The organism is Myroides marinus, assembly GCF_900109075.1.
GTDB classification, from domain to species: Bacteria; Bacteroidota; Bacteroidia; order Flavobacteriales; family Flavobacteriaceae; genus Flavobacterium; species Flavobacterium marinum_A.
The window spans coordinates 1-57,671 of sequence record NZ_FNYS01000022.1 but is presented as its reverse complement, the minus strand read 5'-3'; the positions used below and the strand labels follow the sequence as shown (position 1 = coordinate 57,671).

The 57,671-nt window shown below is 30.2% G+C and carries 55 protein-coding genes and 1 pseudogene (1 of these 56 running past the window's edge); 16 read left to right on the top strand and 40 right to left on the bottom strand.

Features of this window, described 5'->3' with window-relative positions; all coding sequences use genetic code 11:
• Both BMX53_RS16105 and galE read right to left on the bottom strand, forming a co-directional pair.
• On the bottom strand, positions 1-1,454 hold the 5' portion of the coding sequence (locus BMX53_RS16105; RefSeq protein WP_074747629.1) for a DUF5018 domain-containing protein. The gene continues 448 nt to the left of window position 1, outside the view; 1,454 of the gene's 1,902 nt are visible here — the first part of the coding sequence; the start codon lies at positions 1,452-1,454; the stop codon falls past the left edge of the window.
• 409 nt (positions 1,455-1,863) lie between these two features.
• Positions 1,864-2,880, bottom strand: coding sequence for a UDP-glucose 4-epimerase GalE (galE, locus tag BMX53_RS16100; protein WP_074747626.1), 1,017 nt, complete (start codon positions 2,878-2,880; stop codon positions 1,864-1,866).
• 447 nt (positions 2,881-3,327) lie between these two features.
• Between galE and BMX53_RS16095 the strand changes: the two genes are divergently transcribed.
• From BMX53_RS16095 to BMX53_RS16085, 3 genes are read left to right on the top strand one after another with little or no spacing between them, the layout of a single operon-like run.
• Positions 3,328-3,915 carry a hypothetical protein gene (locus tag BMX53_RS16095; RefSeq protein ID WP_244154528.1) on the top strand — a complete coding sequence of 196 codons (588 nt, stop codon included), beginning with the start codon at positions 3,328-3,330 and terminating at the stop codon, positions 3,913-3,915.
• 54 nt (positions 3,916-3,969) lie between these two features.
• Positions 3,970-4,203, top strand: a complete 234-nt coding sequence (locus tag BMX53_RS16090; protein WP_074747620.1) for a hypothetical protein — start codon at positions 3,970-3,972, stop codon at positions 4,201-4,203.
• Between the two features lies 1 nt (position 4,204).
• Complete coding sequence (locus tag BMX53_RS16085; protein WP_074747635.1) at positions 4,205-4,633, top strand: hypothetical protein; 429 nt, start codon at positions 4,205-4,207, stop codon at positions 4,631-4,633.
• A 94-nt stretch (positions 4,634-4,727) separates the two neighbouring features.
• Here BMX53_RS16085 and BMX53_RS16080 read toward each other — a convergent pair whose 3' ends face one another.
• The 4 genes from BMX53_RS16080 to BMX53_RS16065 all read right to left on the bottom strand — a co-directional run bounded on the left by BMX53_RS16080 (position 4,728) and on the right by BMX53_RS16065 (position 6,695).
• On the bottom strand, positions 4,728-4,991 hold the full coding sequence (locus BMX53_RS16080; RefSeq protein ID WP_074747617.1) for a hypothetical protein: 264 nt from the start codon (positions 4,989-4,991) through the stop codon (positions 4,728-4,730).
• Positions 4,992-5,327: 336 nt separating this feature from the next.
• Entirely contained in the window at positions 5,328-5,591 is a 264-nt protein-coding gene (locus tag BMX53_RS16075) for a hypothetical protein (RefSeq protein WP_074747615.1), read from the bottom strand.
• Between the two features lie 31 nt (positions 5,592-5,622).
• Positions 5,623-5,916 carry a hypothetical protein gene (locus BMX53_RS16070; protein WP_074747612.1) on the bottom strand — a complete coding sequence of 98 codons (294 nt, stop codon included), beginning with the start codon at positions 5,914-5,916 and terminating at the stop codon, positions 5,623-5,625.
• 491 nt (positions 5,917-6,407) lie between these two features.
• Positions 6,408-6,695 carry a hypothetical protein gene (locus BMX53_RS16065; protein WP_083394431.1) on the bottom strand — a complete coding sequence of 96 codons (288 nt, stop codon included), beginning with the start codon at positions 6,693-6,695 and terminating at the stop codon, positions 6,408-6,410.
• 140 nt (positions 6,696-6,835) lie between these two features.
• On the opposite strand from BMX53_RS16065, the pseudogene BMX53_RS19455 reads away from it, so the two are divergent.
• The 3 genes and pseudogenes from BMX53_RS19455 to BMX53_RS16055 all read left to right on the top strand — a co-directional run.
• A pseudogene (locus BMX53_RS19455) lies at positions 6,836-7,262 on the top strand (nucleoid-associated protein); the annotation flags it as partial.
• A gap of 290 nt (positions 7,263-7,552) precedes the next feature.
• A complete protein-coding gene (locus BMX53_RS16060; protein WP_074747609.1) occupies positions 7,553-8,893 on the top strand; it encodes a hypothetical protein in 1,341 nt (446 codons plus the stop codon).
• A complete protein-coding gene (locus tag BMX53_RS16055; protein ID WP_074747606.1) occupies positions 8,884-9,372 on the top strand; it encodes a hypothetical protein in 489 nt (162 codons plus the stop codon). The genes BMX53_RS16060 and BMX53_RS16055 overlap by 10 nt, the downstream gene beginning before the upstream one ends.
• A 167-nt stretch (positions 9,373-9,539) precedes the next feature.
• Here the strand turns inward: BMX53_RS16055 and BMX53_RS16050 are convergent, their stop codons facing one another.
• From BMX53_RS16050 to BMX53_RS16005, 10 genes are all read right to left on the bottom strand, one after another.
• On the bottom strand, positions 9,540-9,959 hold the full coding sequence (locus BMX53_RS16050; RefSeq protein WP_074747604.1) for a hypothetical protein: 420 nt from the start codon (positions 9,957-9,959) through the stop codon (positions 9,540-9,542).
• A 412-nt stretch (positions 9,960-10,371) separates the two neighbouring features.
• The gene (locus BMX53_RS16045; protein ID WP_074747601.1) at positions 10,372-10,842 is read right to left on the bottom strand and encodes a hypothetical protein; all 471 of its coding nucleotides are present in this window, start codon (positions 10,840-10,842) and stop codon (positions 10,372-10,374) included.
• Between the two features lie 427 nt (positions 10,843-11,269).
• Complete coding sequence (locus BMX53_RS16040) at positions 11,270-11,773, bottom strand: RHS repeat-associated core domain-containing protein (protein ID WP_074747599.1); 504 nt, start codon at positions 11,771-11,773, stop codon at positions 11,270-11,272.
• A complete protein-coding gene (locus BMX53_RS19325; protein WP_074747596.1) occupies positions 11,770-11,964 on the bottom strand; it encodes a hypothetical protein in 195 nt (64 codons plus the stop codon). Before BMX53_RS19325 ends, BMX53_RS16040 begins: the two co-directional genes overlap by 4 nt.
• 55 nt (positions 11,965-12,019) lie before the next feature.
• The gene (locus BMX53_RS16030; protein ID WP_074747594.1) at positions 12,020-12,769 is read right to left on the bottom strand and encodes a hypothetical protein; all 750 of its coding nucleotides are present in this window, start codon (positions 12,767-12,769) and stop codon (positions 12,020-12,022) included.
• Positions 12,770-13,053: 284 nt separating this feature from the next.
• Positions 13,054-13,464, bottom strand: a complete 411-nt coding sequence (locus BMX53_RS16025) for a hypothetical protein (protein WP_167357252.1) — start codon at positions 13,462-13,464, stop codon at positions 13,054-13,056.
• 45 nt (positions 13,465-13,509) lie between these two features.
• Positions 13,510-13,926, bottom strand: a complete 417-nt coding sequence (locus BMX53_RS16020; RefSeq protein WP_143061440.1) for a hypothetical protein — start codon at positions 13,924-13,926, stop codon at positions 13,510-13,512.
• 8 nt (positions 13,927-13,934) lie between these two features.
• A complete protein-coding gene (locus BMX53_RS19320) occupies positions 13,935-18,386 on the bottom strand; it encodes a DUF6443 domain-containing protein (protein WP_074747585.1) in 4,452 nt (1,483 codons plus the stop codon).
• 12 nt (positions 18,387-18,398) lie between these two features.
• Positions 18,399-21,734, bottom strand: a complete 3,336-nt coding sequence (locus BMX53_RS16010) for a hypothetical protein (RefSeq protein WP_074747582.1) — start codon at positions 21,732-21,734, stop codon at positions 18,399-18,401.
• A gap of 3 nt (positions 21,735-21,737) precedes the next feature.
• Complete coding sequence (locus BMX53_RS16005; protein ID WP_074747579.1) at positions 21,738-23,327, bottom strand: T9SS type A sorting domain-containing protein; 1,590 nt, start codon at positions 23,325-23,327, stop codon at positions 21,738-21,740.
• 768 nt (positions 23,328-24,095) lie between these two features.
• Here BMX53_RS16005 and BMX53_RS16000 point away from each other — a divergent pair.
• Both BMX53_RS16000 and chrA read left to right on the top strand, forming a co-directional pair.
• Positions 24,096-24,893: a helix-turn-helix domain-containing protein gene (locus BMX53_RS16000; RefSeq protein WP_038988164.1), complete on the top strand. Its 798-nt coding sequence runs from the start codon at positions 24,096-24,098 to the stop codon at positions 24,891-24,893.
• An 87-nt stretch (positions 24,894-24,980) separates the two neighbouring features.
• The gene (gene chrA, locus BMX53_RS15995) at positions 24,981-26,108 is read left to right on the top strand and encodes a chromate efflux transporter (protein WP_074747577.1); all 1,128 of its coding nucleotides are present in this window, start codon (positions 24,981-24,983) and stop codon (positions 26,106-26,108) included.
• A 307-nt stretch (positions 26,109-26,415) separates the two neighbouring features.
• Here the strand turns inward: chrA and BMX53_RS15990 are convergent, their stop codons facing one another.
• Complete coding sequence (locus BMX53_RS15990) at positions 26,416-26,838, bottom strand: hypothetical protein (protein WP_074747574.1); 423 nt, start codon at positions 26,836-26,838, stop codon at positions 26,416-26,418.
• A 405-nt stretch (positions 26,839-27,243) separates the two neighbouring features.
• On the opposite strand from BMX53_RS15990, the gene BMX53_RS15985 reads away from it, so the two are divergent.
• The 6 genes from BMX53_RS15985 (at position 27,244) to BMX53_RS15960 (ending at position 33,605) form a co-directional block, all read left to right on the top strand.
• Positions 27,244-27,702: a hypothetical protein gene (locus BMX53_RS15985; protein WP_074747571.1), complete on the top strand. Its 459-nt coding sequence runs from the start codon at positions 27,244-27,246 to the stop codon at positions 27,700-27,702.
• Between the two features lie 463 nt (positions 27,703-28,165).
• The gene (locus BMX53_RS15980) at positions 28,166-28,414 is read left to right on the top strand and encodes a hypothetical protein (RefSeq protein ID WP_074747569.1); all 249 of its coding nucleotides are present in this window, start codon (positions 28,166-28,168) and stop codon (positions 28,412-28,414) included.
• A gap of 169 nt (positions 28,415-28,583) precedes the next feature.
• Positions 28,584-30,590: a tetratricopeptide repeat-containing sensor histidine kinase gene (locus BMX53_RS15975; RefSeq protein ID WP_083394430.1), complete on the top strand. Its 2,007-nt coding sequence runs from the start codon at positions 28,584-28,586 to the stop codon at positions 30,588-30,590.
• A gap of 50 nt (positions 30,591-30,640) precedes the next feature.
• Positions 30,641-31,267: a response regulator gene (locus BMX53_RS15970; protein ID WP_074747563.1), complete on the top strand. Its 627-nt coding sequence runs from the start codon at positions 30,641-30,643 to the stop codon at positions 31,265-31,267.
• A 536-nt stretch (positions 31,268-31,803) separates the two neighbouring features.
• Entirely contained in the window at positions 31,804-32,619 is an 816-nt protein-coding gene (locus BMX53_RS15965; protein ID WP_038987571.1) for a M12 family metallopeptidase, read from the top strand.
• Between the two features lie 80 nt (positions 32,620-32,699).
• On the top strand, positions 32,700-33,605 hold the full coding sequence (locus BMX53_RS15960; protein WP_083394429.1) for an omptin family outer membrane protease: 906 nt from the start codon (positions 32,700-32,702) through the stop codon (positions 33,603-33,605).
• 415 nt (positions 33,606-34,020) lie between these two features.
• Here BMX53_RS15960 and BMX53_RS15955 read toward each other — a convergent pair whose 3' ends face one another.
• The gene (locus tag BMX53_RS15955; protein ID WP_074747558.1) at positions 34,021-34,893 is read right to left on the bottom strand and encodes a helix-turn-helix domain-containing protein; all 873 of its coding nucleotides are present in this window, start codon (positions 34,891-34,893) and stop codon (positions 34,021-34,023) included.
• A 240-nt stretch (positions 34,894-35,133) separates the two neighbouring features.
• Between BMX53_RS15955 and BMX53_RS15950 the strand changes: the two genes are divergently transcribed.
• Together BMX53_RS15950 and BMX53_RS15945 are read left to right on the top strand one after the other, a co-directional pair.
• Positions 35,134-35,589 carry an META domain-containing protein gene (locus BMX53_RS15950; RefSeq protein ID WP_143061439.1) on the top strand — a complete coding sequence of 152 codons (456 nt, stop codon included), beginning with the start codon at positions 35,134-35,136 and terminating at the stop codon, positions 35,587-35,589.
• Between the two features lie 235 nt (positions 35,590-35,824).
• A complete protein-coding gene (locus BMX53_RS15945; protein ID WP_074747553.1) occupies positions 35,825-36,184 on the top strand; it encodes an adenylyltransferase/cytidyltransferase family protein in 360 nt (119 codons plus the stop codon).
• A 326-nt stretch (positions 36,185-36,510) separates the two neighbouring features.
• On the opposite strand, the gene BMX53_RS15940 is transcribed toward BMX53_RS15945, so the two are convergent.
• The 22 genes from BMX53_RS15940 to BMX53_RS15835 form a co-directional block, all read right to left on the bottom strand.
• Positions 36,511-36,990 carry a PglD-related sugar-binding protein gene (locus BMX53_RS15940; RefSeq protein WP_074747550.1) on the bottom strand — a complete coding sequence of 160 codons (480 nt, stop codon included), beginning with the start codon at positions 36,988-36,990 and terminating at the stop codon, positions 36,511-36,513.
• A gap of 301 nt (positions 36,991-37,291) precedes the next feature.
• Positions 37,292-38,248, bottom strand: coding sequence for an MraY family glycosyltransferase (locus tag BMX53_RS15935; RefSeq protein ID WP_074747548.1), 957 nt, complete (start codon positions 38,246-38,248; stop codon positions 37,292-37,294).
• 123 nt (positions 38,249-38,371) lie between these two features.
• Positions 38,372-39,289 carry an NAD-dependent epimerase/dehydratase family protein gene (locus tag BMX53_RS15930; protein WP_074747545.1) on the bottom strand — a complete coding sequence of 306 codons (918 nt, stop codon included), beginning with the start codon at positions 39,287-39,289 and terminating at the stop codon, positions 38,372-38,374.
• Positions 39,282-40,412 (bottom strand): glycosyltransferase family 4 protein, encoded by a 1,131-nt coding sequence (locus BMX53_RS15925; RefSeq protein ID WP_083394428.1) that lies wholly within the window; start codon positions 40,410-40,412, stop codon positions 39,282-39,284. The genes BMX53_RS15930 and BMX53_RS15925 overlap by 8 nt, the downstream gene beginning before the upstream one ends.
• 6 nt (positions 40,413-40,418) lie before the next feature.
• The gene (locus tag BMX53_RS15920) at positions 40,419-41,495 is read right to left on the bottom strand and encodes a glycosyltransferase (protein WP_074747540.1); all 1,077 of its coding nucleotides are present in this window, start codon (positions 41,493-41,495) and stop codon (positions 40,419-40,421) included.
• Between the two features lie 6 nt (positions 41,496-41,501).
• On the bottom strand, positions 41,502-42,248 hold the full coding sequence (locus tag BMX53_RS15915; RefSeq protein ID WP_074747537.1) for a DUF2334 domain-containing protein: 747 nt from the start codon (positions 42,246-42,248) through the stop codon (positions 41,502-41,504).
• Between the two features lie 3 nt (positions 42,249-42,251).
• A complete protein-coding gene (locus BMX53_RS15910; RefSeq protein WP_074747534.1) occupies positions 42,252-43,382 on the bottom strand; it encodes an ATP-grasp domain-containing protein in 1,131 nt (376 codons plus the stop codon).
• 14 nt (positions 43,383-43,396) lie between these two features.
• The gene (locus tag BMX53_RS15905; RefSeq protein ID WP_143061438.1) at positions 43,397-44,584 is read right to left on the bottom strand and encodes a right-handed parallel beta-helix repeat-containing protein; all 1,188 of its coding nucleotides are present in this window, start codon (positions 44,582-44,584) and stop codon (positions 43,397-43,399) included.
• Entirely contained in the window at positions 44,547-45,662 is a 1,116-nt protein-coding gene (locus BMX53_RS15900) for an EpsG family protein (protein ID WP_074747529.1), read from the bottom strand. Before BMX53_RS15900 ends, BMX53_RS15905 begins: the two co-directional genes overlap by 38 nt.
• Positions 45,663-46,775, bottom strand: a complete 1,113-nt coding sequence (locus tag BMX53_RS15895) for a glycosyltransferase family protein (RefSeq protein WP_074747526.1) — start codon at positions 46,773-46,775, stop codon at positions 45,663-45,665.
• Positions 46,775-47,893 carry a non-hydrolyzing UDP-N-acetylglucosamine 2-epimerase gene (wecB, locus tag BMX53_RS15890; RefSeq protein ID WP_074747524.1) on the bottom strand — a complete coding sequence of 373 codons (1,119 nt, stop codon included), beginning with the start codon at positions 47,891-47,893 and terminating at the stop codon, positions 46,775-46,777. Before wecB ends, BMX53_RS15895 begins: the two co-directional genes overlap by 1 nt.
• Positions 47,894-47,899: 6 nt before the next feature.
• Positions 47,900-48,940, bottom strand: a complete 1,041-nt coding sequence (locus BMX53_RS15885) for a glycosyltransferase (protein ID WP_074747521.1) — start codon at positions 48,938-48,940, stop codon at positions 47,900-47,902.
• Positions 48,941-49,609, bottom strand: a complete 669-nt coding sequence (locus BMX53_RS15880) for an acetyltransferase (protein WP_074747518.1) — start codon at positions 49,607-49,609, stop codon at positions 48,941-48,943. It lies immediately after the preceding gene.
• Positions 49,602-50,561: a hypothetical protein gene (locus BMX53_RS15875; RefSeq protein ID WP_074747515.1), complete on the bottom strand. Its 960-nt coding sequence runs from the start codon at positions 50,559-50,561 to the stop codon at positions 49,602-49,604. The genes BMX53_RS15880 and BMX53_RS15875 overlap by 8 nt, the downstream gene beginning before the upstream one ends.
• 1 nt (position 50,562) lies before the next feature.
• Positions 50,563-51,270, bottom strand: coding sequence for a WbqC family protein (locus tag BMX53_RS15870; RefSeq protein WP_074747513.1), 708 nt, complete (start codon positions 51,268-51,270; stop codon positions 50,563-50,565).
• Between the two features lie 2 nt (positions 51,271-51,272).
• On the bottom strand, positions 51,273-52,157 hold the full coding sequence (locus tag BMX53_RS15865; protein ID WP_074747511.1) for an HpcH/HpaI aldolase/citrate lyase family protein: 885 nt from the start codon (positions 52,155-52,157) through the stop codon (positions 51,273-51,275).
• A gap of 1 nt (position 52,158) precedes the next feature.
• The gene (locus BMX53_RS15860; protein WP_074747631.1) at positions 52,159-52,614 is read right to left on the bottom strand and encodes a MaoC family dehydratase; all 456 of its coding nucleotides are present in this window, start codon (positions 52,612-52,614) and stop codon (positions 52,159-52,161) included.
• Positions 52,604-53,437, bottom strand: a complete 834-nt coding sequence (locus BMX53_RS15855; protein ID WP_074747509.1) for an aldolase/citrate lyase family protein — start codon at positions 53,435-53,437, stop codon at positions 52,604-52,606. The genes BMX53_RS15860 and BMX53_RS15855 overlap by 11 nt, the downstream gene beginning before the upstream one ends.
• Before the next feature lie 8 nt (positions 53,438-53,445).
• Positions 53,446-54,519, bottom strand: a complete 1,074-nt coding sequence (locus BMX53_RS15850) for a DegT/DnrJ/EryC1/StrS family aminotransferase (protein WP_074747506.1) — start codon at positions 54,517-54,519, stop codon at positions 53,446-53,448.
• Positions 54,519-55,961, bottom strand: a complete 1,443-nt coding sequence (locus tag BMX53_RS15845) for a lipopolysaccharide biosynthesis protein (RefSeq protein WP_074747503.1) — start codon at positions 55,959-55,961, stop codon at positions 54,519-54,521. Before BMX53_RS15845 ends, BMX53_RS15850 begins: the two co-directional genes overlap by 1 nt.
• Positions 55,962-56,834 (bottom strand): glucose-1-phosphate thymidylyltransferase RfbA, encoded by an 873-nt coding sequence (rfbA, locus tag BMX53_RS15840; protein WP_074747500.1) that lies wholly within the window; start codon positions 56,832-56,834, stop codon positions 55,962-55,964.
• A gap of 179 nt (positions 56,835-57,013) precedes the next feature.
• On the bottom strand, positions 57,014-57,671 hold a 658-nt coding region (locus BMX53_RS15835; protein ID WP_143061437.1), incomplete at its 5' end, for a dTDP-glucose 4,6-dehydratase.

The window sequence follows — 57,671 nt, the reverse complement described above, 5'->3', positions numbered from 1 at the left end:
GTTAACTCTATATTTCTCATATTACCATTCAAAGTTAACCTAACTGTAGAAGATTTAGTTAATACACCTGAACCTATCTCTACATAATTATAGAATATATTCTCACCGAATATAATTACTTGGTCACCTTCTTTCACTTTTGTTTTAGATAGGCTTTTTACTATAGGCGCCTCAGCTACAATAACACTAATATTGCTTTTTTTAGTATTCACTAAACGATTTCCACCTACCTCTTTATTATTAGCATCTTTTATTACAAGCTCAAAATCAGATCCACTCTTAACTGCAGGATTAGGCAAATTAGGCATCACAAATTCTACTTGTTCTAAAGTAGAATTTAATTTAGAATTTAATAATGCAAAGTCTCTACCATCTTTTCTTAAAAAGAACTTATAAGTACTAAACTTAGCATGTTCTAAATATATATTTGCTCTAAAACGTTCCCCAGGCATTAACAATCTGTTACATACAACATAATTTCCAGTATAAGGATCTAATACATCGGCAACATTTTGAAAATTTATAGATCCTCCATCTAAAACAAAAGGAATACTTGTTACTGAATTATTCTTTTCTATCTCTAATGAAAGTACATATTCATTATTCTCAAAGCCAGCAGGCAATGCCACACTAATCTGATTCGTTTTATAATCAATACTAGTTACTTTTAGATCAAAGACAGTAGTCCCTTTAGAAAATCTAAGTTTTACTTTATTATTTTCTTTTACAGGAGACAGTGTATTTGTTTGTAAAACAATTACATCATTTGGTTTTTTACTTCTAAATCCATCACGAGTAATATTAGAGAACTTAACTTGTTCTATGCTATTGTCAACAATAACAAGGTACTCTGCCTTACTACCATCTTCTGCTTTTACAGTATATTTTACAGGTTTAGAATAATCTAAAGTAGTACCACTAGCTGGATCAATAGTTGCTTTACTAGAAACTGTAATTTTAGATGTTAAAGCCTTGATATTAGATAAATAAGGAACCTTACACACTAAAGTATCCATATCTAAAGGATTTTTATTCTTCCACACATAAGAAGAAGCCCCTTCTGGTAAATTTACAAAAGCAAAAGACTCAATAGCTTTTTGAGAATTTGTTTTAGTAATAACAGCTTTATATACCTTTGTGCTCTTATCCTCTGCCATAACAGTATATTCTACTGTTTTAGTAAAATCTTGTACCACACCAGAGTTTGGTGTTACTTTTGCTTTTTCAGAAATCTTAATCTCTGGACTAAGCTTAGTTAAATCTGTAGATGAAGGCAGTACAGCTTGGATAAAATTATCCTTAATTTCAGCCTCATAACTTTTACCCTCTACAGTAATTTTAAAAGAAGTCATTTCTTTCAAATTACTTAATTTGACCTGTGGCGTATCATCTGAATCTTTTGAACAAGACCAAATTGCCATAGTCATTAACAACAACAATAAACCTTTTTTCATAACATTTTTTTAAGTTACTTATTTTTTAACTCATCTAACTAAACAAGAATAACTTACATACTTAAACTTGAATAATATTATGCGAAATTATGAAAAAATTATATACAAAAAATAACAATTTTAACATTTATCCAAAAAGGATACTTCTCTTTTAAGAAGTTATATATTAAGGCTTCTTTTAATTATAAAAAATAAAAAGCCCGTCTTAAAACTAAGACAGGCTATTTATAAAGTAGCAATAAAGTTTTTTATAAGCGATAGTAAAAAGGCATATTGTTATAAATCATTTTTACTTTTCTTTATTGCTATGCTGTATTAAAATCCAAATGATAATTATAAACCTCCTTCTTGGATTAAAACGATATTTTTAACTTTTTGTTATTCTCTTTTTTGTTTTTTTTGTCAACTGTTAACTATTTCTAACCTTCTGCTCCCATTTCCATGCGCTATCTAGCATATCATCAAGTGTCTTAGTTGGTTTCCAACCAAGTACCTCACGTGCTTTTGTATTATCAGCCCAAGCCTTATCCACATCACCAGGTCTTCTATCTACTATCTTATAGTTTAGTTTTATACCACTAACGCGCTCAAAAGAATGCACTAACTCCAGTACAGAATACCCTTGTCCATTACCTACATTAAAAGCCTCTATCTGATCAGTATTCTCTTTATTTACTAACCTTGCTAAAGCACGTACGTGCGCATCTGCTAGATCCACCACGTGGATATAATCACGCACACAAGTACCATCAGGTGTATCATAATCATCTCCATAGATAGATAAGAACTCTCTCACTCCTACAGCAGTTTGCGTAATATATGGAATCAGATTATACGGAACCCCTAGTGGAGACTCCCCTATCATTACAGACTCATGCGCCCCTATTGGGTTAAAATAACGAAGTAATATCGCATTTAATGGATATACTTTGGCCAAATCTATAATAATCTCCTCACCTACCTGTTTAGTATTCCCATAAGGAGATAAGGCAGGTTTTACAGACTCATTCTCTTTAATAGGCATTACCTCACCTTGACCATATACTGTACATGACGAGCTAAAAATAATCTTATCTAAGCCATACTCTTGCATGGCTGAAAGCACATTAATTAGCGAAAAGAAATTGTTCTCATAGTACTTCATCGGATTTTGCATACTCTCTCCCACTGCCTTAGAAGCAGCAAAGTGGATAATACCATCCAAATCCTTATTAGATTTAAAAAACTCATACACTAGGTGTTTATCTCTTAAGTCTAACTCTACAAACTCTGGACGCTTACCTGTGATACTTTCTATCCCATCTAATACCTCTATAGACGCATTAGACAGATCATCTACGATAACCACATCATATCCCTTGTTTTGTAACTCTACTACTGTATGAGAACCGATAAATCCTAATCCTCCTGTAACTAATATCTTCACTTTTTAATGCTTTTGATCAAAAAATATACTTCAAAGATAGTTGCTTTTTTATTGTTCACAATATGTAAAAGGTAAAACTGCAGTTTTTATTAGTTAAGCCATCTAAATGTGCTAAAAAGTGACTAAATAAGCCTGCTTTATAATTATATTGTTACTCATTGCAAACTCAAAAATGATACTTGTAAAATTTATAGACACCTATCTAAAACATCCTTTTTTTAATAACTTATTTTATAAGCTTTTTTTCTGGATATATCATTAGAATAATGTAAATCAGAAAAACTACTTTACACTAACCTAACTTGAAATCTAAGATTAAATATGAATATTTTGTATCTTGGCCCAATGCAAGAAAACGTTAATCAAAATTTTATACCCTTACACTCCAAAAATAACTTAGTAATTACTTGGTTAATAAATATTCTTGCAAGTACGACACTTATAGGCATGTTTATCCTACTTGCCTTACTACCTGTTTTTATCTCTAGTTATACCTGGGTACTGATTATTATTGCATTAGTATACTATCCTATCTGGGCTATAGTAGTATACCGCTTTTTTAAATACATAAAGAGTAAAATAGCTATAACAATAAAAGCCATCAACATTGATAAACAAGGCGTTCATTTCTATAAAAAAGACAACAGCATAACCCATATACTCTACAGCCAACTAGAGCAGTCCTATCTATCAGATCAGTATGACGTATACCTAAAACAAGTAAACAAGACATACCACCTAGCTGTAAGAGCAAATGGAATTGAAACTAGAGTTGTTTTTGATGGTACAGATTATGGAAGTATGTATTACATCACAAATGCAAGAGCATTAAGAGCTCGTTTTATAGAGGGTATTGTACGCTTTAGACCTGATTTAAAAGTAGATCCGTTTATATTTAAGGAGTTTTGTATTGATCCTAATCATTTTACATTTGATAGTAAAAGATATATCAAGCACATTGTAAATGCAGCACTTATCATAGGGCTGATCATTCTATTTAGTACCTTGTTAGCATGGTTAATTACACTTGCTTAAGACTAGTTAATTTAAAGAAATCTTTTCCAAAAATTTACAATGCTTTTATGGAATATGGAAAACGATACTTATGACCATCAACTTATGGCCAATAAATACATCACTACAATTAAGACTGCTTTAAAAGATTTAGAATCTAGTTATGATAAAGATGTTTATATAGTCCTTGCTTGGCAGGGCTTAAAAGCAACAGATGCTTATTCTAAATTAACACAAGAAAAGAAAGACTCTTTCATTAAAACATTAACTGAATATAGAACTAACAACGAAATAATTGAATGTAAATAATATGAGAAACTATATTTTATCGATTATAATATGTCTTATTGCTAATATTTCATTTGCCCAAGTTAATATCACTGATACAATTGTTGTAAATATAACTAAAGACAAAAACTACAGACTAGTAGAAGAAGAGAATAAAATTTCAAGTATTCTTATCCCTTCAAATGATGTAGGTTCTCGACAAGATACTTATGAATTTACTTTTCTTGAAGAAGTACCAACTCATACTTTTACAAAAGAATACTCTATAAATGGTTTTGATAAGTTTATGCTAGACTACTACTACAATAATATCTATAATAAACAATTATTAAATCTTGGCAGAATGTACTTTGGTAATTATAATTTTACAAACCTTTTCATTAGAGTAAAATCAGACAACACAGAGAAATTATATAAGGTTAGATTTAACTATATAATCACCTCATTTTAAAATAAAAGCCCCAATTAAGGGGCTTTATGTTTTATATGGCTAAAAGCCTCTACCTTGTTTTGTTATCTTGACAAATGTCAGACAGACTCCATCATTATTTTAATAACAAATAAATCTCTTTAAAAGTTTTACTACTTATGATTTTTGCCTCTAACTCTTGAATATTCCAATTTAACTTCCAATAGTTTTTATCTTGCTCTACTCGTTGAACAAGTTCTTTCTTTATAGTATCAAGTAATAATTTATCTATTTGACTACTAAACTCAAAATCGATTAAAATCTGTTTACCTTTTAAAAAAGGATTAAACCCAAAAAGCCTACAATTTTTAACTTTAAACGCATTGTTAATTGTATACATTAAACCTAGTTCATCTACAACATAGTAATTACTATAGTTGATTTTCCCAAATAGCTCTTCATTAGTAGATTTTAAATCCTTCTCTTTAGTGAAAACATAAATTCTATTATTACTTTTTGAAAGTAATAATACAGGATAGTTTAACCTTAATTCTAACCTCCTTATAAATAATCTTGTATTTCACTGCTAGAGCAAATCATAAAAATTCGCTTTTAAAGAAATATATGATTTTGAATCTACTAAAACAGGTGAAATGGGAGCTTTGGAAATACAGGTAAGTAAAAGCCATCATAAATAGGTATAATGGCTTTTATTATTATTCAAAAATAAAATATGTTACAAACATTTTTTAAGATCAGCATAGACATCACAATCACGGTACATTGCATATAATTCCTGAAGTCTACTCTCCAATGTTTGTTCATCTAACCATTCAGAGTATCTAATAAGAACAATACCATAAGGATTAGTTACTGTAACTTCATAAAAACATTCAGAACTATTACTAAAATAGCCAGAATTAGAAATCTCTCCTGAAGCTAACATATTAGTAGATGTAGTACCTAAAAATAATAATGATAATAATAAAATTTTTTTCATAATTAAAATTGTTTTAGTTAAGAATTAAAACCTATTTGGAATGGTAATCCCAAACTTTTACATAGTCAGGAAATTTTCCATTTTTACAGACATAGTCCTGTATATTTTGAATTATAACAACACTACTTTGGTTGTTAATAAACCATCCGCAAGCTTCAATAACAAAAAAACCTTCAGTATAAGTTGTTCCTTCAACAACAATATCACATTCTGGTTCAAATGCAGCTAATAGACACATAGGTAAGTCAGGTTCTGGTTCAATTGTTTTTTGAGCAAAAGCCCCTAATGAGAGCAGAAAAGCTCCTACAAAAATTAATTTCTTCATAATAATAATTGTTTTGGTTAATAATTAAAAATAGTGTTTTTAAAATTAATTAACAAAAATTAAGTTAAATAACTATAGATATATAAAACAGCGTTAAACTAATATATCATATCCAAAACATTATTGTCTCATTTTAGAAGACGTGAAATAGAGTAACTAAGGATCAGTAATATTCACAACACACTATGGTTGAGTTTACACAGAATAAAGTAAACTTACATGAAAGAAGATTATTATAATTTACCATTTTAATTGTTATTCAATGAAATGCTATTACCAATAACAGAAAAAGAAAAATGCTTTTTAAAAAGAGCCGCAATAAATAGAATTTAAAAAAAGTTTTCTACAGCGCCCCTTATTATTAACCAATAGCACTAACCTACTCCACAGTAAACCTTCAGCTCAAGTCCTATGAATAGGAATAATGGTTTCTATAAATAATTTATAAATAAAAGGGACTCTTTTATTAAAAAGTCCCCTTTTAAAATAATCTATTGCAGTGCACAATCATATGGACTATGTTCAATAGTTACATAAACAGATGAAGTATTATACTTCTTTTGTAAATATTCTTTCTCAGCTTCTAACCAAGATGGATAAGCACACCCTCTGTCTTCAAAAACTAATTCAGAATTAACCCAGACTTTAATCTCATACATTACTGTTTTGTTAGATATGTTGTTCTCAACAACATAAACATTATCTTTTTCTACACTTTTATTTGTTGCCAATGTAGCAATAGTAGTCATAAGCGCTACTAGTAAAATTGATTTTTTCATAAAATAAGTTTTTAGTTACCTCTAATATATACATAAAATCATAACAAACTAATTTACAAACACATATCCAAACCAATAAACTAATTCAATATACAGATTAATCCATTATCCTTGCAACAAGTATACTATTGGTATGTTCAAAAGCGCAAATAAAAACGGACTTTATCCAATTCGACAAAGAAGGATCTAATCTTAAAATGCGTTTAGAACACGGTATCAATCTAGTTAAACTAGACAAGGTGTATTAATATTCAATTACGAAAAAGAAAAGGTAATGTTCTTAAATCGCTCAGTAAACTACTTTTATAAGAATGACAACTTCAAGAGAACCTATTTCCTAAACGAAGTAATCGATAACTCCAACCTAATCGCTGAGTTGAAAAACAATAAAGTAGATTATGGAGAAAAATACGGCATCGAAGACCTTACGGATTGGATTTCCCTATCTCTAACAAAGCTGTTACAGAAGCTCGCAAGAAATTCAAAAACGTAATCAACCTAGACACGAATATCAGCATCAATCTTGATTTTGTCAATCCAGAGAATACTTACAAGTTGATTGAACGATGATGGGACGAAGAAAAGCAGATTTACAACTATCTATGCTATTTAAAATAAAGAGAAGAAGTAAGCCTAAAAAAGTATTTCAATCAAATCTGTGACACATTTTTATAATAAACAACACTAAAAATACTCAAAAATAAAGCCAAAACCCATTATAAACATTGATTTTTGACATTAAAAACTTTAAAAATGTTAAATGTTTTTTTTTATAATAACTTCAATTTTAATTAGCAACTCTTTTTACATAAATTCGTTTGATAATTAATTAAAACAAAAACTAATTCTAATTAAAAATGAAAAAACTATTTTGTTTTTTAACTACAAGTTTACTGTTGTTTTCTTGTTCAAATGATGATCAAGTTAATTCTAATAAACTAGATCAAAAATCAGAAAATTCTATTCAGAGAATAAAAACTCAATTTAATAAAGAGTATAAACTAATTCCTAACCACGAAAAGTTTAAAAATGTTGATTGGAACAATCCTAAAGTATTTACTTATGGGGATAATAAAAAAGGGATTTCATTAAAAACTTACAACTCTAAAAATGAAAACGAATTTAACCTGTTAATAGGTTATAACAAACAAGGAGAGGAATACTACTTTTTATCCACTGATAAACCACAAGAACTATCAACTAAGGATATTGTTATGAGCTATAATGATAAAACAGTAGTTTATACCCAAGAGATTTATGGTAACGAATCTAATAATAAAGATTTAAACTCTAAAAAATCCGTTAGAAGTACTGATACAGGACTAATTTCAGGAAATGATCCTGGAGAGGAGTTACCAGGAGTCTATATGTACATAAGACCAGGACTTAGTGGTTACTATAATCCAGGCCGCACAGGAAATTATCTAGACTATGATTCAATGAAAGAATTAGATAATTGGAGTAGAGGCGGCGGTGGCGGCGGTGGCGGTTCAACCGCAGTAATATCTCCTGCACCAGAAGATAAAATAATCATTGATAAAACGTTTGAAGACAATAAATGTGTAAAAGATATTTATGATAAGCTTGGAGGAACAGATTTTGCGAAAAAACATATCAAAATATTTGACAAAAACTTGAATAGCCCAAATTTAACTTTTAAAATAGTTTCAGAAAAAGAATATTCAGGTTTTGAAAGATATGATGAGAATGGAAAAGACAAGGGGATTTCACATGCAGAAACAGTTCCAACATCACAAAATAATTATATAATATATATAAATCAAGACGCTTTAGATGAAACCACTGATTTACAAATTGCTGTTACATTAATGCATGAAGTACTACATGCTACTTTTCATAGACAATATGATTCAGTTATTGATACAAGCAACGGAGAAAAGTGGAGACCAGGAGGTAGTCCTAAATCATTTCCAGAATTAATTAATGCATTAAATAAATATAAAGGAGGTGCTCATCATGAATTAATGGCTACTAAATACATTTCAACAATGACCAATGTTTTAAAAGAATTAGATCCACAAGGTGTGTATTCCCAATATTATAAAGCTATAGCTTGGGAAGGATTAACTCACTCAGGTGTAAAAGCTTTTCAAAATCTAAGTGATAAAGAACAAAATGAAATAAAATCATCTCTACAAGAGTATAAATCACTAAACAACAAGATAGAATGCAAATAAATATCAAATACATGTTATTCTTATTATTTATACTACAAACTACTATGGCTCAAATTAAAGATCCAATAATACTAAATATAGATAATACTACTACACTTAATGTAGACAAGAATGATAATTATAATTATGTCAGAATAGTTATTGAAGAGGAAAATAATCTGATTTCAAAAGTAACTTTTAACCATTTTAATTACAGTACTAGAATACAATATGATTTTAAAATTGTAGAAGAACTAAGTTCGTTAGATACTAATATAAAATATCAAGAAATGGATATTCTTCTTTTTATTAGTTATAGTGATCACAAGTATCAAGAACTTGACGAATTTCAAAAAAACAAGAACCTACCTCCTATTTTACCAGCATCACGTACATTTGATAATGTAATTATTAAGGACAGTAGAGATAAAAACAATATAAAATTATATAAAACAACAAACCATAATCTTCTAGGTTATTTAAATAAACGTTTTGATTAATGATATATATTATTATTAAATAAACAATAGTATAGAAATGACACAGTTCATGTTACACTCCAAAACAACTCATTAATAATGCCCCTTAACTGGGGCTTTATGTTTTATATGGCTAAAAGCCTCTACCTTGTTTTGTTATCTTGACAAATGTCAGACAGACTCCATCATTATTTTAATAACAAATAAATCTCTTTAAAAGTTTTACTACTTATGATTTTTGCCTCTAACTCTTGAATATTCCAATTTAACTTCCAATAGTCTTTATCTTGCTCTATACGTTGAACAAGTTCTTGTTTTATAGTATCAAGTAATAATTTATCTATTTGACTACTAAACTCAAAATCGATTAAAATCTGTTTACCTTTTAAAAAAGGATTAACCCCAAAAAGCCCACATTTTTTAACTTTAAACGCATTGTTAATTGTATACATTAAACCTAGTTCATCTACAACATAGTAATTACTATAGTTGATTTTACCAAATAGCTCTTCATTAGTAGATTTTAAATCCTTCTCTTTAGTGAAAACATAAATTCTATTATTACTTTTTGAAAGTAATAATACAGGATAGTTTAATCTTAATTCCATTACCTTATATATTCTAAAACATACTTTTTTAGCAATTAAAAGCTGTTTTTAAGCATTTTCTTATCTAAGCCAATACCCAAGCCCTTTTTACTAAAAGATCTGCATAATTGGCTTTAAAACTCACTTTTATTTGTAGTATTTCTTTTCCAATACAAATTACTAGTTAATATCATTGTGTATCACTTAAGACTAACTATTAAACTTTATTACCCTAAGTACTAAAGCATAATACTCTTGGCTTGCAAAACAATAAATATAACATTTATCTCACCTGTATCTTTTGCTCTACTTACATACTTATAGATGGTTTCTCCTTACTGCTATATCAACATAGTGAATATGTTTTTAGTGTAACATTGCCACTAACTCGAATATTTAGGCTAACAATTCTAAAGGTTATATCTTTTTAATTCTAATACAACGCTTTGTACAATAAAATATCTTTATGCTTAATTACTATCATAACATTATTGCTTTTCATTGTATTAAAGCCTTCAACATCATTAAAAAGATTAGTTTTTAAATCGTTATATTGAATCTCGATTTCAGAAAGATCTACTACAGAATCAGTGATAATGAATTTATAATAACATTGCTGATCTATAACAACTCTATGTTTAAGCAACTGAAGTATTCCATAACTTTCTAAATAACTATAGTTGTATGTATAAACATAAAAATCATTTTTCATGTTATTTATATAAACACACTGAGGCTTAACTATTTTAATAAAAGTTTTATTTGCGATAGCTTCTTGTTTTGGTACACTATTTATTTTTTGATTTTGAACAAAAAAACCATTAGGATCAATAAGAATTGAGCCAATATAATATACTACTAAGGCTAAAACACTATATAAAAATATTTTTAGTTTTTTATTCATTTTCTTTATCCTACTCTATAAACTTGTGTATCTCTTTTTCTTTCTATCTTCCATTTAAAAAACAAAGATTACTACACATTAAACCTATGTGGACAAGGGATACCACTCAAATCAATCACTTGACTACATTCACATTTTAATTTAGACATAGATTATTATTTGGACATTATCGCAACATTCTTTTAAAACCACCTCGATTATTTATCAGATAGTTTAACTATTTATTTGAATGTAACGAACAATAAAGGTTATAATCAATCCAAAGATGATAAAACCTAATAGTGTATCTATAAATTCTGTATCAGGATTTAATTTATAATCCCGATACTGTTTAAAGCCTACTTTGTTTTTATTTTTTCTAAAGATATCTAAACATCTATCTAAAATAAACCTTGTAAAAGAGCCAATATAACAAAACAGATATTGCCTAATTGTTATAATTATTAACTCTACAATACTGATATACAGTAGATCCTCCTTCTGTTTGTGTTCTATTATTAACTATACTTCCATCTTTTGAATAAGACCCATCGCTTTTAAAAGTATATCTATACTTCTCTTCTTGACTAGACTTTCCCACAAGTGACGAACTATTTTCTACATGCGATCCTTTTCCATGTTTAGATTCTGTTGCATTTTTCTCTTGTACATCTGGGTCAAAGAAATATTCAGTTTCTCCATTTTTTTCTCTTTTCACCCAATCTTCACTAGCCATCCCATTTGGATCAATAAATCTAATAGGATTATTACCTACATAAGCATAAAGAGTGAAGCTCACATACTTCTCCGCCAACGGATCTATATTCATCCATCTACCGATTGCAGCATCATAGTTACGAGCTCCATAGTCATAGAAGTTTAGTCCTAATTCTTCTTGCTTTTCAGCACTACGTGCGGTATCTTCGTCAAAAGCTAGACGCTTTTTCCTCAATAATCATTATATTGATACTTATAATCCTTCATCAGAGCATCATTCTTCTGGTTATAACCCTTATGAGCGAGTCCAAAAGGATAATAGTTGGTATCTTCTATAATCTCAGTAGAAGACTGTATTGTATTATCTCCACTTTTATCACTATAAGATAACCTTACGTTACCAAGATGATCTTTATACTGATACACATAAGCATTTGTCTCTGCATTAAAGAATCCTTCTGCTACTTAAATAAATATAATACTACTTTCTCCATGTTTCTCCTTGCCATAGTAACTGATTTTTATCTTTGATATAAATCAATTGTTGCTTATAAGGTTCAAACTCAAAAAAGCATCTATCAAAATTAGGTAAGCTAATTGTCAAAGAGTTAAACTTTTCGGTATTTATAGACTCCTCAAAAATTTCAAACAACATCCTGCTTTTGTAAAGCTTTGTTCCTGATATATCAGCATTCACACTAAAACTGATTTGGTTTGTAGCAGTTCTTCTATTCCACAAATACTTTGATTTAGGCAGTACAATATAAGTTTTATCAGTTGTAAAGCGCTTACTATTATTGTGATTAAATGTAAAGTCCAATTTTACTGGGTGGAAATCAGTAGGAAAAACAACTTGGATATACAAGCTATCCTGAGATAACTTATTCTCCTTTTTTATATCGTATGTATAACCCTTTTGTTTTAAATAGTAATCTTCGCTCGTAATCTCTATCACATTATCGGCTATAACTGACCATTTTCCTTTTGATGCGCAATCACACTGCTCCATTACTGGACTAAATTTTACAACAGCCTTACCTAAGGTATAGGTTCCGTTTGTATGAAGCTCCAAACTTGAATAATTTCTATCATCAGATAATGCCTGATATTTTGAATCAGTCTCCAAAATATAGATTCCCGATAAATCTCCAATTTTCATTTTTTGACCTTGTACTAAGGTATTTCCAAAAAATAGAAATACTACTATTAATAAAAATAACAACTTTTTCATTTTTATCTTATCTTTTAGCTTTTAATTTTTCGTAAACAGTTCTACCATCTGAGGTATTTATATTCATTAATGTGAGCTCATTAATATCTTTCAATGATCTAGCTCTTACTGGATATGAACCATCAAAAGAAAATTGTGTTTGATAGGCATTTACTTCATTATTTCTTGCTCCTTGTAAAGTAGTAGCTGCATTTAATAATTTACCATCTCTATTAAATTGAACTCCACCCGCTTCAATAGATTGACCTACATGTCTGATTTCATGAATATGAAGACCTTGATTACTACCTTCCTTCTATTTTAATAATTCCATTAGTTCCTTTAACAACTCCGTGAGTACCATCACTTGAACTTGGTCCTGTAAGTTTATACGTTTCAACTGCATTTCCAATCGCTTCAATATCTATAAGTGATTGATTCAGTATTTCAATTTTCTGATTATTATCAGCAAGTTTATCTTCAAGCTTTACTATTTTGTCATTACTTAATCCTCCTTTATCAATTTGAGCTTGAATTTTTGTATTATTCTTATTTATTCTCTCTATTCTTTTATTAATAGATTTATTAAGTTTTTCTTCTTGTTTTGGGTTTTCCCAGATCATTCCTGTTGGATCTATATATTGAATAGGATTATTAACTACATAAGTATATGGTGATTGTCCTATCTGTTTTAGATCTTCCGCCAGCGGATCCACAAGCAAGAAACTCCCGAACAATGCTCGGGAATTCTTGTTTATAAATTATTTTATATAATATAACCCTTTAAGATTTTTTGTGGTATATAACCCTTTTATACCCTGTTCTTTACATATTTGAGTATCTTTATCTAACATAAAACAAGGCTCAATGGAACTAAACCCTGTCAATGGATTATCGCTGTTAGAGTAGTCTGGAAAGTTTGTTAATTCAAAACTATAATATTCACTTTCATTTATTTTCTCAAATTTATATTTCTCATCTTCTTTTTTAGATATTATTTTATAGTTCTGCTCATCTTTTGTACAGTATATAATATAAAAAGAGTTTATAGAGTCAATTTTTGCTATTTTAAATAAATCATTTTCATCTGTATTTGTTACATTTTTATCTGACTTGTTTTTCATTTGAGAACTACAAGAAATAGCAATTACAAAAAAATATACTATTAAATTTTTCATCTTCTTTATTATTTTGGGATAGTATGAAATACTCTCTGTGAACTACCTGTTGAGTATTGTAACTTAACTGGGTTGAAATTTGAATTACCTCTAAAAACTTCTTGCCCCTGAGCATTATAAAAATGTTCTATAACACTACCTGATTGAGGAACCACATTATCGTGAGATCGTCTATAAATGCTATTAGGATTATTTGCGTCTGTTGGTGTGGCTTTGCCTACTGAAATACCTGACCATTGTGACAATTTCCCCCCAACGTATGATTCTGTTACTTCGTGTAATGTAGTTTGCCCTGGCGTCCCATTAATATTATCCATATTACCTAAAGCTACAGGGTTTATTTCTTGAGAAGTCGAAACCTCAAAAACAGGTCCTAAATTTGTAAATTCATTCCCCATAAAAGCACCTAATAAAGGAGCTGAATTATCAGAAATAAAATCATTATCTGTGGCTGAAATATTTGTCATAACGCTGCTGTCTGTTGTAGCTACTAATAAATCGCTTGCACCTTTTGTAAGAGGTCCATTAACTGTTTGATTTGCTGTAATTTTACCATTATTATCCATTGATAAAGTTAGTTGTCCTTGTACTGAAGATTGAAGTTGATTAAATGCTTTATCTTTTTTATTACCTGTTATGATTACATCATCAAGAGCCATACCCGTAGGGTCTATGTATCGCAATGGATTATTACTTACATAAGCATAAGGAGTAAAACTCATATACTTCTCCGCCAGCGGATCCACATTCATCCATCTACCGATAGCAGCATCATAATTACGAGCTCCATAGTCATAGAAGTTAAGTCCTAACTCTTCCTGTTTTTCCTTACAATTGTATTGGTACTTATAATCCTTCATCAGAGCGTCATTCTTTTGGTTATACCCCTTATGAGCTAATCCAAAAGGATAATAGTTCGTCTCTTCTATAATCTCAGTAGAAGACTGTATTGTATTATCTCCACTTTTATCACTATAAGATAATCTTACATTACCCAGGTGATCTTTGTACTGATACACATAAGCATTTGTCTCTGCATTAAAGAATCCTTCTGCTGTAGGTAAGAAACTAAGTTTACCCTTTACATACTGAAATCCTTCTAGGTAATCCGTTAGCGTAACTACACCTTTCTCAGTTACTTTCTTCTGTGTTTTCTCTCCTGAAGCTGTATAAAGATACTCTATTTTATCTGTTCCAAAGTTAATTTCTACAGGTAAATTTAAGTGATTGTACTTAATCTTAGTTATTTTCTTGTGTTTATCACTTATGAGATTTCCAAACTCATCATAAGCATAATCAGCACCTGCTGTGTTTACTTGTTTAAAACCTTCTTGATTTCCAGAGGCGTCTCTAACTGTCGATAGTCTATTGCTACCTGACTCATAACCATAGGTTAGTTTATCTATAAGCGTTGTTACTCCTGCTAGAGAAGCTCCATTTCTGTCTAGTTTTAAAATGTTTCCATTTTTGTCATATTCTAATTTTTCATCAAATAAACTAGCAGTAGAGGCTGAATTTAAATCAGGTGCTTTAAAAGAGCCTAAAACTAATCTATTTGCTCCATCATATACATAACCATAACCTCGCTTTTTATTATCTATTGCGCTTGTCCAGATTTGCTCTGAGATATTACCATTGTAAAGCGGTTTTACTCCTGTTAGACCTTGCTCTGGTTTATTATAATTAAGCTTTAAAGCAAACAAAGAGCTTTTGCCATTGTTTACCTGATTTATATTACTGGCGTTATTTACCTCTGTAAGCCATCCTCTTATGTTGTATTTATACTGTAATTCTTGTAAGAATGTATTTGCCGTTGGAGTAATACTCGTAGTAGATCGTTTTCCTCCAATACGTTTTTTCTCAAGTGCTCCTAATTCATCGTATATATTTTCAAAAATAACAACTTCAGCTAAGCTATTAACCTTATGAGTTTGAAATAGTAATCTTTCTGCATGATCATAAACGTATTCTTCTAATACAGTCATTAAAGGAGTTGAAGTATCTTTTTGATGCTTAGTAGTAACCTTTATAGGTAATCCTGTAAAAGAATATTTAGTGTCTACTTGTGTATATCCCAAGAAATAATTCTTTGTATAACTTCTAAGAACACGACTGTTATAGTCATATAACATAAAAGTAATATTAGCCTTCTTCTCATCTCTTGTAGTAAGTACTCTATTCCATGTTCCTGTAAGTAATCCTTTTACATTTTCTATAACTTTCTGGCCTTCTATCTCATTAAAATTAGTAGCTGCTCCTGGATAAGAGTAATCATCATAATAGTTAACATGAAGTACAACAAAATTATCTTTAGGAAAGACAGTATTGGTATAAGTAACTGGAGCCCCACCAATTTCTGTTGATGATGCTCTTTTCTCAAAAGAGTTAGCACTCGCATTTACATTGTCTTGAAACACTTTTCGATTTACTTCAGTTGGAGTCATCGCTATAGTAGAGTAAAAACCGCTGTAAGCCACCCTAGAAAGTGCATCATACTTAGTTATCATCCAACCTTTAGTTTCTGTTCCAAACGGGTCATACACAGGTCCTATAGCTACTATTCTATCTGCTTTATCATAAACCATATACTCCCAAGATTTTCCTGGTAGTTTTTTAGCCACTAGTCGGTTTTTGGTATCGTATTTATACTGATAACCTAGTTTATCTACATTAGCTAAAGTAACATCACCGTTTAATAAGGGAGAAGTAACCACTGATAAATTTCCATATTGATCATAGATGTAGTAAGTATCAAGGGTTTCTCCAATACCTGTGGTAGCCCCAGAAGCTCTTAAAGCGTTATTAGGTAAATCTTCAACCGCTTTAGTTACCTTGTTAATTTGATTGTTAGCATTCTTCTCTAGATTTTCTACTATCTTATCAAAGTTATCTATTACATCCTGTACTGACTTTCCTTTTAATTCATCACCAAGTATATTACCCACGCTTGGCATTGGACTTGAGACAGGTGCATTAGAAGCTGCACTAAAGAGTTTTGGAAGTCCTTGAGTATTATTGTAGACTCTTTTTAAAACTACTTTTCCTTCTTGGTCTTTAAACTCTTCTGTTACATTACCATTTTCATCAGATACAGAGCTCACATAAAGAGAGTTTGAAGGGTAAAAACCATTACCAACATTCTCAGCAATACTATAGTCATAAAATCCTTTACTTGCGTTTAATACAGCATTTACACGTCTGTATTTTACTTCATTTGCTGTATTGAATCGATAGGTAAAATCAACTGTATAATCCCCATCGATTCTCCAATCTTTTCCTGGAGAACCTGTTTTTAATACTCTTTTCAGGGGTGACTTCTCATATAGAGTCTCACTATATGGATTTAAAGTATTTTCATACTTAGGAGTTTTGTAATAGTTAAGTATTTCTGTTTTTATAGATTCACTATATAGTGCTGGAGAGTTACTTGGTTCATTAGTTCCAGGATTTGTCGGATTTGTTGGATTTGTCGGATTTGTTGGATTTGTCGGATCTGTTATTATAGGAGGCAACATAGAAGGATTATAAAACCCTAGTACAACTTCAGAAGGATTAGATATAATATAAGACTCTTCTTTTCCCAATTCTTTGAAAGATTTATTTAGATCATTGTTTAAAACTTTTCCAAAGGCTAAAGGAGAATACTCCCTAAATTTTAATCCTAAGTTATCTTTTACAATATTATAGTGTTTTTTAAAAGAAATAATTTGATTTATATCTTCTTCCAATATCAATCCTCTTAAACTCACATGATTTAAATCTATAAAATTTACATATTCAACACTTTGTGTTTTTTTAACACTATAATTAGCGCTCTCTAACACCCCTTTTCCAAGGTTAGCATTCTCTATTTTTGCATTAATTACGGTGTAAGTATTAACCTCTCTTTGTTGATGCATAGGCATTCCTGGATACTCCTCAATTCTTTTTTTTCCATCAATAATAAGTTCATCATAATCAACTATTTTTCCAGAGGTAATAACACCACTAAAAACTTTATAACTAGTGTCTAAAGTAGGTTTAGTAATCCCATAAAAATCTTTGCTTATTAAATCTTCATCAGTAGTAGGTACTACTGGTTCAAAAGGATTTATGATTACACCACCACCTAAGTCAATTTTTCCAAAAGCTAAACCATTATTACTACTGTTTTTCTGAATCTGTTGACTTGATTTAATAACAACTGGTAAATAATCTTTTGTTTGACCAATATTTAATTCATACTCTATATGTTTAGCAATACTCTCCTTACTTGGATTTCCTCCTATAGATACTTCTTGTATTGGCCGACCTAATCCATCGTAATAAACTACCTGATTTTTTTGTTTAGCAGTACTACTACTCTCCTTTATTGACTCAGTGTACTGAGTAACCTTTATATAATTTTGAGATGTTGTTTGAGCTAGTAGAGTATGTAAACAACAAATACTTAATAGGCCTATATATGTATATATCTTCATCTTATTATAGCTTTAGTTGTTTTTATACTTGTATTCATATTTACTTAAAATATTACCTTCTTTATCCTTAATAAATTCCAGGCGATTTGCTTTGTCATATTCGTAAACGATATAGACTCCTTTTGGATCTGTAATTTTGGTAACTCCTACAAGTGGTTTATGCTCATAAGTTGTAATTAGTGCTTCTTTTAAAGACATATTAGTTCTTAGGTTATTTATCTGAGTAAGTTTAGTCTCATCTATTGTTTGAAGATTTGCTACAGATATTCCCAAAGCACTTGCTACCTCTTCTTTAGAAGCATTATCTATCTTTGCTATTAACAAGCTTTTATTATATCCATAGAGTAACGTTTGTTTTAATCCATTTTCATTTTTAAACTCTATTATATTTTTGTAATCAGTATCATATGTTAATGTGTTTTTGTTTATTAGACTACCATCTTTTCCATAAGTTATTATTTCTTTTGGATTTACCTGATTATTAAAGTTTAATACTTTTTTAGATGATAAAACATCATTTTTATACTCTCTTTCCTCTAATGGAATTCCTACAATATTTCGATCAATCAAGAATGTATTATTACTATCTAACGCATAATTATATTCTATTTTTGATTTATTAATACCATTAGAAAAAATAAATTCTTTACTTGATAAGTTTTGATTTTTATAGATAAAATTTGATGTTTGGGTCATAAATAAACTACCTAATTCATTATACTCATTAGTTGTAACGGAAGAAATATTATTATACACCATAGAATTAAAATAACTAGTAACAGAAAAAGGATCTAAATCAAACTTAAGCTCAAAACCATCTCCATCTGAAGCAAAATAGTGTCGTCTTATCACATAAGACATTTTTTTACTACCTGAATTAAAAGACTGATATTTATTCTTTACCTCTTTTACTTTTAAGTATATCTTAGGCTCTTTTATTTTATAATAATTTTCTGACATAAGTAAATATCTCTCCTGTCTAGTAGAGCTCATAGGTACGTTGGGTAAATCTAAATCTATTTCTGCTCTAGCTGCTTCATCTACATTAATATTATATACATTTTCTTTAAGACCTATATTTTCAGTTTCTTCAGTAATAACCTCATAATAAACTTGATTTCCTCTATTCATAAAATCGTTAAGTATGCTATTATCTTGTAATACATATCGGTAACGATCTCTTTTAGGCTCTAACATAGTATACAGGCTAAACATCTTATTACTGCCATAAGCTTCTTTTGCAATACAAATAGGATAAGTTTGTGTTTTTGATAGATATTTTCTATTCCATCGTGTAATTATAGAGCTATCTCCACTTTCTATTTTATTAAGGGAGTTATAATAATTTTTTTTACTTTCTTGCTTTTCTCCTTTTTCATTATAGTTTTCTATAAAAGAAACACGAGATCCTCCAGCCAAAACAACATCTTTGAATGTTTTATACTCTTCACGATGACCATAATTATATGTAAAATTAGCAGCTACATCATTTAATCTAGTTAAGGCACCAAATGTCAGTTTATACTTTCTACCAGGTACTACAGTAATTGCACAATGTTGTCCCCCAGTAGTACAAGACGCTTTAGTTTGATATATAGTTTCTTGGGTCATGTCTCTTGATACACTAAAAATAGTGCTACTTGTAGTTAAATCCTGAACAGATACTTGTATTCTATCATGAAAATCTTTTCCTCCATGACCTGCACCTGGATTACATCTATCATAGTCAACACTTCCACTACCTGTTAACTCAAGATAATTAGTTCCATTTAAAGGTATTTCTATAATAATTTCTTTTATTTCATCTCTTGGACGTGATGCACAATTTGTTCTTAAACTAATACTTCCCCCCAAAGAAACATTTACTTTTCTTACCTCACTTCCATAATGTGGTTCATAACTAATTTTAGTAATACCTTTAGTTGGATATTCTATTTCAATTAAATTACCTACACCTGAATAATTCTTGTCATATTCGAAATCTGAAGTTAAATACTGTTTCCCTCCTGCTTTATTTACTATAGCCTCAAAATTATCTAAATTTAAATATTGCATTGCAGGATAAGGACTTGTATTTAAATAAGCATATTTAGGATAACCATCTTTATCTTGTTCAAAAGAAAATCGACTTGGTAAGGAATTAATCCTATCATATTTAAATTTGTAAGTCGATAAAGCCATATTATCTATTATTGTTGTTAAGAAATATCTTTTCTCAATGGTATTTAAATTTAACCTATACCATGTAGCCATTCTGTAATCAATTGCTCTATCAGTTTGATCGTAATTTAGACTTAAATCTTTAACAACTATATTTTTGAAATTATATGCCTTAATACCCGTTAATAATTTACCTGAACCAGTAATAATATCTTCTCTAATTTTGTTATATTCAAAGATGACACTACCAACGTTACTGTTTATTTTTTTTAATCTCTTACTCTTTAATGATAAATTATAAACCTCTCTTATATCTGTCATCTCCCATCCTTTATCCAGTCCTCCAATAGTATTAGGGTCTGTACTACATGCTACAGAATATATAAGTGAATTAGATACTGATGAATTATAATCCAAATTATTCTCTTCATATTCTAGATTTATAACCTGATTACTTCTTGATGTTATCTTTTTTAAAAACCAAGCACTTTCATACACTGTTTGTCTTAAAGATTGTTTTAATGCCTTATTCTTTGATTCTTCTATAAATTGTTCTGATCCTCCAAATACATATTTATTTCCTAAATTATCTATAATTTCAAATTCTAGGAATGTACCAACTCCTAGATTCACCCATTTTGCAGATATCTTTATATTATCTTTACCATTATAGGTTACCTTTAAATTTCTATCAATAAAAAATTCTCCACTTATTCCATTAGAAATATTAAAACTAAACCAATCAGCCTCTGTGTCGTATTTAGAATTATCTTGACTACTATCCTTAAACTTTTTCCATTCTTCAGGATCTTTACTGTGTATTTTACTAAGATTAGGTGAATACTGATCATATTTCTCATCAGCTTTTCCCCTTAACACCCTAGAAATAACACCTCCTGCATTTAAATTCCATGACATACCCACACTACCTCCAATATCATTTACTTTAACACCACTTACATAATCTAAACTAATAGGTAATGTAATGTCTTGCAGTTGATAGTCGTAAATAGGAACTTGATAAGAGAACTGACCAGTAGGAGAACTTTTTAGATCTTCAATTGTACTTTGTTTAAACACCTCACTACTAGGTGGGTATATATCTGGTACATTCCATTGTTGCGCCAAAACTATATTTAAACTTAAAACACTAAATATAACTACTAACAAATAACCATATTTTCTCATACTTTACTCTTTTACAACATTAACACCACCTTCAATTGCATCTGTCTTTACAGATATAATGTAGGTCCCTTTTGGGTAACCACTTAAATTAAGTGGTTCTGTTTGATTTTTGATTGTTTTGTGATACAACATTCTACCTGTTATATCATAAAGCTTTAAAATACCTGCTTTATATTCTATTGGAATAATCACATTAGTATAAGTAACAACAGGATTAGGAAAGGCTTCTATCTTGAGTTTTTCTTTGCTCTTTTCCTTATTTATTTCTTCTGTATTCTCTTGTTTATCAGAAGCTTTACCTTTTACTTTAACAAGCCAAAAGTCATTGAGTCCTCTTTGACTACTTTTTTCTCTATCAGGTTTTGAATCTGAGGTTCCTGCAAATACATAAGCACCATCTCTAGTCTCTATTAGTTTAGACAGCACATTCTCTCCTTTACCAGAAATACTCTTCTCCCAGATAACATCACCTTCTTGATTTAGAAGTGTTCCTAAAAAGTTTACCTTAGTTCCCTGCCTAGTCTTCTCTAGTGTTGTTCCTCCAAGTAAGATTGTACCATTGTCTTTAACCTGACCGCTACTTATAAAATTGCGAGCACCATAACCATAGGAAAGCTCTTGTTTGGCTTCTCCTTGGCTATCTATATCTATCGACCAGTAATCTACCTCTGATTGCAATCCGCTATTTTTAGCTTTCCCTACACCTGAATCTGATATTCCATAAAGTCTATAACTGCCTTCTGAGACTTCTTGTAGTTGCTTTAACTGATCATTGCCTTCTGCCCCATAAGACTTTTGCCAAAGTTCATTTCCATTATCACTAATCTTAATCACCCAGTAGTCATTATTACCAAATGCTTCACTTGTCTTGTTTCCACTAATACCAGAGTTGCTATATCCTCCAATTAAAAAACCTTTATCACTTGTCTGTATTACATCTGAGGCGATATCGTCATACTCTCCTCCAAAACTCCTCTGCCACTTGATAGTTCCTTCTGAGTTTATTCTAACAACCCAGATATCTTCACCTCCGTAATAAGAGACAGACTTATTTCCTCCAGTTGAAGAATTGCTACTTATAAGAAGTAAGTAATCTCCACCAACAATCGGAAGTACTTTAACTAAATCTTCTTTTTCTACTGATCCAAAGCTCTTTTGCCATAAAACATTACGGGCTGCATCTAGCTTTATAATCCAAGCATCGCTGTGACCAATTAACTCCTCTGTTTTATATAAATCTTTTGTGCTACTTGAAGTTATCCCTAAAATAAAACCTCCGTCTTTAAAAGTATGAGCAATACTTTTTAAATAATTATCTCCATTGCCTCCAATGCGAAGATCCCATTCTTTCTTGCCTTTAGAATTCATTTTCCAAAGCCAAGCGTCATAATTGCTACTGCGATCTTTACTCAAGTCACCTCCTTTATAAGACTGGGTTGCTCCTGCAAGTAAAAAACCATTATCAGCTGTAGGAATCATATCAAGTAGATATTCTGAGTTGTTTCCTCCTAAGGTCTGTTCCCATAATATCTTTTGGGAATAACTATTAAGTGATATACCTAAAAGAATAATACAGAGTAGTTGTTTTTTCATACGTATCTTTAAAATATTAATTTTATGCTAAAATTAATATAAAATTAACTTTAAATTACATTAATACAAAAATATAATTAAAAACATATTTTTATAATTATTACAATAAGTATAAGACATTTAATGATTTTAAAAAGCATCTTATTGACTATTTTAATAAAAAAACACAATTATTGATTACTGTCAAGAATAAACAGTACTATAATACTATAGATAAAAAACACAATTAATTCAGATGGATGTGAAAATCTAACAAGAAGAGGGGTAGAAGCAAAAATTTAGAATAGTTTAGAGGCGTCAGAAATATTGATTTCTTCCTATACAGATTAGCTAAACTTTATGCGTAAACACAACTTTTGAGACTGATCCATAGTTTTGTTTTGGGTGCACTTTTTAAAAAAACAGGACCCCCACTAAAAAATAAAAACTTATAACTCATTGTGAGTCATAGGTTTTTCTTGATTTTCAATAACTTTTTGAAAAGTTATCATTTATAATTTCGCAGATATACTATGTTTTGCATATCTATACTTTTTGTCTTAACCTAAAACTACAGGTATTTTTGTACAATTCGAGAGTCATATTTACCTCTATCTTTCGCCTTATTCCATTTATTAACTTAACTAGTTACACGACAAGACTTTTTTGTTTATTTTAAAAAATTTTGAAATTTTTTTTGACACGTATTTAGGTGCAAAAAAACTTTAGTTTTACACTTCATAACCAGATTATAATTAATTTTATCTTTACTCTTTTAAATAAATTACGTTGAATAATTCTATTGTCATAAAAAATAAAATTGAGGTAACAGCTCTAATAAAAGTTTCCTCTTTCAAACAAGAAATTCGCAAGACTAATCCCCACAAACACAATAATTACATAGAGATCATCTATTTCAGCCAAGCAAATGGAATACACGGTATTGATAATACACTATTTCCAATAACCCCTGCTACTGTTTTTTTGATTCATCAAGAACAAGTACACTATTGGGACATTACAAGTAAACCAAAAGGATTTGTACTTATCCTAAAAAAAGAATTCATACAAAATTCATTAGATTATCAATTAAAAGAACTTTTATCTCAGTTAAGCGAGTTTAGTTGTTTAAATTTAAACAATACCAAAAGTGTTGACACTATATTTAATCTCTTACTAAAAGAAAAGAATCTTATGGCAATAGAAGGTTTATTAAAAGCATTATTGGTAAATATAATAATTGAGTCAACTCCTAAGCCAATCTTATCAAATAAAAGTGATACACTCAACCTGTTTCAAGATCTTTTAAAACAAGTTGATAACCTTCATAATAACGTTAGTTATTATGCTCAGAAACTTAAGACATCTCCACAAAATTTAAATGCTATTTGTCGTAAAACACTAAAACAGTCAGCCTCAGAGATAATAGCTAAGCATATTATTGATGAAGCAAAAAGACAATTGTTATACTCCCAAAATAGAATTAGTGAAATTGCCTATTATCTAAACTTTAATGACTCTTCATACTTTATAAAATACTTTAAACGTTTTACAGGTTTAACCCCTAAAGAATTTCGTAAGAAATAAAGTGCCATTCTTTTTTCAAATTCACCTTATTTTAAATTTAAATTTTATCAGATTTGCTAATTATAAAAACTAGAATAAGGAGTTAATATGCCAGAGAAAGTACATTTAAAAGAACTAGCAAAAGTTTTTTCCAAACTTGGTATTATTGGTTTTGGAGGTCCTGCTGCTCATATTGCAATGATGCGAGAAGAAGTAGTTGTAAAAAAACAATGGATGGATGAACAACACTTTTTAGATCTACTCGGTGCTACAAATCTGATTCCTGGTCCTAACAGCACTGAAATGGCTATTCATATTGGATATGATAAAGCTGGTTGGAAAGGTCTAATAATTGCTGGACTATGTTTTATTCTTCCTGCTATTTTCATAACAGGTATACTAGCATATTTTTATAAAACTTATGGGCAATTACCACAAGTACAACCTTTTATTTACGGTATTAAACCTGCTATTATAGCCGTTATTATTGGGGCTATCTTTCCACTAGCTAAAAAGTCTATTAAATCTCTATTCTTAGCCCTTTTAGGACTTATAGTCTTTATAGCTTCTTTAATAGGTATTAATGAAATCATCTTAATGTTTGGTGCTGGATTACTTGCTTATCTTTTGTTTTATTTCAATACTAAAAGCCATAATACTATACAAAGTATCATGCCTTTGACATTCTTAACTTTCTTTCAAGATACGTGTTTCACTACTACAAATATGCACTTATTTTGGGTTTTTCTTAAGATAGGCTCTATACTTTACGGTAGTGGATATGTATTATTTGCCTTTTTAGACTCAGAACTAGTAAATACAGGTATACTGTCAAAACAACAACTCATTGATGCTATTGCAGTAGGGCAATTTACACCAGGACCTGTGTTCTCTTCAGTTACCTTTATCGGTTTTCAGATCAATGGAATATTAGGTGCGCTTATATCAACGCTAGCTATTTTTTTACCATCCTTTATTTTGGTGGCTTTGTTAAAACCTTTGATAAAAAAACTGCGTAACTCAAAAGGGCTATCTGTGTTTTTAGATGCAGTAAATATTGCCTCAGTTGCGTTAATTCTAGCTGTATGTTTTACTATGAGTAAAGACACATTAACCAATTGGCAAACCCTTTTTATAGCCTTTATCAGTAGTATAATAGTATTTAAATTTAAAAAGATAAATAGTGCCTTTATTGTCTTAGGAGGAGCTTTATTAGGATATATGTTGACTTTATAAACTACTTTGAATTCTCTTTTTACAAAAAATTTAATATTTGTTAAAAGTACTATTCAAACTTATTCCCTTATCTATTAGTTATAGTTTATTTTAAAAGACTCACTTACTTAGTAATTAAAGATTGCTAATTTAATGCTAGACTTTCACAATATGTTGATTATATTAATCTATTTGCTTTGTGATTTTCTAGATAAAATACATACCCTTAATCTGTTAAGCTTTTTATTGTTTCAAAAACAAACTAACTATCTTAATTATGTAAAAAATACAATACAAAAAAATACTATTCTCATTTTAATTTTTTTGATTAATAATTTGAAAGTAAACGATACTTACTCCTTCCCTGTCTAATACTATCCTGAATTCTACCATATTCGATATTCCCTAACACACTAAACTTAATTTTTATTGTTTGAAACGTTTCGTGAATATTAATCTTCTCAAGACTAATTATTTGTAGAGTATCATTCTCAAAACGATAAACAAAAGGCTCTAAACCTTTTATTGCAAATAAAGAATCTTCTCTTTTTCTAAGTTCGTTTGGGTCCTTTGTTAAAACTGTAAATTGTTTATCATAAGTAACTCCCCAATTTAAAGTATTGATATATATATTCTCTCCATTTGTCGAGGTGAATACTCTACTTCTAAAATCTCCATCTGAATTTATATCCACACACCCTATAAATAGCAGTAAAAAAAGGTAAACTAAACCTCTATGTTTTTGTTCCATGATTATATTATCTTTTCTATCAATTAAAAACAATCTCCCCTTACCTATTCTCCATCAAATATAGTTGAATATGTTTCTATTATTTTATTTTTTTAGCACAAAACAATCACATAGTAGCCTTACGAGTTCTATATAGTTATATTTCTTTAACTTATCAAAAACACCTTTATTAACTCCGAGCCAACACTTGCATTTATTATAACTTCGCTATTTGAATTTAATCAAAATAAGCATAGTTTTGCTTTCAATACAGTCTCTTTATTATAGGAGAAGGATTACGCTTAATTGTCAATTTTATTCTTTCTCTCTATTTATTTTAAAACAAGAAATAACAAATAACACTGTATAGCCTAACTTTAAAACGAATTAAACATCATGACATTAAACCTATTTAAAATCCGCCCCATGCTACTTTGCCTTATTTATATATTAACTATCTCTTGTAGCAGTAGCGATGATTGTTCAAATAAAGCTAACTCAGTTCCACCTTATCAAACAGTAGGAATTAAAATTATCGATCCAAATAACAAAGAGATACAATTAGACAGTAAACTAATAAAGATGGTCTCTTTTGATAAAAATGAAATAATAGATAAAGCTTCTACCTTCTTTTCAGGTTTTACCATTAGCACTATAAACCCTATTACTTCTAATAAAATTGAATTAGAATACAACAATCAAAAATTCTTAGAACTCAATTACGACAAACAAAAGACAAGAGTTGATTGTCACTCAGATCACTATTACATACAAAGTACTAAACTAAATATTCTGACAGAGGACTACATATTAGAACAACAAATTATAGACAATACTAATATTACCTATATAATAAGACGTGTTAATCTAGAACCCAACAAATAGTGATTCTTTTTTTAGCATTAGTCTATTACTAGAGTAAAACAAGATATTAGATTTAAAGCGTTTTAAACGCTTCTTTTTATCTAGGACAACAACTAGCCTATTTCTAGCTTAAAAGTCTTGTAATAGGCTTTATTGTCTTTAAAAGACACCTCTTGTCTGCTTTTTTTAAAAGCAATAAAAGCGGCACTAGACTTTAGCCCCCTATTTATAAAATTTTAACTTTTTAGGTAGCTCAGCTACCGCATACTTGTTATCTGATACCCTAAGTTTATAATTAATATAAATAGCTTTCACCTTTGTTATAGTAGACTGATACAGTATTATTTAACTATCCATAACTTATTAGATAATCACAACCTAATCTCTATTAATATTAACTATTAAAGACAACTACTTTACAGGTATAGACTAAGCTTATTAAAAGTAAATCAACTATTTATTAATTATAAAACAATTACTTATTATGAAAAAAATCTATTTTATCGCAGCATTCCTAAGCTTATCAGCACTTGCCATTTCGTGTTCGAATGATGATAACTTTAAAGATGAAGTACAGAAAAACAAACAAAATCAAGGTGAACTGATGTTTATTCCAGACAATCAGACTAACAACACCTCAGATGACACCCCACTAGAGAGAGGAGACGAAGATCTAGATAAAGATAAAAGAAAAGGACCTTTTGTAGACAAAGGAAAAGGTAAAGGAAAATAATTAAGGTTAAACTCAGACTCAACATTAGACCAATTAACTCGCAGTTTTGGGCTAATGGGGAATCTGAGTTAATAATAAGTCCCCACATATTAATACCTTATTAGTTAGTATAAGGCGCTTCAAAATTGAATCGCTTTATTTTTTTTACTTTTGTTTAAAAGGGTTATTTATGTGTGTTAGGCTACTATTTTTAGTAATATTTTTATCTTTTGTTTCGTGTTTTAAACCAGAACCTATAAAACCAAGAAACGCCAATTACTTCTTAAATTATTTACATACCGACAATAAAGAAATCTATTTAGATAGCATCTCTAATTTAATAAAACTAGAGCCAAATGACTCTTTAACTAGGGAATTATACTTTAACCTAGCCTCTTGTTATGAAGAACTAGGCCTTTATAGAAAATTTAAAAACAACCTAGAGCAAATACAGCGATTAGCTAGTCTAAAAAAAGATACTAAGCACATGGCTAAGACCTACTGGTTTTTAGGAGATCATAACGAGGCTAGACAGATCTTAGACAGCGCTTACTACTACTATTTAAAAGCAGAGAAACTATACGCCTTAGAAAAAGACAGTATTCTCTGGGCTAAAATGCTCTCTTATAAAGCAGGAGTACTCTATAATACAGGCATCTACACAGAGGCCGAGACTTCTACTGCTAGGGCTTTACAGATATTGTCAAAACAAAAACAAACCCGACTTTACTACGAGGTTAACCTTCAGATGGCTCTTGTTTTAAAAGAGCTAAAAGAATATGACGCTGCCCTTCAGTATTACGCCAAGATTCCCGAACTACTAGATCTATTAGAACAGCAAGGTTACTCTAAAGATCTTTTACAGCGCTCCCAGCTATCCTACTATAATAATCTAGGGAGTTATTACCAGTCTATCTTAGACTATAGCAAGGCACAAGAATACTTTGAAAAAGGATTACAAAACAGGGATATCGATAGTTTCCCTAAGTTAAAAGCAATGCTTTTAAACAACTATGCCTATAATCAAATGCTAGCCAAAAAGGATCCTAAAACAATTGACTCCTTACTTACCCTATCTCTTGAGATACGCCATGAGATTAACCACAAACAAGGAATAACAGCTAGCCTTATGCGCAGTGCTCAGTTTAGCCTTCTCAAACAAGATACCCTTCAGGCAATCTATATCATGACTGGGGTATATAAAAATGCTTTGGAAGATCAAAACGGTTATGAACTGATAAAGAGCTTAAAGTTTTTAGCAGAAAACGATATCAAAAACAAACAAGCCTATACAGAACTCTATTTCACAAAGCAAGACAGTCTGCAGACTATCGATAGACAAACTAGAAACAAATTTGCCAGAATCGCATACGAGACTAGCGAAATATCAAAACAGAACGACCACCTAAATCAGAGAAACTCCCATCTTATTAGTATTATCTTATTAGTGGCGCTACTGTCTTTTATTTTATTTGTTGTCTTTAGCCTTCAGATGAAAAACAAGAAGCTACTTTATAAACAAAAAGATCAACAGGCCATACAACAGATTCAAACCCTGCTTTTACAGCAACAGAGAATCGCTAATAAAACCAAGATAAAAGAGCGCAAAATAATAGCCAAGAACCTTCACGATTCTATTATCAACAGAGTCTTTACCCTGCGTATTAATCTAGAGCAACTCCCAAGTCAGGCCAAAGAAGAAAAAGAAAAGCTAATCGAGCAGCTAAAACAGATTGAAACACAAACAAGAGCGCTCTCACATGATATGCACAAGACCTTATTTTGCCCAGAACAGGACTTTGGACAAATTCTAGAGGATATTGTAAAGGCTCAAAAGAACTCGTTCCAGACCGCTTTTAACTGCTCTATTGACAAGCTTATCTATTGGGATCTGTACTCGCTTTACCAAAAGGCGCAGCTTTATCTAATACTTCAAGAGCTGCTTCAAAATGTAAATAAACACGCCAAAGCCACTACATGTCTTGTTCTATTTATACTTAAGGACAATCATATACAGCTAAGAGTGCATGATAATGGTATAGGTATAGATCCTAAAAAAGTAAAGAAAGGGCTAGGCTTTAAAAACATTACCCACAGACTAAAAACACTAAATGGAACCCTGACTATATCAAGTGAGCATAACACAACTACGGTAAGTGTAAAAATCCCATACTTGCCAAAAGAAAAACAAAGCTAATTACAGCTTTACCTCAAAAACAATACAAAACCTAATAAAACCCCATTCTTATGAGAATATTACTAGCCGATGATCACCTAATGACCCTAGAGGGCTATATCTCTATTTTAAATAACGAAGCCAATACCTATTTAAAAGCCCAGTCTTGTAAGGAACTATATAAGCAGATACTACAACTTGACTATCTAGACCTAGCCATAATAGACCACGATATGCCAGGATACGAAAAAGAAAACCTTCACTCTGGTCTTGACTGCTCTTTGCTGATTAAAGAAAAGTTCCCTTTTTGTAAGATCATCCTTATCACCGCTCACGAGCAGGCACTAATTCTCTATAGCATCTATCAAAAAAGAAGTATAGACGCCCTGGTGGTAAAGTCAGACTTTACCTCAGAGATCTTACATCATCTTACCACCACTAGCCTACCTACACCCTATTACAGCCCCATAGCTAAAGAGGCTATAAAAAAGGTAATTGCCAAAAACACACTCTTAGATTCTAAAAACAGAGAAATCCTTATGTACCTATCTCATGGATATAAGATTTCCCAACTAGAAGCTTTTGTCTTTCTAAGTCCTAGTGCTATCCAAAAGAGAATTAGCAAGATGCTCCACGAGTTTACAGCCTCTGATTACCAAGAGCTAATTCAGATGGTCAAGCAATACCAAATGCTATAACAAAAAACAAACTGTCCCCACTTTTTGTCCCCTTCCCTTTATCCTTTCTAGCTAAAGAGTAACCATACGTATTTTAATACCTTACTTCCCTATCCACTTCATATGCTCACTAGATAAAAGTAAAAGCCCCCATCAAAGAGCTATCTTACTTTTAATCCCAACTTCTATACTTGTGTTATACTGGTATTTTATAATAACTCTCTTAGCTATCTTTTAGTTCTAAGCATTAATTTTTATAAAGCATTGTATTAGTAACAGCAGTTGAAAAACCAAGTAAACTTATCAGGGCTATTCTACTTTTATTATCACTATTTTAAGATTTTATTAACAATCTAAATACCCGCACTTCCCTTAAAGTTAATTCTCAAGCTTCGATTTTTGATATACACTCTGAATTGCTAAATTTATTTAACATTTAGAAAAAACAAGAAAATACATCAACAATTCTTACAATTAAGTATCGAATAAAAGTATTTGAACACTAAACCTTAAATGTGCTAAATCTTAAAATAATTTAATAACCAAAATTAATCATTATGAAATTACACAAAAAGATTCTACTTGGATCACTTCTTTGCACGGCATTAGTATCTTGCTCTAATGACAAAGACACTTCTAGCTCAAACAACTTACAATCTCTAGCTGCTTTAAAGTCAGTACCACTAGCGGACATTCCTAAGGGCTTTGACGGCACACAAATGTGTAAAGACGTATACGCACCAGGCACTGACCCAAGAGGGGCAGTTATCAGAAGTACTAAATGGCCTAACGGTAGCGTAATTACAGTAGGTTTATACGGAGGAAGTACTAAAGTGCGTAACAAAGTAATGCAATACGCTAAAGAGTGGTCTAATCACGCTAATATTACCTTTAATTTTGTAACTACAGGTACACCACAGATCCGTGTTACATTTACTCAAGGAGCTGGATCATACTCTTATTTAGGTACTCAGGCCCTTAACATCCCTTCTAATGAAGAGACGATGAACTTCGGTTGGTTTAACGACAATACTAGTGATGCAGAATTCAGCAGAACAGTTATTCACGAGTTTGGACACGCTCTTGGTATGATACATGAGCACCAACACCCTCTTACTTCTATTCCATGGGATAAGAACAAGGTGTATACCTATTATGCAGGATATCCTAACTATTGGAGTAAAAGTGATGTAGACAATAACCTATTTGCTAAATACTCTACTACTCAGACCCAGTATAGCGCATACGACACACAGTCTATTATGCATTACAGCGTGAGTAGTGATTTGACAACTAACGGATTTAGCGTAGGAAACAATACTGTTTTATCTGCTACTGACAAACAGTTTATTGCCTCAGTATATCCATTTTAATTAAAAGTCATAAAATTTAATTCAATTATTTAGTGTCTACCTTGCTATAAGTAAGGTAGGCATTACTTATTTATATCCCTATGCACAGATACTATCTTCTTCTTAGCCTTTACTTTATTAGCCTTGTTGTACATGCGCAAAACCCAAAACAAAGCCCTTATATTATCCCTTACACCGCTTGGGATACAGAAGAGCTTAGCTGGGATATTGCAGGCAATGAAAGCGGAAAGTTCCCTAACCTATTATCAGAACTTAAATGGAAAGATCTTAGCGGACCTAAACTAGGGATCATCTCAGGTATACCCATTACACCTAAACTTCAGCTTAAGCTTGAGCTTAGCTATAAAACCATTATATCAGGTAAAGTAAATGACTCAGACTACGCCGGAGATAATAAAGCAGTTAAGACCGCAGAGTTTAACCTTCAAGCAGACAAAGGCCATAGTATAAAGACTAGCCTTGAGCTATCTTATCTGCTGCTAAATCGTCAAGACTTTACCCTTAACATACACGCAGGATACCTTGGTTACTATAAGACCCTTTATATGTTAGACAGTGACACTCCTTTAAATAAGGACAAGAAGCTAAATAGCACCTATAAGCCAAGATACCATGGCGTAATCTATGGCCTACAGACTAGCTATACCATCCACCCTTGGCAAGCTACTTTAGACATCAGCGGCATACACATCCCCTCTTACTTAGCTAACGCCAACTGGAACCTAAGAGAAGAACTACAGCATCCTATTAGCTTTACCCATAAGTCTAAAGCTAGTGGCTATAACCTAGATCTACGCCTTGGGTATCACATAAGCAAAAACTTGCAACCTTTTATCTCCGCTAATTACACCCAACTAGACGCTTCTAAAGGCACAGATAAACTATATAAGATAAATGGAAATACCCATACCACTCAGTTAAACAGAGTACATAGCAGTAGCTTTCATATAGGCGTGGGCATCAAGATACTTTTGTCTTGTTTTTAAACTTTAACTCTTAAAAACACACAATACATTTTTAACCCAATATCACTAGTATCTTTAAATAAAGATATATACTAAAAAAAGTATCCTTAACTAAATAAAGACACTTTTTGAAGGCTTAAATCTGTACTATTTTAAATCCTACAGCAATGGATTAATCTAAAAAATATATTTGTTGTTTGTTGTCTAATTCTAATTTAAAAAAGTCACCTACTTCTTTAAAGCATTAAGCCTAGTATAGTCAAATATCAAAATAATATTTACGTCCCCACGTTACTACCTATAGCATAGTGACTTTTTATAAAAATTAATCTGTAATAATTCTAAAGCTTCTTTCTTATGTCGCAAACATATAAATCAAAACATAAACATATACTATATAATCACGAATAAATCATACAATATCACATCATTAAAACTAATATTTAAAACTATTTTTAAAATTAACTGGAGTCATTCCTGTTTTTTTCTTGAAGAAAACCGTTAAGTGATTGGGTTCTTTAAACCCTAAAAAGTTTGCTATTTCATTAATGGTCACATTCTTATACAGCAAACATCTTTTTATTTCCATAATTATACGTTCACAAATCCAATCATAAGGCGTTGTATTTTCAACTTTCTTAAAAGCGTATTGAATTGTTCTAACACTTGTATTTAACTCTAAGGCATAATCCTTTACACAAATACTTTTATCTAATCTCTTATTTACTAAAGCTTTAAAACTTGAGACTAAATATCTCTCATTTAAAATATTAAGTTTTGCTAATTCAGTTTGATCTATACTGTCCTCTAGCAGTAATAACACGTTAAATAAATAATTATTAAGTACTTGTTGCTTTTTCTTATACTCCTTCTTGTCTAGTTCTCTTTTGATAAGATCAAACAAAAGGGCTAATTCATTAAAGTGCTTCTCTACATTTAAAACAGCTAATTCTGATGATAAACTAAAAAGGCTAGTGGTATAAAAGAACTGAAAGTGAAGCTCGTCTATACAGAAAAAATCTTCGGTGAATATTAAAACTTTTGAATCATAGTCTATTGGTTTGTGAAACTGTCCTATTTGATTCTTAGAAACAATTAAAGCTTGCTTCTGCTTAATATCTAAAACATTAAAATCAACACTATACTTTCCCTGTCCATTTAGTACTAACTCAATACAGAAAAAACTTAATTTATGAGCATCAAATAGAGTCTGTTTTCTTTCTTGTATTAAATCACTCAAATCCCTACAATTAATATATAGACCACTGTTTTGTCTATGATGAAACTGTTCTATAATTAGTTTATCCACGTACTTTCTATTATATAATTTATCAAATTCTACCGCCCTAAAATAAGCTATCTTTTTTTTAATTATACATCTGTTTTTAAAAATTTAATGAATCAAAATAGCACGTTTATCATATGTAAGAAAAATTCGCATTTATACATTGTTTGAGTATTGTTATTTTTTTGTCTTTGCATCAAAGTTTGACAATGTCTTTTTTTATAAATAGAGCCTTGTCTATCAATTAATATCAAAAAAAACAAAATGAAGAAAATCACTTTAATAATTGCCCTAGCAATTATAACAGTATCGTGTAACACTAAAAAAGAAGTTGTAACAAATAATGAGCAAGTAGAAGCTCAAGTATCTTCTATGGCTTTATCAGAAACTGTTTGGAACCTACAAGAATTAAATGGTCAAGCAGTTAGTTTAGATAAGAATTTCCCTAAACAACCAAACTTAATATTCACTCGAAAAAATGATATTAGTGGTAATCTAGGATGCAATAACTTTAGTTCTAATTATCAACTTAAAGACAATACTATTACAATTAAGCAAATTGCATCAACACAAATGGCTTGTCCAAATCTTGCTATAGAACAAAAATTCATAGAAGTACTTGAACAAACAAAGCACGTTGAAATAGAAAAAGATATTCTATTATTAAAAAATAAAGACCAAGAGATTATCGCTAAACTTAAAGCAGAACAAGATCTTTAGTTTTATAAAACTAGCTCAATACAGTAAACTAAAAAGACGAACTAATAAAAATAGTTCGTCTTTTTTATTTATAACTAAATGCAGCAAATCCTGTTTTTATTAAAATGGATATACTTTTATACAAAATCAGGTAAGGGAATATTCATTCCTACCTCCCTTCCTTCCTTTCTTCCTCTTGTTAAAGCATAAAAAAAACAATAGCTTTGTAATATCATTAAAAAACACACCTAACGAAATGAAAATAGGAATTACCTTCAGCCCATTTGATCACCTACACGCAGGATATATCAAAATGCTAGAAGAAGCTAAGTCACAATGTGATTACCTAATTGTAGGATTACAGACTAATCCACATACAGATAAAGATTATAAAGGTCTTGCTTCTCAAACGCTAGTTGAGCGCTATATTCAGCTTAAAGGGTGTAAATATGTAGATGAGATAGTTCCTTATACCACAGAGCAAGATCTAGAAGACATCATGCGTTCTTATAAAATAGACGTACGTATCATAGGTGAAGAGTATAAAGGAAAAAACTTTACAGCTAAGAACTTCTGTATAGAGAAAGGAATAGAGATATACTATAACAAACGATAATTAGGAGGGCCGAACGTAAAGAAAATGTCCTGTGGACATTTTTAGTGATGGAGCCAGGAGGCGTGCGAGGGTTTTAGAGGGAACAGATAACAGGCTATATAAATAGAGACTGAAAACTGACAAATCAATTAGTGCAGATTATTATCCATAACAATAATCAACAAGCTATCATCCTGACGATAGGAAGGATTTCATCCTATATACCAACCAATACAAGACTAAGTATTAGCAACACAAATTATATTATAAGACAAAGGCCAAAGATTGCTTATCAATCTTTGGCTTTTTTATATTTATTTACTGTTTTATCAATTGGTTCCCCTTCCCTAAAACACCTCACTCTTCCACACCACCTGTCCAGGTTTCAATGTCTGCCCTTCAGTAATACGAGCAAAGCCCGCTACATAAGCAGCAGGATAAGTACATACATAATCTTCTACTATTGCATCGTGATCTACTGTTACATTCGCATTGATAATACAGTGTTTCCCTATTTTAGCATCTGCTTGTATTACAGCATTCGCTAATACTACTGTACCTTCACCAATCTCTGCAGATGGAGCCACATAAGCAGTAGGATGTATAACCGTAGCAAACCTATGCTTTACTTCACCCACTATACGTTTACGTATCTCATTATTTCCAATTCCTACAATTAACTCTGCCTCTCTCTCATAATTCTCATTATAAGGATTAGAAGCATCATCGAAGTACGCTACACTATTATCATTGTCTAACTGGTAAATCGTATCTTCTACTACCTTACCATGACCACCTTTACCGTATATTAATACTTTATTACTCATCTTTACACTTTTGTTCTTACGAAGTGAGGGTTAAATAAACTTTCTAAACACATTCTCTCTTGCGAAGCGATTTTCTGGCCTAAGCTAGTTAACGAGTGTCAAATACTTGTAGATTTTAAAAACTAGACAGTGTTTGAGCGTCAGCGACTTTGGCTAGTTTAAAAATCAAAAGTCAATTTGACTGTTGACTAGGTTGAGCCTTGACCTTTTTGGTTTCATTTTTGGGTCAAGCCAAAAAGGAAAAAAACAAAAAACAATCCTTTTTTTCTAAACTGTAAAAAGACTCTCTACTTTTCTTTTACTAAAAAACATATCTTTCTATTACCTTCTTCTTAACAACCAAATACACTACACTCATTACTACTAATACACCAACAGCAAAAGCAACCTGTGTACACATTTCCTGAGAAGTCATAAGTATAGCTGCATAACCTATAATAAACTGTAAAACTCCATATCCAAAAGAAACATAAAGTTTATTTACTTTTGCCTCGTTCGCTAAATATTGATATAAGTGAGTACGATGTGCTTGAAAAATATTCTCTTTATTCAATGCACGACGAACAATTGTCCATACAGCATCTATACCATATACAGTTAAGAATAAAATATAACTAAAATTACCTGTTGTTATAATTAATTGTCCTAATAAGAACACAACAATAAATGCCATACTTACACTACCTACATCTCCAGCAAAAGCCTTAGCCTTTGTTCTAAAGTTAAAGAATGCAAATACCACAGCACCTAATAAAGCAAACAAAATCAAATCCATAGCCACAAAGTCTACTGATTGATTAACTAAAGCTAATAGAGCTAATATCACAATACTATACCATGCTGTAATCCCATTTATCCCATCCATAAAGTTATAAGCATTGATCGTTCCAATTACTCCGATTAAAGCTGGTACTATCCACAACCAAGATAACTCAAACAAATTCCATTGATAGAACATTAGCAACACAGACCCCAGATGCACCAATAAACGTATCTTATTTGATAACGTAAAGATATCATCTAAAAAGCTAATTAAGGTAATAGCTGTCAATCCTATAATGAAATAAGGATACTCAAATCCAGAGTAAATAAAGTATGCCAACGCTCCAAAGTAGAACACTACTCCTCCCCCTCTTAAAGTGACTTGAGTATGCGAGCTACGCTCATTTGGTTTATCTATGATATTGTACTTATCTGCTATCTTAAAGTACACTAACTCTGCAATAAATAATACTGCTAATACTATACTGTATTCCATTTTTTTCTTTTTTAATCGTAATGATGTTATCAACGTGATGCGTTATGATCGTGAATCGCTTCGCTCGTAATGCGTCGTCACACTTGACGCTTTTCATTCTTCACGTCTAACGGCCTTCACCCATTACGCTTTTCGTCCTTCACAAAATGAAGTAATCGTCCTTACCAACCCTTCTTCTGCACTCACAGGCAATTTATCTATACCTAATGTCTCTTTCACTTTATCATTAGAAACTACATAATTCTCCGTCAATTTCTTTAATCGTTCAGAGTTCAGAGGTAATTTTATCTTATCACCAATAAAAGCAATACTATTCATAAAACCTTTAGAGATATGCCAAAGCTTAGGTTTCTTATTAGACACCTTAGCTATTAGAGTTACCAATTCATTTGTTGATAAAGCTTTGTCATCAGAGAAGTTATACACTCCTGAAGACACATTAGCATTTTGCATCATTTCATTCACTAAATAACATAAGTTATCTATAGATAAAAAAGAACGATGATTATCAAAAGATGCTAAAGGCCAAGGAATTCCTTTTTCTACTACTTTATATAATAAGTTTAAATTTCCTTTATTACCCGGACCATGTATCATACAGGGACGAATAATAAACACTCTTTTTCCTTCAGGTAGAGAAGCATTTAATAGATACTGTTCTGCTTCCTTCTTTGATTGTCCATAAGGAGTATAAGGATTAGGTGTTACATCTTCTTTTAAAACTCCTTCCACTGTATCCGCTACTGCTTTTACAGAACTAAAGTAAAAGAAATCCTTTGCATCACTTTTAATAAAATGCTCAAATAATGCTATAGTCAAATCTCTATTTACATTAAAATACTCATCAGCACTAGAAGTATTAGCTGTATCATGTGCCTTACCTGCTAAATGAATAATGACTTCTGTTGTTGTAGGAAGACTACTTTGCCAATCTTCTTTACGTAAAGATAAAGTATGAACATAATGTCCTTTATTGCTTAAATAAGGCAATAAATTCTGTCCTACAAAGCCTGAAGCTCCAGTTATTACAATCTTATTCATTCAATAACTCTTTATAGATTCCCATATGAATATCAATAACAGTTTCCACATTAAACTCCTTCTCTGCTTTAATTCGGGAGTTAAAACCAAATGTTTTTCTTAAATCTTGAGATTCAAACATTTTCTCCAATGCAATCGCTAAGTCTTTACTATTTCTTGGAGCAATCTTGTACCCATTATAACCATCTTCTACACATTCTCTACATCCTACTGAATCTGTACTTATAATAGGTCTTCCCATTGCACACGCTTCAATTAATGATTTAGGGATTCCTTCTCTGTAATATGAAGGTAAAGTAACTATATCTGACATTTCAAATATTTTTGGCATATCACTCTGAAAACCCACCCATTTAACATATTCTCCATCACTCCATTCATTCAGATAATCTGCAGTTACTCCACTCTTATTTCCATCATCTGCTAATCCTGCTAAAATAAAAGACACCTTATGTTCATATTTATCCTTTAGAATATTTGTAGCCTCTTTTAATTCTTTAACTCCTTTTTCCCATAACATTCTTGTAGGAAAAAGAACTTTAATTCTTTCTTTATTTGGCAATTCGCTAAACTTATACTGCTCTAAATCGACACCTGAACCTTTAGTATAGTACACATTATTACCACTACTTAACACACCTGTATTTCTTAGATCCTCATAATCTGTAGTATTCTGAAAAATAACTGACACCTTCTTTCTATTAAATCCATACTTCATAAGTTTAAGTAGAAATTTAAAAAATAACCCTTTATTCTCTGAAGTAAAATTATAACCTAATCCAGCTATAGCATTAACAACACCTCTTATCTTTTGTTTTTTTGCTATGATTGAACCATATATAACTGGTTTAATTGTTATATGATGAACTATATCAGGTTTAATTTCATTATACAAAGAATTAAATCTAAAAAGAACTTTCAATTCTTCAATTGGATTAGTCCCTGAACGAGAAAATGGTAAATTTATAAATCTTGCGCCACATTCTTCTATCTCATTAGCTCTACCTGTATTTTCAGCAGCAACTATTACTTCATAACCATCATTTACAGCTCTTTTTATAATTCCTAATCTGTGTGAAATTACAAACCAATCAACATTACAAACTATTAATATTCTTTTCATAATTACTTAAGCTTCTTTATACACTTTTATGTAGTTACGGACTGTACTTGAAACATCAAATCTGCTAGCACGTTCTTGACATTTCTTTGCTACTTCCAAATAATACTCTTTATTTTCCTTTAATCTTAATATAGAGTCTGCTAACTGATTCTCATTACCCTTTTCAAACAAAATACCATAATCACCAACGACTTCCTTTACTCCACTAATATCACTAGCCAATGTTGGTCTACCTGTTGCCATCCCCTCAAGAGCTGCTATTCCAAACCCTTCATAATTAGAAGATAATACAACAACATCAGAATACTTCATTAACTGAGCGATATCTTTCCTATTTCCTAAGAACAAAACACGTTCTTCAAGTCCTAATTCATTTGTCAGAGCTATTAGATTGTCTTTTAAAATGCCTTCACCTACCAATACTAATTTAAAATCATTTGGTAAAGAAGCTAATGCTTTTATAACTGTTAATTGATCTTTTTCTTTTCTGAAACTTGATACCTGTATAATCTTAAAAGCATCTTTTTCAAACAAATTCAAATCTTCAAATATGGTACTCCTAAAATAGGAAACATCAATACCATTGTTAATAACAACAAATTTTTTACTATTTTTAAACAACAAATGTTTCATCAAATTATCCTTAGTAGCATCAGTAATACAAATAACTTTACTATAGCAAGAATAAATAAAACTCTCAAAAAATCTAAAAATAAATCTCCCTCTCCTTTTATTAAATGTACTATGTTCTGTAAAAACTAACTTAGCTTTGGATAAACCTAATATTTTAGCAATAGGTACCCAATAAGATGTAGGAAATAAATGAACATGTATAATTTCCCTATTCCTTAGAAAAGGAATCAACTTAAATATAAGTAGTGGATTATACAAATTATTTACATCAGATAAAAAGAAAACCTTAACTCCCTTACTTAATAATTCTTTTTCTAAGAATGAATCTACTCTTTTTAGTACAAGCACTTCAGCTTCTACTCCTTCTTTCTTATAAATTGACATTGTATCAACTAGAAGTTTTTCTGCTCCTCCAACGACTAGGGTAGGTATAATATGTAGTACATTCATAATCGTCTATTTTCTTATACTTCTAATAATTGGAATAGTAAATTTACTAACGTTATAAAGCATAAATTTGGTAATACTTGGCTTTAATAGATCTTTATTTGCTACAATATCTTTAAAATTAACAAAACTACCTTTATTGCTATGAATAAAGTTTACAAATTCTTCAATTTGGAACTTATTCATATTATTTGTATGTAAACAAATAGTCTGATAGCCAATATTGAATTTGGTAAATGGTTTTGCAAATAACTGTGGCACACATATAATATCTTCTAATTGATAAGGATATCCTCCCCATCCATCAGTTAAGGCCAAAAAATTCAACTCTTTGAGCGCCTTTAAAGTATTATCGTCAAATGAATGTGCTGGAGCCATATAATAAGGTTCCCATATATTTCTCTCAACTAATATTTGTTTTCCAATAGTTAACAATTCTAACTGTTTATTGTATGGTAGTTCACATATCTCACCATACTTATTAATTTTCATAATTCCCCCTGAACAATTATGCATAATATGGTAAGTCCCATGTTGAGCAATAGTATCACCATAATTTTTAAACTTAATAATATTATGATAAAACATTTCTTCAGTAATATTGTCAGCAATATTTAATACAGGATCTCTATTAATAGGTACAACTCCTAAAACACTCTTTATCCCATATTCTTCTAGGGCCTCCTTTATTTTGGAAAATTTATTCCAATCCATTGTTGGACATAAATCATCAAATCTCACTATATACTTCCTCATTTTTTAAAAAAATTTCAAATATTTATATATAAAAGGCTTAATATCTTTCTTATTAAAATACATAAAACAATCTGCCTTTAATATTATCTTGAAAAATTCAAAAAATTCAAACTTAGTCTCAAACAAATACTTGAAATATGCAATTTCATTAACATAGTTACACTTATTACGCAAGACTAGATTTTGTTTAGTAATATTGCCATTTACACAACTAATGAAATATATTAAAGGCAAATTTACACCTCCATTAGTTATACTGTAGGAATTAGCATCGTTTCTCAGATTAATCTCTAAAAAATAAAATTTATTTCTCACTACCATTAATTCCACACCAAATAATCCTTGATATTCTATCTTCTTAACAAAAGAACTAATTAAATTCACTAACTCCCTTTTACTATTATCTATCTCTCTAATTTCAGAATAAAATTCATAATGATTTTTATTATGCTTAAGCTTGTACATAATACCAGGTATAATAACATCACCATTATTTAAAGCAGCACCAAGTAAGTTAATTTCAATATCCTTATCAATAAATTCTTGAACTTGTACAACATCCATTCTCGTAAAAAGATCTCTTAATTCCTTAGAAATCTCTTCCTGATTACAACAGATACGAATATCGTCCTTTACACCAAATTCACTTTTTGCAGGCTTAACAATACATTTAAAACTAATATTATTCAAAATGTTTTTTTCAAAAGACTCTAATTCTTCTCGCGATACTCTCCATGATTGAGGAACAGTTATACCATGTTCATCGGCCAATGTGGTAACGAAAGTTTTATTAGTTAAATTATCAAATCCACCTAGTTTCATACTAATTTTAGGTAGTACTATGTCATGTATCAAGACGCCCCTAAATCTATCTAATTCATTAACTATCTGATCAGAACTGCAAAAAACAATAACTTTCCTGTCTACAAAGTATTCACCATTTAAAAGTTCGACAATTTCGTTAATATCACTTTTAACCCAATATTTAAAAATATACTTACTCTTACTAACAAAGCTTTTAGAATTATTACTTTTAACAATTAAATGAACTGGTAAATTTCCTTCTCCTAAACTTCTAACAAGTCCTAAAGTGTTATAGTGATCTTCTCCTATAACAAGTGCTATTTCATTCATCTATTTTAATCTTTTTAAATATCAATTACAATATTACTAGAACTTCTTCTCTTAAACTCTTCATTTAAAAATTTATTAGAATTTAATATACTCTTTTCATTCCCTTTCATTTCAACCCCTTCAAATATTATCGTTGGCGTATATAAATAGTTACCAGAACTTTCTGCTAAAAAAAACTTATTACCTTCGCCTGATAAAAATTTTAAATGAATCTTTCCTGCTATTTTCTTAACTTTTTTTTCATAGTCATTTCTTAAACCTGGAATAGAAACCACCGTATTTGAATATTGGTCAAAACATGACTCAATACTTATGTCAACCTCTCTTTTATTTTCACCTAATAATCCTCCTAAATAAATCAAATAACCATTTTCTCTATTATTAAAAGAATTAACATTAACTAACTTAATATCTTTTAACGTATCTTCATTCGTATTAGGTTCTAAATCAATTCCTGACATTGGTAATGTTCCATTAGTATTTGATACCGTAATATCTTTGATTACTACTACCTCTCCACTAACAATAGATATACCATTCCTTCTATTATTGTCAATCAATCCACCATTTATATTTATATTAGAACTAAAGCCATTAATTTTATTTCCGATATAAATACCATCTCCCCAACATTTACTAATAATCGCATTAAAAATATTAATATAATCCGAGTTTAAAATATTAATACCCATACCCCATTCTCCAATTTTATTCAAATGGCTATCCCTATCCCCTACAATTCTTGGATTAATTAAAGTTACATTTTTAATATCTTTTATGTTAATTACTCCATAATTAGGTTTAGAACTTGCCTTAAGCCATATATAAGAATTCTCTTGAAACACTAATACACTATTACTACGAAGATTAAGTCCTTTATCATTAACTAATATGGGAAAATTTGGAAAAATCAAATTTGAGTTATTATCAATAGCCTCTTGAATATATAAAGTATAATCAACATCCCCCTTATTACTATAACCCTTAGGAAGGTATTTCTCTACATGTATAAGATCTCTTATCTCAGGAACACTTGATTTTTTAATTAAACTTTTAGGTACAGTTTTATACTCAAAAGTATCAATAACAAAGAAAGAACTTGAAATAAAAACAAAACATGTTAACACAATTACTTTCAACTTATCTGATTTTTTACTAAAAAAACTACATATAATGTTGTTCACGTATACCTTTTCTTTCATTGTAATTTTCTTTTTCAAATAAAATGTTTTTATACTTATAGATTTCTTCATTATATCCTATAAAAGTTCTTAAACTAAGGAATATAAAAATCAAGATAACAATTAGTCCAATACCTCTTTGCTTTTTAAGATAATTCATTAAAAAAACGTAGAACCATATATATCCAAACATAAACAAATTAGCGAATCTATTTATAAAAGATTGTGATGTACTAAAATAAAAATAAACAAATAAATACAATAAGCACATATTAATTAACAGAAGATACTTCTTATCTACTTTATCATATATCTTAATCACAACGCAGCACAAAATTATCTTTTCAATTATACCAAAAGAAATTCCATATGAAATCTCTTCTTCTCCTGTTGCTTGATTCATTAAATGTTCAAGTCTACCGCCTAATAATTTTCCAAGCATACTCAAGAATTCTTGATAAAAATTAACTTGTGAAATATAAACAACTAGGCCTACAAAAAAAACTCCCCATAGCACACTCTTTTTAATTTTAAGTTGTCTTAAAAAAGGGATAGCAAAAAACACAACAGCTGAAAGATGAAAGAAACAAGCTAATAATACCATTAAGAAATACATTTTTAGCTTCTTCTGTTCTAGCAAATGCAATGAATTCATTACAATTAATATAGATATAAAGTTTCTTTGTAAATCAATCAATACAATAGGAAAAAGACTCAGGACAAAAATATAAGGTAGCACTACACTTGAGAAGTATTTGTTAATAAACCTATCCAACAATATTAGTTGCAAGAGAGTTATTAAGGTTACTGTATAAAAATAATCTAAACCTATATATTTACATCCTTTTACTATTAAAGAAAAACCAGGTTCATAATCTGTAGGTAACCATTCACCCCATTCGGTAAACTCAAATGAAATAAGATAATTAAACCAATCACTTCCAACATAACCTCTAAAACCTAAAAAGAAACTAAGAAAAATAAAAACAAAGACTCTCAGACGATTCTTAATTCTTCTATTGTTAAAATATGCTTCAATACTAAATAAAAAGAATAAAACAAATAATACTAACAAATAAGGTCCACTATTTACTTGCATCTAACTAATTTTAAAATATAATTCTCTTAAATCGACAGAGTTATATAACAAAGTACTTCCTTTACTATAATTGGAATAAAATTTATCTATCTCTAATATCTTACTAGCTATTGATTGAGCTTCATCACAACTAATTTCACCACATTTAAACTTTTTAAACAAAAAATCCAATGCGGGCACATCATTAGAAATCATTGGTATACTAAATTTACTATATTCATAAATCTTGTTTGGAGCACAGTACAAAGTATTCAATGTTTCACTTATATTATTTCCTCCGCTATTATACACTAATATGCCAATATACGCCATTTCTGTTATTTGTAAATGCATAGGAGGAGTAACGTAATTAAGAAACCTAATTCTATCTGAACTATACTTAGACTTAAGTATAGCTTTGTATTTATTATCTCCTCCCATAAGACATAAAACATAATCTTCAGGTAAATACTCCATAGCAAGACAGAATTCATCTAATTTACGTTCTGGATAATTAAATATTCCTTGATATAGAATTACTTTTTTATCTACTAAATCTTCTAACTCTGAAATATCTTTTTTTTCTACACTCTTAACAATAGGTTTATTAGGTATAATAATAGGAAGTTCTTTTAAACTAAAATACGATTTTGTTATATGTGCCCGATTATACTCACAACATACTACTTTATATGCACGTTGAAGTACTTCTTTATAGTTTAGCATTGGTGATAATAATCTATACTTAAGCTCCACAACAAAAGTAGGCGTTTCAAAAAGATATATCACTGAGCTATAATTTGAAACTATAGTATATAACAACCATGCACACTTTTCTCCAAAAAAATAGATTCTACAATATTTTTCATCAAACTCCTTAACTATACCTTTGACACGTTTTTTAAATAAGAGATAACGGAACATCTTCTTTACAATATTATCTTCTAGTTTATTATCAATTACATTGTAATAAACCCCTCCATTATCAATAAAATCTCTAATAAAATACTCATCACTACAATAACCTATTAATACTATTTTTTTATTTTCTTGAAATAAAAAAGAAATAAACGAAAGTATTGGAGGGTACTTAACAATATCATGTTCAAAAATTAATATATGAGTATCTTTCATTATAAATTAGAAATAAATTCAACAATACGTGAACATGCCTTACCATCTCCATATGGATTATGTAAAGCTGACATTTTTGCATAACAGCTAACATCTGTCAATAAGTTATTAGCCTCATTAACTATTTTATCCTTATCTGTTCCTACTAAAATAACTGTTCCTGCTTCTACTGCTTCAGGACGTTCTGTAGTATCACGCATTACAAGTACTGGTTTACCTAAACTAGGAGCTTCTTCTTGAACCCCACCACTATCAGTTACGATCATATAACTCTTATTCATTAACCATACAAATGAAGGATAAGCTAAAGGATCTATCAACTTTATATTATCTCTCCCTGAAAGAATTTCATACACAGGTCCCTTTACATTAGGATTTAAATGTACAGGATATATAATCTGTACATCATCATGAGTAGTTGCAATTTCTTCCAGCGCTTCACAAATACGAATAAAACCTTCTCCATGATTTTCACGTCTATGTCCTGTTACTAAAATAAGTTTCTTAGTAGAATCAACAATTTGTTTTAAATTATCTATCTCTTCATTTTGCAAATCTTCAACTCTCTCTACACTTTCTAATAAAGCATCAATCACTGTATTTCCAGTAATTAAGATATCTTTCTGTTCGATATTCTCTCTAAGTAAATTCTCTTGAGATGCTGTAGTTGGAGCAAAGTGATAATCTGTTACTCGTCCTGTTATTTGTCTATTTATCTCTTCTGGAAATGGTGCACGTTTATTATGTGTTCTCAGTCCAGCCTCTACGTGACATACTTCTGCTCCACTATAAAATGCAGCAATACTTGCTGCCATAGTTGTAGTAGTATCTCCATGTACATAAACATAATCAGGCTTAAACTCTTCTAAAACATCCTTTAAACCAACTATAATATCTCCTGTTAAAGAGTACAAATTCTGGTTAGGTTTCATTAAATTCAAATCATACTCAGGTACGATATCAAAAAACTCTAAAACCTGGTCAAGCATCTCTCTGTGTTGCGCGGTTACACATACACGAGTATCAAATTGATCATTATACTTTTTAAACTCTTTTACCAAAGGAGCCATCTTAATAGCTTCTGGTCTTGTACCAAATACAATTAAATTTTTTTTCATATATTTCTATTTATTCCTGAGAAAAAAAAAAACTTTTTCTTTAAAATTCTTAATTCTAAATTTTACAGTTAGTATCGTTCGTTTAATATAAACAATTATAGCATCTTTTTTTAAGTCCTTTAATTGCTTTTTGGTCTTACTACTTAAATACTTCTCAAAAAGTGTCTTATATTCACTATTAAACAAAAAATATCTTAGTACTAATGAATTATAAACATCTATTGTCTCTTTTTTAAACTTATTTGACAATTGAAACTCTTTATTAGAAATAAAAAAAAGAATCATCTCTTTACATGACAACTCAAACCTTAATGCCTTATCAATAACAACCATATTACTTGCAGTATTATCACTTCTTCTATAAACGCTTGTAGATATATCTAAATAATGAACTTTTTTATTAGGCATTGATACCATATACGCCCACATAGGAGTATCTCCCATAAGCACTTTCCCTTGCATTTCACTATATATTTCAGAAGAAAAATACTTTCTTAAATATTCGTTTCGTAGCATTACTGTTGCTGTACGTACAATATATCGATGGTTCAATATATCTTCAACTGTGACAGTACTTTTTACATTATCAAAATTATTACTTTTACGGTTAATATCATTGATTCTTCTCTCAAATACATTTTCTTTTTGATAAAAGATATCACAATTTGTATTAGAGAAAATTACATTACTATCATTTTCTAGAATATCAACCTGTTTCTGTAACTTATACATATCAATCCAATAATCATCTCCCTCACAAAAAGCGACATACTTACCTGATACTTCTTGATAAACGATATTAGAAACTCTACCTGGCCCTTTAGAGTACTGATTTTCTACTTGATAAATATTTTTAAATAAATCTGGGTAGTTACTCTCATATTCTTTTATAATTCCCTGACTATTATCCAAAGAGGCATCATCATGTACTATAATTTCATAGACAAAATCAGTTTTTTGATTAACTAAACTTTCTAAACACTCTCTAATATAATTCTCATGATTGTAACTAAGACAAATAATAGATACTAGTGGCTCTGTTTTCATTTAAAGAGGTTTTATTTTAGACTCAAAAGATTTAGCAGGATTACCTTTTACTTTAGTCTCATTATCTATTGATTTAATAACGTTACTCGCCATAGCAACAAAACAATAATCACCTATTGTAATATAATTGTTAATTGAAGAGTTTAATCCAAAAAAATTAGCTTTTCCTATTTTAGTACTACTACCTATAACGTTATGAGCTGCGATAAAAGTATAATCATCAATAGTTGTATCATGCCCTATTAAAACATTAGAATGTAAAGTACAAAAATTCCCAAGTATACTTTGTGAGTTTACTACAGAATTCGCTAATACTACAGTACCATAGCCTATTTTTGCACTTCTTGAAACAATAGCTGAAGGATGAATAAAGCTACCAAATCTTTCCAAAGGTATTCCATAAGATAACAATAATTCTATGCGTTCCTTCATTAAATCAGGTCTAAACAATTGAAATATGAATTTCACATCAGAATCATTTTTATACTTTTCAAACACTTCATATGTTTTACACAAAATAGGAAATCCAGCAATTTCATCACCAAAACTTTCATCATCAAAAGCAAAACCAAGCATTTCGACATTAGCTCCTTTAACTTGAGCATCATAAATATGTTCTGCTACAACAATAGCACTTCCTTTTCCTCCAATTATTACAAACTTATCCATTCTTAATTACTTTTATAATTTTCAACATATCTCTTTGTGAATATCTCTGATCAATAGGTAATGCAACTATCTCATCTGCTAATCTATAAGAGAACTTTTCTTCATCACACCAATTTTCAACATTAGGCCAATATTTCGCACAATAAACTTTATTATCAATTAATTTCTTTCTCAATACACCTCCATTTAAAACTCTAAAAGGGTAAACTAATGGAACACATTCCTCATCAATATCAATCTTTAATAAATTATTATTTTCTAGGTAATTATGTAAAAAATTAAAATTTTCTAATCTTTTCTTTTTTACAAGATCATAATCAATACTACTTAATATCTTCTCTGTCAAAATTGACATCGCTCTTGTATCATTAAACTTTAATTTTTCATCATTAGCTATAAAATCCTTATAACCAACATTAGCCCCACATTCTATTCTCTTCAATAAATGTAGCATCCTTTCATGACTAAGATCTTGTTCTAAGGTAATATTATAAGACAAATTAGAGATATATCCACCATCAGATACACCTACAAATTTACGTGGAGAATAAAAGCTACACCATTTAGTCAGTGGTCTAGAAAATAAAGCTTGAGCATTGTCAATTATTAGTTGACCTTTACCAAAATCTTTACTGAATTTTTTAATAAATTTATCCTTTATACCAAAATAGTTTGTATAAAGAACTGAATCTTCATCTTTTAATAAATTACAATCCATTATCGGCTCCAAATTTTCATCAACATCATAAAACTCATAATTTAATCCAAGTTTCTCAAGAGGCTCCAAAATAACATCACAAGTATAATAGGGAATGAAAACTTTATTAACTTTTTTATTCCTTAATATAAGCTCTAGAGCATTTCTACCTGAATTTACTTTTAATAGATTAAAATGTAGATATTCAGATTTACTTTCTAACTCTAATTCAAAATAACCTCCTATCTCACTCATATTAAACCAATTCGTACTGTTCTAACATATCTTTAATTTCTTTGACATCATTAAACATCATAACGTCTATAATTGACAGCCAAGGAACAAATTCATTTTCGAACTGTTTATAAACAATCTCATTTGTCTTCAGAAAATTAAGCTTTATACCTTCCTTTAAAAAAGATTCTTTATTATAAAGTTCCATACCTCCTATAGGATTTACATAAGATTTACTATTTTCTTTGCTACAGATATCATAAATTCTACTTTCCCTACTTAAATCTATATTATCATATATCCTGGAACTTTTAATTATTTCAGTCTTAATATTTAGAAACTTACAAATTAGAATTATAGAATTATAATTGTATTCCGAAATAGAGATAGTCTCTTCAATTTCAACAATCTTCTTCAATAATAAGAAAACCTCAGAAAAATAGGGTGCTTTCTTATATGACTGTTCAATAGATATTAGAAGTTTCTTACACCACTTATCATACAATCTCTTATTAATCACAATTTCATCTATCTTTTTAAAAGCACTACTTCCTTCTAAAGGTACTGTAAACAAAAACTTCTGATTATTTAATAATAAATTATTACGATTAATCCAACCTCCCTTTATATAATTAACATCATCATAGATTACAAATTTATCAACTGCATTAATAAGTTGAATATATCCAATATAAGGTAAAAAATACGGTTGCATAATTGCAATTTTCATCCCTACTTACTTTTAATTAACAAATCTTTTAACAATATTTTCTTAGCAGCTTTTATCATAGGAGGTCCTATAAACTTACCTCCTTTAATAGCTACACCTTCTCCATTATTTGCAGCTTCTTCCGCTAAAGTAAGCATCTCACGCGCATCTAGAACATCTTGATCTGTTGGAGAATAATATTGATGAACTAAAGGTAATTCCTTCGGATTCAAAACTAACATACCTTCAAAACCTAAATTAACAGAGTTCTTTAAGTTCACCTCTAAGTCCTCTAGATCATGAACTCTTACGTGAACTGTATCAATAGGTATTACGTCATTAGCTCTTGCACCCATGGCAATAATTGCTCGTGGTACTTGTAAACTATCATGTGCTATATCATGATTCCCTTCTAAGTCTGTAATAAAATCTTCTGACCCATAAGCTATTGCAATAACTCTTGCAGAAGCTTTACATATATCTTGAACATTTAAAACTGCAGCAGAAGTCTCAATCAATGGAATAATCTTAAAAGTCCCTATCTCAATTCCTTTTTGATATTCTATAATTTCTAACAATTTATCAAAAAAATACACGTCCTCTCCCGTTTTTGCCTTAGGATACATAAATCCCTCTATTCCATCTACAGTAAGATCTAATACATCATTTAATAATTCTCCACTTTCTCTATCATTTACTCTAGGAAACAAAGTCTTCCCCTTGAACTTTCCACTTTCCAGGTATTCCAGAATCATTGCCCTTGCAATTTTTTTATTTGATAATGGCTGTACTGAATCTTCAATATCTAATAAAAGTACATCTGCATTTTGTCTGCTGGCACTTTCCATTAATTTCCTATTATGACTAGGTACAAACATCAAACTACGTAACAAATAATCTCTTCTCATACTATGTTCTTTTCTTAATCAATACTTTCCTTCTAAAACTTAGTACAGCAATATTATTCTGATTATAAGCTATACTTTCCACATATACAATACCTCTATCATTACTTGAAGAAGATTCTCTTTTATCTAATACTTCAGTCTTAACATAAATTGTATCATTAATAAACGTTGGGTTTAAATGTTTTACAGATTCATATTCTAAATTCGCAATAGCCTTACCACTAATATCTCCAACAGTAATTCCCACTGCTACACTAAAAACCAAAGTACCTACTACTAAAATCTTGTGATGTTGCTGTTGTTCTGCATAATCTAAGTTTATATGTACTGGATGATGATTCATAGTCAATAAACTAAACAAATTATTATCACTTTCAAAAATAGTTTTAGATAAAGCATGCTCAATTATTTCACCTACTACAAAATCTTCATAAAAATTACCAAATTCACTTTTCATTTTCATATTTTTTTAAATATTTAATTGCATTTTCTATATGTGGTTTTTCAATAACTTTTCCATCAAGTACAAAAGGGTTAATTTCCTTTGAAAAAATACCTCCTGGAATATTTCTAACAATTTTCCTGGCTTCTTCTAAAAGCTCTTGTTCTTTCACTTTACTAGCTTCTAACCACTTAACTTGTATCGGATGAATCACAAGTTTTGCCTTATAACCAAGACTTACTCCACTTAATACCTCCTTATTAAACTCAATATTATTAGCAATATTCATACTAGCAATATCAATCGCTTCTATATTAAATGCTGAACAGTATAATAGAATATTTTGTCTTAAGCTATAAAAATTACTCTCAATACTTTCAAAACCACAAAATGTAGCTAAATCATGAGAACCCAAAGCTATTCCTTTAACTTTATTAGTATCAACTGAATTTATACGCAAAACCTCAAAAAGTTGTAAGTATAACATTGGATGTTCAACCAATAGAATAATTTCAATATCATATTCTTTCAAGAAAAACATTACTTCTTTAAATTCCTCTAGAGATATCAATTTTGGTATCATAATTTTTTTTACCCCTAAATCAAAAAATCTTTGTAAGAAATCAAAATCAATACATTCATTAAAATCATTTCTTAAAGGAATTCTATACCAAAATCTATCAAAACTTTGAAGAGTCTCTATTTTCTTAAAAATATCATCCCGTTGATCGATTAAAAGTGAATCTTCAAAATCAATAATTAATTCATCAACTCCTAATTCTAAAACTGAATATACTTTATAAAGCTTATTTCCTGGAACAAAAAAAAATGATTTCATAGTAATATCTATACGTTAATAATAACTGAAACTATACGATTAATTTCTTCTTCTTCTAAATCGTAATAAAAAGGTAAACAAACAGCACGTTTTGCAATATCCTCAGTATTCTCTAATAACTGCTTTGGTAAATATGGCAGTGCAGACGCCAAAGAAGGATAAAAATATCTCCTCAAATGAATATCTTCTTTTGCTAATGCTTCTCTAACATTTAACAATAGCTCTTCACTTTCTAATACCAAAGGAAAGTAAGGATAATTCATTGTAGCTCCCTCTCTCCATACTGGCTGTACAGCAGCAAATCCTTTTAACCCTTCTGTATAAGTCTCATACAATAACTTTCGTTTAGTGTGAATTGCATCGATATACTTTAAATTAACTATTCCCATAGCAGCGTGCATTTCTGAGTTTTTCCCATTTAAACCTAAGTCAGAAAATGTATCAAATCCAGCTATACCAAAATTACGAATACGTTGCAACTTAGTATTTAAATCTTTATCCTTAGTTACAATAAAACCACCTTCAATACTATGATATAATTTTGTAGCATGAAGAGAACATGTAGAAATATCGCCATACTCAAAGATTGATCTACCTTTATACTCAACACCAAAAGCATGAGCTCCATCATAAATCACTTTCAGGTTATGCTTTTTAGCAATGTTATCAATAGCCTCAACATCACAAGGATTGCCATAAACATGTGTCGCTAGAATAGCAACTGTGTTTTCTGTAATAGCTTCTTCTATCTTACTTGCATCTATTGTTAATGTTGTTGGTTCTATATCAACAAATACAGGTTTACATCCCTCCCATACAATAGTACTTGTAGTAGCAACAAACGAAAAAGGAGTAGTGATAACTTCACCTTTTAAATCCAAAGCTTTAATAGCCATTTGCAAGGCTACAGTTCCATTAGTTACAAATAAAAGATTACTAACACTAAGTCTATCCTTTAATTTCTCCTCTAGTTCAGTTGCTAACGGTCCCATATTGGTTAACCATTGGCGTGCCCAAACTCCTTTTAATATATCTTGATACTCTTCCATTGGAGGAAGAAAAGGCTTTACAACTGGAATCATTATCTTCTAATTTTTTCTTTAATCAAATTTATACTATAAAATAATGGAGTAGACTTTATCATATAATTTATACTCAAATAAATCCCCCCTCCTAAAACAAGTCCTATAGCTATTTTGACAATATCATATTCAAAATTTACAAAACTATATAAAATTAAAACAACCATTACACTCAAAAGTCCACTTACAAAAGTAGGGAACATATCTTTAAACTGCTGCTTTTGTGAATAGTTGATCATATCTGCACTATAATGTGTATTTATTAATAGAGCTATATAAGATGTAATTACACTACTAAAAACTAGCCCATAAATACCAAAACAATAGCCTATACTTATAGCTAAAACAATAACCACCTTTTTTATTACCTCTAACTTTAAAAATAAATCACTACGTCCATATACCATAAAAACATTCAAATTAAAAGCATGAATAGGATAAAACATTGTACCTAAACATAAAATTTGAAAAAATGGAACTGCAGCTTCCCATTCTTGCCCTAAAATTAAATTAAACAATGGTTTCGCAATAGTAGCCATTAACAGCATCAAAGGTGCAATTAGAAAAAAAGCTAAACGTAATATTTTACGATATACTGAACCTACTTTCTTTTTATCCTCCTGAATATTAGCTAACAGAGGGTAGGTAACTTTTGAAATAACCGAAGTTAATACAGTTACTGGATACATATTAAGTGTTTGAGATCGCTCATAAAACCCTAATGTAACAGGATTATACAATCTTCCAATAACTATATTATAAATATTTTGAAAAATTGTATTAATCAAACCAGACAACATCAATTTATACCCAAATCTATAATGATATTTTGCTTTTTCTCTAGAATATATAAAATTTGGTCTCCAGTTAGAATTCCACCACAAAATAATAGATTGAAGAACTTGTGTACTTAAATACATCCACACGATAGCAAAAGCTCCATATCCATGATAACCTAAAATAAGCCCGACTATTACTCCGACTAAAGTGCCTGGTATATTTATTTTTGCTATCTTTTTAAAATTCATTTTTTCAGTTAATCGTACCAATTGTACAGCAGAAAAGGCAGAAATAATAAAACTAATACAATACAATCGGATTAACCTCACTAAAACACTCTGATTAAAGAAATCAGCTATCCAAGGGGCACTGAAAAAAAGAATTAAATATACTAATATACTAATACCAAGATTCATCCAAAAAACAGTCGAATAATCTCTACTATCTTTTTCTTGTGCCCTAATCAATGATGAAGTTAGACCACTATCTGTCAGCGACGTACCTATGGCTATAAATACTGTTATCATTCCAACTAAACCAAATTCTGCTGGGCCGAGCCATCTTGCTAAAATTAATGTTGCAATAAAAGATAAGCCTCTCAATACAAAAGTATCAACGACTGTCCAAATTACACCTCCTATAGCTTGATTCTTTAATGACATCTATAAATCGAATCTCTTTTTAATATATTCGTAATAATCTCCTTTCATACCTATCACTTTCTCCATCATCTCCTCTCTTGATACCCATTTATAAGTTAAAGCAATTTCTTCCAAACAAGCAATCTTCAGCGAAGTTCTCTTCTCTAAAGCTTTCACAAATTCAGTAGCTTCTGTTAATGACTCATGTGTACCTGTATCTAACCAAGCAAAACCACGGCTCATAGTCTGTAATTTCAGCTGATCTTCTACTAAATAAGTTTGATTTACAGAAGTTATCTCTAACTCTCCACGATGAGAAGGTTTTACTTCTTTCGCGATTCTCACTACAGAATTAGGATAGAAATACAATCCTACCACTGCATAATTAGATTTAGGTACTACAGGCTTTTCTTCTAGACTCAACACATTTCCTTCACCATCAAACTCTGCTACTCCATATCGTTCTGGATCTTCTACATAATATCCAAATACTACAGCCTTTTTATCATTTTTTACAGTTTCTATAGATGCTTTTAACAACTTCTGCATTCCAGCACCATAAAATATATTATCTCCTAATACCAAACATACATCATCATCTCCAATAAACTCCTCTCCAATAATAAAAGCTTGTGCTAAGCCATCAGGACTTGGTTGTTCTGCATAACTCAATTGAATACCAAACTGACTACCATCTCCAAATAATTTCTTAAAGTTTGGTAAATCATGTGGTGTAGATATAATTAATATCTCGCGTATCCCTGCCAACATCAATACCGATAAAGGATAATAAATCATCGGTTTATCATATATAGGTAACAATTGCTTACTTACTGCTAATGTTAAAGGGTGTAGTCGTGTTCCTGACCCACCTGCTAATATTATTCCTTTCATTGTTTATGTCTTTTTGTTTTCTGTGATTCTGTGTTTTTGTTTTAGATATTCTCTTTAAACAAGAACACAAACCAACAAATAGTATTTTTTAGATGCAAAGTATTGCATCTCTACATTTCATCTAATGAAACCTATCAACGTCTTACATTTCTGTAAACCGTTAACAGTAAACTATAAACCTATTTATATTGTTCATTATAATAATCAGCGTATGCTCCACTTGTTACATTATCTAGCCAATCTTGATTATTCATATACCATTCAATAGTCTTAGCTAATCCTTCTGGGAATGTAACAGATGGTGACCATCCTAATTCCTTATTAATCTTAGTAGCATCGATAGCATAACGCAAATCATGTCCTGGTCTATCTTTTACAAACGTAATTAACTGTTCACTTTCACCTTCTGAACGACCTAAGACAGCATCCATTTGTTTACACAACTCTCTAACTAGGTCTATATTCTGCCATTCGTTAAATCCTCCAATATTGTATGTCTCTCCATTTCCACCCTTGTGGAATACATCATCAATTGCTCTAGCATGATCAATAACATATAACCAATCACGCGTATATTTTCCATTCCCATAAATAGGTAGTGGTCTTTTATTGATAATATTGTGAATACACAGTGGAATTAACTTCTCAGGGAAGTGATTAGGTCCATAATTATTAGAACAGTTACTCACTACATAAGGCATACCGTAAGTCTCTCCATACGCACGTACGAAATGATCTGAGCTTGCCTTAGAAGCTGAATAAGGTGAATTAGGATCATAAGCTGTTGTTTCATAGAAAAAACCTGTTTCTCCTAAACTTCCATATACTTCATCAGTA

Bases quoted from the DNA above. Each gene is read 5' to 3' on its own strand.
- BMX53_RS16095 (WP_244154528.1), top strand. From the start codon at position 3,328: ATGTTTATCCTACTTGCCTTACTACCTGTTTTTATCTCTAGTTATACC.
- BMX53_RS16090 (WP_074747620.1), top strand. From the start codon at position 3,970: ATGGAAAACGATACTTATGACCATCAACTTATGGCCAATAAATACATC.
- BMX53_RS16085 (WP_074747635.1), top strand. From the start codon at position 4,205: ATGAGAAACTATATTTTATCGATTATAATATGTCTTATTGCTAATATT.
- BMX53_RS16080 (WP_074747617.1), bottom strand. From the start codon at position 4,991: ATGTATACAATTAACAATGCGTTTAAAGTTAAAAATTGTAGGCTTTTT.
- BMX53_RS16075 (WP_074747615.1), bottom strand. From the start codon at position 5,591: ATGAAAAAAATTTTATTATTATCATTATTATTTTTAGGTACTACATCT.
- BMX53_RS16070 (WP_074747612.1), bottom strand. From the start codon at position 5,916: ATGAAGAAATTAATTTTTGTAGGAGCTTTTCTGCTCTCATTAGGGGCT.
- BMX53_RS16065 (WP_083394431.1), bottom strand. From the start codon at position 6,695: ATGAAAAAATCAATTTTACTAGTAGCGCTTATGACTACTATTGCTACA.
- BMX53_RS16060 (WP_074747609.1), top strand. From the start codon at position 7,553: ATGAAAAAACTATTTTGTTTTTTAACTACAAGTTTACTGTTGTTTTCT.
- BMX53_RS16055 (WP_074747606.1), top strand. From the start codon at position 8,884: ATGCAAATAAATATCAAATACATGTTATTCTTATTATTTATACTACAA.
- BMX53_RS16050 (WP_074747604.1), bottom strand. From the start codon at position 9,959: ATGGAATTAAGATTAAACTATCCTGTATTATTACTTTCAAAAAGTAAT.
- BMX53_RS16045 (WP_074747601.1), bottom strand. From the start codon at position 10,842: ATGAATAAAAAACTAAAAATATTTTTATATAGTGTTTTAGCCTTAGTA.
- BMX53_RS16030 (WP_074747594.1), bottom strand. From the start codon at position 12,769: ATGAAAAAGTTGTTATTTTTATTAATAGTAGTATTTCTATTTTTTGGA.
- BMX53_RS16020 (WP_143061440.1), bottom strand. From the start codon at position 13,926: ATGAAAAATTTAATAGTATATTTTTTTGTAATTGCTATTTCTTGTAGT.
- BMX53_RS19320 (WP_074747585.1), bottom strand. From the start codon at position 18,386: ATGAAGATATATACATATATAGGCCTATTAAGTATTTGTTGTTTACAT.
- BMX53_RS16010 (WP_074747582.1), bottom strand. From the start codon at position 21,734: ATGAGAAAATATGGTTATTTGTTAGTAGTTATATTTAGTGTTTTAAGT.
- BMX53_RS16005 (WP_074747579.1), bottom strand. From the start codon at position 23,327: ATGAAAAAACAACTACTCTGTATTATTCTTTTAGGTATATCACTTAAT.
- chrA (WP_074747577.1), top strand. From the start codon at position 24,981: ATGCCAGAGAAAGTACATTTAAAAGAACTAGCAAAAGTTTTTTCCAAA.
- BMX53_RS15990 (WP_074747574.1), bottom strand. From the start codon at position 26,838: ATGGAACAAAAACATAGAGGTTTAGTTTACCTTTTTTTACTGCTATTT.
- BMX53_RS15985 (WP_074747571.1), top strand. From the start codon at position 27,244: ATGCTACTTTGCCTTATTTATATATTAACTATCTCTTGTAGCAGTAGC.
- BMX53_RS15980 (WP_074747569.1), top strand. From the start codon at position 28,166: ATGAAAAAAATCTATTTTATCGCAGCATTCCTAAGCTTATCAGCACTT.
- BMX53_RS15975 (WP_083394430.1), top strand. From the start codon at position 28,584: ATGTGTGTTAGGCTACTATTTTTAGTAATATTTTTATCTTTTGTTTCG.
- BMX53_RS15970 (WP_074747563.1), top strand. From the start codon at position 30,641: ATGAGAATATTACTAGCCGATGATCACCTAATGACCCTAGAGGGCTAT.
- BMX53_RS15965 (WP_038987571.1), top strand. From the start codon at position 31,804: ATGAAATTACACAAAAAGATTCTACTTGGATCACTTCTTTGCACGGCA.
- BMX53_RS15960 (WP_083394429.1), top strand. From the start codon at position 32,700: ATGCACAGATACTATCTTCTTCTTAGCCTTTACTTTATTAGCCTTGTT.
- BMX53_RS15950 (WP_143061439.1), top strand. From the start codon at position 35,134: ATGAAGAAAATCACTTTAATAATTGCCCTAGCAATTATAACAGTATCG.
- BMX53_RS15945 (WP_074747553.1), top strand. From the start codon at position 35,825: ATGAAAATAGGAATTACCTTCAGCCCATTTGATCACCTACACGCAGGA.
- BMX53_RS15940 (WP_074747550.1), bottom strand. From the start codon at position 36,990: ATGAGTAATAAAGTATTAATATACGGTAAAGGTGGTCATGGTAAGGTA.
- BMX53_RS15935 (WP_074747548.1), bottom strand. From the start codon at position 38,248: ATGGAATACAGTATAGTATTAGCAGTATTATTTATTGCAGAGTTAGTG.
- BMX53_RS15930 (WP_074747545.1), bottom strand. From the start codon at position 39,289: ATGAATAAGATTGTAATAACTGGAGCTTCAGGCTTTGTAGGACAGAAT.
- BMX53_RS15925 (WP_083394428.1), bottom strand. From the start codon at position 40,412: ATGAAAAGAATATTAATAGTTTGTAATGTTGATTGGTTTGTAATTTCA.
- BMX53_RS15920 (WP_074747540.1), bottom strand. From the start codon at position 41,495: ATGAATGTACTACATATTATACCTACCCTAGTCGTTGGAGGAGCAGAA.
- BMX53_RS15915 (WP_074747537.1), bottom strand. From the start codon at position 42,248: ATGAGGAAGTATATAGTGAGATTTGATGATTTATGTCCAACAATGGAT.
- BMX53_RS15910 (WP_074747534.1), bottom strand. From the start codon at position 43,382: ATGAATGAAATAGCACTTGTTATAGGAGAAGATCACTATAACACTTTA.
- BMX53_RS15905 (WP_143061438.1), bottom strand. From the start codon at position 44,584: ATGAAAGAAAAGGTATACGTGAACAACATTATATGTAGTTTTTTTAGT.
- BMX53_RS15900 (WP_074747529.1), bottom strand. From the start codon at position 45,662: ATGCAAGTAAATAGTGGACCTTATTTGTTAGTATTATTTGTTTTATTC.
- BMX53_RS15895 (WP_074747526.1), bottom strand. From the start codon at position 46,775: ATGAAAGATACTCATATATTAATTTTTGAACATGATATTGTTAAGTAC.
- wecB (WP_074747524.1), bottom strand. From the start codon at position 47,893: ATGAAAAAAAATTTAATTGTATTTGGTACAAGACCAGAAGCTATTAAG.
- BMX53_RS15885 (WP_074747521.1), bottom strand. From the start codon at position 48,940: ATGAAAACAGAGCCACTAGTATCTATTATTTGTCTTAGTTACAATCAT.
- BMX53_RS15880 (WP_074747518.1), bottom strand. From the start codon at position 49,609: ATGGATAAGTTTGTAATAATTGGAGGAAAAGGAAGTGCTATTGTTGTA.
- BMX53_RS15875 (WP_074747515.1), bottom strand. From the start codon at position 50,561: ATGAGTGAGATAGGAGGTTATTTTGAATTAGAGTTAGAAAGTAAATCT.
- BMX53_RS15870 (WP_074747513.1), bottom strand. From the start codon at position 51,270: ATGAAAATTGCAATTATGCAACCGTATTTTTTACCTTATATTGGATAT.
- BMX53_RS15865 (WP_074747511.1), bottom strand. From the start codon at position 52,157: ATGAGAAGAGATTATTTGTTACGTAGTTTGATGTTTGTACCTAGTCAT.
- BMX53_RS15860 (WP_074747631.1), bottom strand. From the start codon at position 52,614: ATGAAAAGTGAATTTGGTAATTTTTATGAAGATTTTGTAGTAGGTGAA.
- BMX53_RS15855 (WP_074747509.1), bottom strand. From the start codon at position 53,437: ATGAAATCATTTTTTTTTGTTCCAGGAAATAAGCTTTATAAAGTATAT.
- BMX53_RS15850 (WP_074747506.1), bottom strand. From the start codon at position 54,519: ATGATTCCAGTTGTAAAGCCTTTTCTTCCTCCAATGGAAGAGTATCAA.
- BMX53_RS15845 (WP_074747503.1), bottom strand. From the start codon at position 55,961: ATGTCATTAAAGAATCAAGCTATAGGAGGTGTAATTTGGACAGTCGTT.
- rfbA (WP_074747500.1), bottom strand. From the start codon at position 56,834: ATGAAAGGAATAATATTAGCAGGTGGGTCAGGAACACGACTACACCCT.